The sequence below is a fragment of the Fictibacillus gelatini DSM 15865 genome (assembly GCF_000430745.1).
Lineage (GTDB): Bacteria > Bacillota > Bacilli > Bacillales > Fictibacillaceae > Fictibacillus_A > Fictibacillus_A gelatini.
In genome coordinates this window covers 517530-575200 of sequence record NZ_AUMP01000001.1, presented here as the reverse complement: position 1 = coordinate 575200, position 57671 = coordinate 517530, and the positions used below count along the sequence as shown (strand labels likewise).

General features: G+C 42.7%; 55 protein-coding genes, 1 pseudogene and 1 riboswitch (2 of these 57 cut by a window edge). Of the genes and pseudogenes, 39 read left to right on the top strand and 17 right to left on the bottom strand.

What is annotated here, in order from left to right:
• Positions 1-833, bottom strand: partial view of a LysR family transcriptional regulator gene (locus H538_RS0102990; protein WP_026676314.1) — the 5' portion only. The gene continues 49 nt to the left of window position 1, outside the view; 833 of the gene's 882 nt are visible here — the first part of the coding sequence; its start codon is at positions 831-833; its stop codon lies off the left edge, out of view.
• A 139-nt stretch (positions 834-972) separates the two neighbouring features.
• On the opposite strand from H538_RS0102990, the gene H538_RS0102985 reads away from it, so the two are divergent.
• From H538_RS0102985 to H538_RS0102975, 3 genes are all read left to right on the top strand, one after another.
• Positions 973-2199, top strand: a complete 1227-nt coding sequence (locus H538_RS0102985; protein WP_026676313.1) for a CaiB/BaiF CoA transferase family protein — start codon at positions 973-975, stop codon at positions 2197-2199.
• 46 nt (positions 2200-2245) lie between these two features.
• The gene (locus tag H538_RS0102980) at positions 2246-3628 is read left to right on the top strand and encodes an MFS transporter (protein ID WP_026676312.1); all 1383 of its coding nucleotides are present in this window, start codon (positions 2246-2248) and stop codon (positions 3626-3628) included.
• 167 nt (positions 3629-3795) lie between these two features.
• Complete coding sequence (locus H538_RS0102975) at positions 3796-4701, top strand: DMT family transporter (protein ID WP_026676311.1); 906 nt, start codon at positions 3796-3798, stop codon at positions 4699-4701.
• Between the two features lie 88 nt (positions 4702-4789).
• On the opposite strand, the gene cysK is transcribed toward H538_RS0102975, so the two are convergent.
• Entirely contained in the window at positions 4790-5710 is a 921-nt protein-coding gene (gene cysK / locus H538_RS0102970) for a cysteine synthase A (protein WP_026676310.1), read from the bottom strand.
• 97 nt (positions 5711-5807) lie between these two features.
• Positions 5808-6062 carry an atypical membrane-integrating protein (Mistic protein) gene (locus H538_RS0102965; protein ID WP_245595180.1) on the bottom strand — a complete coding sequence of 85 codons (255 nt, stop codon included), beginning with the start codon at positions 6060-6062 and terminating at the stop codon, positions 5808-5810.
• A gap of 195 nt (positions 6063-6257) precedes the next feature.
• Here H538_RS0102965 and H538_RS0102960 point away from each other — a divergent pair, with 195 nt between their 5' ends.
• The 12 genes from H538_RS0102960 (at position 6258) to H538_RS0102905 (ending at position 19285) form a co-directional block, all read left to right on the top strand.
• Positions 6258-7556 carry an ammonium transporter gene (locus H538_RS0102960; protein ID WP_026676308.1) on the top strand — a complete coding sequence of 433 codons (1299 nt, stop codon included), beginning with the start codon at positions 6258-6260 and terminating at the stop codon, positions 7554-7556.
• 18 nt (positions 7557-7574) lie between these two features.
• Complete coding sequence (locus H538_RS0102955) at positions 7575-8642, top strand: DUF294 nucleotidyltransferase-like domain-containing protein (RefSeq protein WP_026676307.1); 1068 nt, start codon at positions 7575-7577, stop codon at positions 8640-8642.
• Positions 8639-9379: an exonuclease domain-containing protein gene (locus H538_RS0102950; protein ID WP_051291224.1), complete on the top strand. Its 741-nt coding sequence runs from the start codon at positions 8639-8641 to the stop codon at positions 9377-9379. The genes H538_RS0102955 and H538_RS0102950 overlap by 4 nt, the downstream gene beginning before the upstream one ends.
• A 258-nt stretch (positions 9380-9637) precedes the next feature.
• Entirely contained in the window at positions 9638-10249 is a 612-nt protein-coding gene (locus tag H538_RS0102945; protein ID WP_026676305.1) for a DedA family protein, read from the top strand.
• A 112-nt stretch (positions 10250-10361) separates the two neighbouring features.
• Entirely contained in the window at positions 10362-10673 is a 312-nt protein-coding gene (locus H538_RS0102940) for a YciI family protein (RefSeq protein ID WP_026676304.1), read from the top strand.
• Positions 10674-10886: 213 nt separating this feature from the next.
• Positions 10887-11312 (top strand): VOC family protein, encoded by a 426-nt coding sequence (locus tag H538_RS0102935; RefSeq protein ID WP_026676303.1) that lies wholly within the window; start codon positions 10887-10889, stop codon positions 11310-11312.
• Positions 11313-11478: 166 nt separating this feature from the next.
• The gene (locus H538_RS0102930; RefSeq protein WP_026676302.1) at positions 11479-12252 is read left to right on the top strand and encodes a class I SAM-dependent methyltransferase; all 774 of its coding nucleotides are present in this window, start codon (positions 11479-11481) and stop codon (positions 12250-12252) included.
• 201 nt (positions 12253-12453) lie between these two features.
• Positions 12454-13527 carry a hypothetical protein gene (locus tag H538_RS0102925; protein ID WP_026676301.1) on the top strand — a complete coding sequence of 358 codons (1074 nt, stop codon included), beginning with the start codon at positions 12454-12456 and terminating at the stop codon, positions 13525-13527.
• Entirely contained in the window at positions 13524-15482 is a 1959-nt protein-coding gene (locus H538_RS0102920; protein WP_026676300.1) for an McrB family protein, read from the top strand. The genes H538_RS0102925 and H538_RS0102920 overlap by 4 nt, the downstream gene beginning before the upstream one ends.
• Positions 15466-17271, top strand: a complete 1806-nt coding sequence (locus H538_RS0102915; protein WP_026676299.1) for a DUF2357 domain-containing protein — start codon at positions 15466-15468, stop codon at positions 17269-17271. The genes H538_RS0102920 and H538_RS0102915 overlap by 17 nt, the downstream gene beginning before the upstream one ends.
• A gap of 86 nt (positions 17272-17357) precedes the next feature.
• Positions 17358-17729: an iron chaperone gene (locus H538_RS0102910; protein ID WP_026676298.1), complete on the top strand. Its 372-nt coding sequence runs from the start codon at positions 17358-17360 to the stop codon at positions 17727-17729.
• 425 nt (positions 17730-18154) lie between these two features.
• Entirely contained in the window at positions 18155-19285 is a 1131-nt protein-coding gene (locus H538_RS0102905; protein ID WP_026676297.1) for a PsbP-related protein, read from the top strand.
• Positions 19286-19459: 174 nt separating this feature from the next.
• On the opposite strand, the gene H538_RS0102895 is transcribed toward H538_RS0102905, so the two are convergent.
• Complete coding sequence (locus tag H538_RS0102895; protein WP_026676296.1) at positions 19460-20743, bottom strand: DHH family phosphoesterase; 1284 nt, start codon at positions 20741-20743, stop codon at positions 19460-19462.
• A gap of 428 nt (positions 20744-21171) precedes the next feature.
• Here H538_RS0102895 and H538_RS22960 point away from each other — a divergent pair, with 428 nt between their 5' ends.
• Positions 21172-22143 carry a S8 family peptidase gene (locus H538_RS22960; RefSeq protein ID WP_051291222.1) on the top strand — a complete coding sequence of 324 codons (972 nt, stop codon included), beginning with the start codon at positions 21172-21174 and terminating at the stop codon, positions 22141-22143.
• A 37-nt stretch (positions 22144-22180) separates the two neighbouring features.
• Here H538_RS22960 and H538_RS0102885 read toward each other — a convergent pair whose 3' ends face one another.
• On the bottom strand, positions 22181-23620 hold the full coding sequence (locus H538_RS0102885) for an Ig-like domain-containing protein (protein ID WP_026676295.1): 1440 nt from the start codon (positions 23618-23620) through the stop codon (positions 22181-22183).
• Between the two features lie 197 nt (positions 23621-23817).
• On the opposite strand from H538_RS0102885, the gene H538_RS26935 reads away from it, so the two are divergent.
• Complete coding sequence (locus H538_RS26935; protein ID WP_281172149.1) at positions 23818-23952, top strand: hypothetical protein; 135 nt, start codon at positions 23818-23820, stop codon at positions 23950-23952.
• A gap of 181 nt (positions 23953-24133) precedes the next feature.
• On the opposite strand, the gene H538_RS0102880 is transcribed toward H538_RS26935, so the two are convergent.
• The 3 genes from H538_RS0102880 to H538_RS0102870 all read right to left on the bottom strand — a co-directional run bounded on the left by H538_RS0102880 (position 24134) and on the right by H538_RS0102870 (position 27023).
• Complete coding sequence (locus H538_RS0102880; protein ID WP_026676294.1) at positions 24134-24895, bottom strand: PepSY domain-containing protein; 762 nt, start codon at positions 24893-24895, stop codon at positions 24134-24136.
• Between the two features lie 88 nt (positions 24896-24983).
• The gene (locus tag H538_RS0102875; protein ID WP_026676293.1) at positions 24984-26330 is read right to left on the bottom strand and encodes a sensor histidine kinase; all 1347 of its coding nucleotides are present in this window, start codon (positions 26328-26330) and stop codon (positions 24984-24986) included.
• Between the two features lie 3 nt (positions 26331-26333).
• Entirely contained in the window at positions 26334-27023 is a 690-nt protein-coding gene (locus tag H538_RS0102870) for a response regulator transcription factor (protein WP_026676292.1), read from the bottom strand.
• A gap of 164 nt (positions 27024-27187) precedes the next feature.
• Between H538_RS0102870 and H538_RS0102865 the strand changes: the two genes are divergently transcribed.
• The 4 genes from H538_RS0102865 (at position 27188) to H538_RS0102850 (ending at position 30255) form a co-directional block, all read left to right on the top strand.
• Positions 27188-27865, top strand: a complete 678-nt coding sequence (locus tag H538_RS0102865) for an MOSC domain-containing protein (protein WP_026676291.1) — start codon at positions 27188-27190, stop codon at positions 27863-27865.
• 27 nt (positions 27866-27892) lie between these two features.
• Positions 27893-29398, top strand: coding sequence for an aminoacyl-histidine dipeptidase (locus tag H538_RS0102860; RefSeq protein WP_026676290.1), 1506 nt, complete (start codon positions 27893-27895; stop codon positions 29396-29398).
• 30 nt (positions 29399-29428) lie between these two features.
• Positions 29429-29526: riboswitch (guanidine-I (ykkC/yxkD leader) on the top strand.
• 67 nt (positions 29527-29593) lie between these two features.
• Positions 29594-29941, top strand: coding sequence for a DMT family transporter (locus H538_RS0102855; protein WP_026676289.1), 348 nt, complete (start codon positions 29594-29596; stop codon positions 29939-29941).
• Entirely contained in the window at positions 29941-30255 is a 315-nt protein-coding gene (locus H538_RS0102850; protein ID WP_026676288.1) for a DMT family transporter, read from the top strand. The genes H538_RS0102855 and H538_RS0102850 overlap by 1 nt, the downstream gene beginning before the upstream one ends.
• Before the next feature lie 261 nt (positions 30256-30516).
• Here the strand turns inward: H538_RS0102850 and H538_RS22955 are convergent, their stop codons facing one another.
• Together H538_RS22955 and H538_RS0102840 are read right to left on the bottom strand one after the other, a co-directional pair.
• Positions 30517-31764 (bottom strand): aminopeptidase P family protein, encoded by a 1248-nt coding sequence (locus H538_RS22955; protein ID WP_035349794.1) that lies wholly within the window; start codon positions 31762-31764, stop codon positions 30517-30519.
• A gap of 110 nt (positions 31765-31874) precedes the next feature.
• A complete protein-coding gene (locus H538_RS0102840) occupies positions 31875-32840 on the bottom strand; it encodes a DMT family transporter (RefSeq protein WP_026676287.1) in 966 nt (321 codons plus the stop codon).
• 94 nt (positions 32841-32934) lie between these two features.
• On the opposite strand from H538_RS0102840, the gene H538_RS0102835 reads away from it, so the two are divergent.
• Positions 32935-33498 (top strand): helix-turn-helix domain-containing protein, encoded by a 564-nt coding sequence (locus tag H538_RS0102835; RefSeq protein ID WP_026676286.1) that lies wholly within the window; start codon positions 32935-32937, stop codon positions 33496-33498.
• Between the two features lie 118 nt (positions 33499-33616).
• Here H538_RS0102835 and H538_RS0102830 read toward each other — a convergent pair whose 3' ends face one another.
• A complete protein-coding gene (locus tag H538_RS0102830) occupies positions 33617-35077 on the bottom strand; it encodes an MFS transporter (RefSeq protein WP_245595179.1) in 1461 nt (486 codons plus the stop codon).
• Between the two features lie 140 nt (positions 35078-35217).
• On the opposite strand from H538_RS0102830, the gene H538_RS0102825 reads away from it, so the two are divergent.
• The gene (locus H538_RS0102825; RefSeq protein WP_211235545.1) at positions 35218-36831 is read left to right on the top strand and encodes a long-chain fatty acid--CoA ligase; all 1614 of its coding nucleotides are present in this window, start codon (positions 35218-35220) and stop codon (positions 36829-36831) included.
• A 210-nt stretch (positions 36832-37041) separates the two neighbouring features.
• A complete protein-coding gene (locus H538_RS0102820) occupies positions 37042-38004 on the top strand; it encodes a bile acid:sodium symporter family protein (protein WP_026676283.1) in 963 nt (320 codons plus the stop codon).
• A 75-nt stretch (positions 38005-38079) separates the two neighbouring features.
• Here H538_RS0102820 and H538_RS0102815 read toward each other — a convergent pair whose 3' ends face one another.
• Positions 38080-38583, bottom strand: a complete 504-nt coding sequence (locus H538_RS0102815; protein WP_026676282.1) for a S4 domain-containing protein — start codon at positions 38581-38583, stop codon at positions 38080-38082.
• Between the two features lie 517 nt (positions 38584-39100).
• On the opposite strand from H538_RS0102815, the pseudogene thyX reads away from it, so the two are divergent.
• Together thyX and H538_RS0102805 are read left to right on the top strand one after the other, a co-directional pair.
• Positions 39101-39742 (top strand): annotated as a pseudogene (gene thyX / locus H538_RS25365) (FAD-dependent thymidylate synthase); the annotation flags it as partial.
• 266 nt (positions 39743-40008) lie between these two features.
• Positions 40009-41187 carry a MalY/PatB family protein gene (locus tag H538_RS0102805; protein WP_026676281.1) on the top strand — a complete coding sequence of 393 codons (1179 nt, stop codon included), beginning with the start codon at positions 40009-40011 and terminating at the stop codon, positions 41185-41187.
• Between the two features lie 110 nt (positions 41188-41297).
• On the opposite strand, the gene H538_RS22945 is transcribed toward H538_RS0102805, so the two are convergent.
• From H538_RS22945 to H538_RS0102790, 3 genes are read right to left on the bottom strand one after another with little or no spacing between them, the layout of a single operon-like run.
• Complete coding sequence (locus H538_RS22945; protein ID WP_035349792.1) at positions 41298-41579, bottom strand: hypothetical protein; 282 nt, start codon at positions 41577-41579, stop codon at positions 41298-41300.
• Positions 41580-41594: 15 nt separating this feature from the next.
• Positions 41595-43013, bottom strand: a complete 1419-nt coding sequence (locus H538_RS0102795; RefSeq protein WP_026676280.1) for a radical SAM protein — start codon at positions 43011-43013, stop codon at positions 41595-41597.
• On the bottom strand, positions 43003-43785 hold the full coding sequence (locus H538_RS0102790; protein WP_026676279.1) for a prolipoprotein diacylglyceryl transferase: 783 nt from the start codon (positions 43783-43785) through the stop codon (positions 43003-43005). Before H538_RS0102790 ends, H538_RS0102795 begins: the two co-directional genes overlap by 11 nt.
• Before the next feature lie 689 nt (positions 43786-44474).
• On the opposite strand from H538_RS0102790, the gene H538_RS0102785 reads away from it, so the two are divergent.
• Both H538_RS0102785 and H538_RS0102780 read left to right on the top strand, forming a co-directional pair.
• Positions 44475-45146 (top strand): DsbA family protein, encoded by a 672-nt coding sequence (locus H538_RS0102785; RefSeq protein WP_026676278.1) that lies wholly within the window; start codon positions 44475-44477, stop codon positions 45144-45146.
• Between the two features lie 6 nt (positions 45147-45152).
• On the top strand, positions 45153-45563 hold the full coding sequence (locus H538_RS0102780; protein WP_026676277.1) for a disulfide oxidoreductase: 411 nt from the start codon (positions 45153-45155) through the stop codon (positions 45561-45563).
• Positions 45564-45602: 39 nt separating this feature from the next.
• Here the strand turns inward: H538_RS0102780 and H538_RS0102775 are convergent, their stop codons facing one another.
• Positions 45603-46154 (bottom strand): helix-turn-helix domain-containing protein, encoded by a 552-nt coding sequence (locus tag H538_RS0102775; protein ID WP_035349790.1) that lies wholly within the window; start codon positions 46152-46154, stop codon positions 45603-45605.
• Positions 46155-46275: 121 nt separating this feature from the next.
• On the opposite strand from H538_RS0102775, the gene H538_RS0102770 reads away from it, so the two are divergent.
• Positions 46276-47766 (top strand): L-lactate permease, encoded by a 1491-nt coding sequence (locus H538_RS0102770; RefSeq protein ID WP_026676275.1) that lies wholly within the window; start codon positions 46276-46278, stop codon positions 47764-47766.
• 218 nt (positions 47767-47984) lie between these two features.
• Here the strand turns inward: H538_RS0102770 and H538_RS0102765 are convergent, their stop codons facing one another.
• Positions 47985-49508 (bottom strand): M36 family metallopeptidase, encoded by a 1524-nt coding sequence (locus tag H538_RS0102765; RefSeq protein WP_035349787.1) that lies wholly within the window; start codon positions 49506-49508, stop codon positions 47985-47987.
• Positions 49509-49858: 350 nt separating this feature from the next.
• Here H538_RS0102765 and H538_RS0102760 point away from each other — a divergent pair, with 350 nt between their 5' ends.
• The 10 genes from H538_RS0102760 to H538_RS0102715 form a co-directional block, all read left to right on the top strand.
• Complete coding sequence (locus tag H538_RS0102760; protein ID WP_026676273.1) at positions 49859-50644, top strand: transporter substrate-binding domain-containing protein; 786 nt, start codon at positions 49859-49861, stop codon at positions 50642-50644.
• A 31-nt stretch (positions 50645-50675) separates the two neighbouring features.
• A complete protein-coding gene (locus tag H538_RS0102755; RefSeq protein WP_051291218.1) occupies positions 50676-51344 on the top strand; it encodes an amino acid ABC transporter permease in 669 nt (222 codons plus the stop codon).
• A 301-nt stretch (positions 51345-51645) separates the two neighbouring features.
• Positions 51646-52833 carry a CaiB/BaiF CoA transferase family protein gene (locus tag H538_RS0102750; RefSeq protein ID WP_026676271.1) on the top strand — a complete coding sequence of 396 codons (1188 nt, stop codon included), beginning with the start codon at positions 51646-51648 and terminating at the stop codon, positions 52831-52833.
• A gap of 12 nt (positions 52834-52845) precedes the next feature.
• Positions 52846-54060, top strand: a complete 1215-nt coding sequence (locus H538_RS0102745; protein ID WP_211235544.1) for an acyl-CoA dehydrogenase family protein — start codon at positions 52846-52848, stop codon at positions 54058-54060.
• Positions 54061-54143: 83 nt separating this feature from the next.
• A complete protein-coding gene (locus tag H538_RS0102740) occupies positions 54144-54923 on the top strand; it encodes a sulfite exporter TauE/SafE family protein (RefSeq protein ID WP_026676269.1) in 780 nt (259 codons plus the stop codon).
• Positions 54924-54977: 54 nt separating this feature from the next.
• The gene (locus H538_RS0102735) at positions 54978-55418 is read left to right on the top strand and encodes a YtoQ family protein (protein ID WP_026676268.1); all 441 of its coding nucleotides are present in this window, start codon (positions 54978-54980) and stop codon (positions 55416-55418) included.
• 170 nt (positions 55419-55588) lie between these two features.
• Positions 55589-56359 (top strand): hypothetical protein, encoded by a 771-nt coding sequence (locus H538_RS0102730; protein WP_026676267.1) that lies wholly within the window; start codon positions 55589-55591, stop codon positions 56357-56359.
• Positions 56360-56362: 3 nt separating this feature from the next.
• Positions 56363-56743 (top strand): GntR family transcriptional regulator, encoded by a 381-nt coding sequence (locus H538_RS0102725; protein WP_026676266.1) that lies wholly within the window; start codon positions 56363-56365, stop codon positions 56741-56743.
• Complete coding sequence (locus H538_RS0102720) at positions 56740-57426, top strand: ABC transporter ATP-binding protein (protein ID WP_026676265.1); 687 nt, start codon at positions 56740-56742, stop codon at positions 57424-57426. The genes H538_RS0102725 and H538_RS0102720 overlap by 4 nt, the downstream gene beginning before the upstream one ends.
• Positions 57427-57551: 125 nt before the next feature.
• Positions 57552-57671: the start of an undecaprenyl-diphosphatase gene (locus tag H538_RS0102715; protein WP_026676264.1), read on the top strand. 480 nt of this gene lie beyond the right edge of the window; the window shows 120 of its 600 coding nt (coding positions 1-120); it begins with the start codon at positions 57552-57554; the stop codon falls past the right edge of the window.

Sequence of the window (57671 nt, the reverse complement as noted above, 5' to 3'; positions counted from 1 at the left end):
GAGTTTCCGTGTTTCATAATGACGTATGTTTTCATTGTCGGCAGTTCAAATTCAGGGCATTCTATAGAAAGAAGCCGCCCTTCCTGAACTTCTTTTCTGACTGCGATTTCCGGAAGAAAGGAGATGCCCAAACCTTCTTCGATAAACCGTTTGGTGACACCCACTTGTGATACGACCATTGTCCGCACGTTTCGATACCGGCTATGGATTTGGGAAAGCAAACGATCCCAATATTCGGGATGATTATGCGTTAAGAGAAGCTTATTTTCGAAAAGCTTGCCAGGATTCCTCACCGCTTCTTTTTCTTCAGCGCTTTTAGCGGGCGGCACAACGAGCACGAGCCGGTCCTCGGCTAATACTTTGCAGCTTAACTCGCTTGAATGGACATGCAGCCTTGAAAGGCCAAGATCCACCTTCTCTTCCATAATAGCAGGGATGATATCTTTTGATTTTAAGAGCTGAACTTCTATTTCCACCTCAGGATGCTCCTGCACATATTGATTCAATATGGATGGAATGGACAATTCCGCAATGAACGGGGAGATGCCCAATGTCAATTTTCTTGAAAAACCCTGTTTAAAACGATTTAAATTTCGAATCCCTTCTTGCGATATATGGATTAATTTTTGCGCGTAAGGCAAAAAGAATTTCCCCTCATCCGTTAACTTTACTTTTTTTCCTTCTCGCTGAAAAAGCGAGCAATTTAAATACTTTTCCAGCAATTGAATATGGATCGTTACAGATGATTGAGAAATGTACAGTTCTTCTGATGCCTTTCGAAAATTTTCTGTTTTTGCAGCGGCAATAAACGTTTTTATCCATTTAAGTTCCATGATGCTCCCCACTTATTAAAATTTTTCAATACAAGCATTATAAATATTCAATGATTTTCAATACATCTATTATGTATAATGGATGTACAAATTGTAAAGAAAATTTCGTGAATTCAGGTAATGGGGGAGAGGTGGGAAAATGCCAGATAAGGAGACGGAAAAAACGAGCCTTAAGGGCGGACCGCTTAATGGAGTGAAGGTATTAGAATTAGGGAGTTTAATCGCCGGTCCTTTTGCCGGCCGCCTGATGGCTGATTTTGGCGCAGAAGTTTTGAAAGTCGAACCTCCTAAAAAGGGTGATCCGATTCGCAAATGGAGGTATTTACATGAAGGGACTTCCCTCTGGTGGTACGTCCAATCGAGAAACAAGAAAAGCATTTCAATGGATTTATCGAAACTTGAAGCGCAGGAAATGATCCGTGAACTCGCTAAAGAGGTTGACATGGTCATCGAAAATTTCAAACCAGGAACCTTAGAAAAATGGGGAATTGGCTATGAGGATCTAAAAAAGGTCAATCCGAAAATCATCATGGTGCGTGTCTCCGGCTACGGCCAGGACGGACCTTATCGGAATAAGCCGGGATTTGGGAGCATTGGCGAGGCAATGGGCGGATTGCGCCATTTAACAGGGTTCCCTGATCGTCCGCCAACGAGGGTCGGGGTAAGCCTCGGCGATTCCGTGTCAGCCCTGTATGCAGTTATGGGCGGGCTAATGGCCCTATATTACAGGGATTGTAAGGGAGGAGAAGGGCAATACATCGATGTCGCACTCTATGAGTCGGTTTTTAGTTTATTGGAAAGCTCTATTCCTGAATACGATAAATTTGACGTTGTTCGTGAGCGGACGGGCAGCTCATTGCCTGGAATCGCGCCATCGAATACGTATCAGTGCAAGGACGGGAAATACATTGTCATCGGGGCAAACGGTGATGGCATATTTAAGCGGCTGATGGAGGCATTAGATAGACCTGATTTGCGGGATGATGAACGATTTGCCACGAATGACGGAAGGGCGAAATTTGCCGACTTTCTTGACCGCATCATAGAAGACTGGACAATCAAAAGAGAGTTGAAAGAAGCATTGCGTATTCTAGATCAATACGATATTCCGGCGGGATCCATTTATAGTGTTGAGGATATGTTTAAAGATCCGCATTTTCTGGCGAGAGACATGATTTGCGAAGTCGAGGCAGGCCAATTAGGGAAACTGAAAGTGCCGGGAATTGTTCCAAAGCTCAGCGAAACTCCCGGCAGCATTAAGTGGGCCGGACCGAAATTGGGAGAGCATACCGAAGAGGTGCTTAAAGAAACGTTAGGAATAACGGAGCAAAAATATAAAGAACTAAAAGATTCAGGGGTTATATAGGAAACATTCACCATTGGAGGAAAACTTGAAATGGGAGGGGAACGTTGTGGGAACAGCAATTGGGGAACGTTTAAATCAGCTTCCAATTGGCAAAACCCATAAAAGGGCGACGGCGCTAATTGGAGTCGGATTGTTTTTTGAATTCTTTGAGGTGTTTTTAGCAGGTGTGCTAGCTTCCGTATTAGAAGAAAAGTTCCATATTCATTCAAGCATTATGCCGCTTCTGCTTGGCTCCAGTTTTTTAGGGATGTTTTTCGGGGCGCTGTTTCTAAGTCGGGCTGCTGACCGTTACGGACGTAAAAAAGTGTTTATTGTGAACTTAACGATTTATTCGCTCTCATCATTATTAATTGCGATAAGTCCAAACGTAAGCTTCGTCATTTTTTTTCGATTTATTGCGGGATTTGGACTCGGGGCACAGCCCGCTTTATGCGACACTTATTTGAGTGAACTTATACCAGCCGGAAAACGGGGGAAATTCATTGCCTGGGCGTATACACTCTCGTTTCTCGCCATTCCTATTGAGGGATTTTTGGCCCGTACTCTCGTTCCGTTAGCTCCTTTAGGGATCGATGGATGGAGATGGATGTTTGTGATTGGCGCAATCGGATCAATCGTTGTATTTGCCGGAGCCCGCCATTTGCCCGAATCCCCATTATGGTTAGCATCGAAAGGTAGGCTCCATGAAGCGGAGGAAATCATCCAGCAGCTTGGCGAGAAACGAAAGGTTGGCCATGTTCCGGGCATGATCATCCATCAACAAGAATCTTATGAAAAGCTGCCATTTTCCGCGCTTTTTAAAAAGCCTTTTTTGACCAGTACAGTGATGCTCTATATTTTTCAGATTTTCCAAACGATCGGCTATTACGGATTTGGTACGCTTGCACCGATCGTCCTTGCCTCAAAGGGTTATACAATTACACACTCCCTTGAGTATGTTGCGCTATCATTCATCGGATATCCGTTAGGGTCTTTGCTTTCCGTTCCGCTAATCGACCGGATTGACCGAAAATGGCTTGTCGTCCTTTCGGCGTTTTTCATGGGCGTATTTGGCCTTATGTTCGGCGTGGCAGATTCGTCTTCTTTGATCGTCATCGCAGGATTTATTTACACGATCGTAAGCAACATCTTTTCAAATGCTTATCATACATTACAGGCGGAGATTTTCCCGACAGCGGTTCGCGCAACGGCTTCTGGAGGCGCTTACAGCATCAGCCGTTTAATGAGCGGATTAATGCCATTTGTTTTGCTGCCTGTTTTGGAGCGCTCCGGGGCAACGGTCATGTTTACGATTGTAGCCGCGGCGATGGTCATTGTCATATTGGATGTGGCGATCCTTGCACCTCGGACGACAGGGCAATCGCTGGATCGTTTAGACCGTCCCGATCAGCTGCCGATTCCAAAAAGTTCGGACATATCCCAAATATAGAAGAAAAAATCGTAGAAAAATAGGCTGGGCGTGGTGCTCAGTCTATGCATTTTGATAGGAAAGCGTACAGCATTTTATGGAATTGAGTTCATCCCGAAGACATTTAGCTTTCTGCTATGATAGGATAGAATGAAATATGCTTTCTATCATTAAAGGGGTAATGCTTCATGCAATATATCTTCACAGTCCTTTTGCTCATCACGAGTTTTTTATGGGGTGGGAATTTTGTCGTTGGCAAATTTCTCGTCGGCCATGCATCGTCGATTACGCTGACCGATTTGCGCTGGATCATCGCGGTCATCTGCTTATTTCCAGTTGTCTGGATTCAGGAAAAAAAGATTTTGCCGCCAAAACGTTCGATCCTTCCGTTGTTTTTAATGGGCGTAACAGGGGTCGTTCTTTTTAATGTCTTTATGTTTTTTGCATTGGAGCGAACGACGGCGATGAATGTCGGGCTTCTATCTACATTAAACCCGGTGTCGATTGCGCTTTTTTCACTGGTCCTCGTTAAAGAAAGACTGCGTCCGCTGCAAATTGTGGCTATGGTTATTTCGTTCCTCGGTGTCGTCATTGTTTTATGCAGAGGGGAAGTCGATCGTTTACTTTCTCTCCGGTTTAATTCGGGTGATTTATGGATGCTCGCGGCCGTTAGTTCATGGGGATTGTATTCCGTGTTCGGAAAATGGGCGATGAAAGATACTTCGCCAATGATGTCAACGCTTTATTCGGGCATCTTCGGCGTTCTGACGCTCCTGCCATTTAACCTTTCTTCATTTACGATTACGAATGTGAATGCTTCGTTTGTCGTGTCTTTGCTTTATATTGGCATTTTGTCAACCGTTGTGTCGATGGTCTTTTGGAATATCGGCGTTCAAAAGCTCGGCGGGACGGCGGCAGGAATGTTTTTAAATTTCAACCCTGTTTTTACAGCAATACTCGCTTTTTTCTTGCTCGGTGAAAAAATGACATGGATTCAATTTGCCGGCAGCGTCATCGTCATTCTCGGCTGTTATTTATTTGCCCGATTTAAGATGCCGCTAAAGCCTGCTGTCAATATGCAAAAAATAAGTTAGAAAAGCTGGCGAACATTTTTGCCAGCTTTTCTGTATGGAATCAACGATTCACAAATTTTCACTTAATCGAGCGACGCGTCAGCTTTTTTTATTCGAACAAATCCATGGACAAGTAACGCTCTCCGCTGTCCGGGGCGAGTGAGAGCACTCTGGAATCGGAAGGTAGCCTGCTTGCGATTTTTACGGCGAAGTAGGCGGAAGCGGCGGCGGACGGGCCGACGAGAATTCCTTCCTTTGCGGCGAGTTTTTGCGCCATTTCTTTTGCATCATGATCTTCAATATGCAAAATTTCGTCGTATATGTCCCGATTCAGGATGCTCGGAATGAATCCCGGTCCCGTCCCCGGTATTTTATGAGGCCCTGGTTCTCCTCCGGCTAGCACTGGTGATCCGGCCGGTTCTACGACGTAAATTTTCAAGTCCGGCAACTTCTTTTTCAATTCTTCTCCCGTCCCGGTGATCGTTCCGCCAGTTCCAGCCGTTAGAACAAGGGCATCCAGTTTTTCTCCAAATGCTTCATAAATTTCAATGGCCGTCGTTGTCCGGTGGGCATCGGCATTTGCGCGATTGTCGAATTGCATCGGAATAAAGCTGTCCGGGATGTTACTGGCGAGTTTTTTCGCGAGGTTAATAGAACCTGTCATACGTTCGGAAGCCGGTGTAAGATAAACTTCCGCGCCATACGCTCTCATCACGCTAATTCGCTCTTTTGTCGCATTGTCCGGCATTGTTAAAATGCAGCGGTACCCTCTTGCCGCACTGACCATCGCCAGCCCGATCCCTGTATTGCCAGAAGTCGGCTCAATAATCGTTGACTTCCCCGGAGAAATCAGGCCCGCTTCTTCTGCCGTCCGAATCATATTGAAAGCCGCCCGGTCTTTGACGCTTTTTCCCGGATTGAACGATTCCAACTTCATATAGACGGATCCGCCTTTTGGAGCTACGACTCGATTCAACCGAACGATCGGTGTATTCCCGATTAAATCCGTTATTGTATTTGCAACCTTCATGGATATGATCACTCCTGAACGATAAATTCCTCTCCATTAAAGTGTAACGTTTCTATGAAGGCAACACAATAAAACAGATGAAAATGACAATGGAGCGCTATTTTTCATCTTCCAAATCCATAAATGATAAAACTTCTTTCACGATTGTGTTGATTTTATGATTAATGAACGCTTCTCCGTATTTTTTCTTCGCTTTTTCAATGTCTTCAACGACGCGCTCTTCAAATGCGATCAACGGAACATCATCGGCCGCCTCATTGTAAAGATCAATCATGGCATCAAGTCCTTCTTGCATTCGGTCAATCGCATCACTGTATCGTTGTCTCGTTTCCTTATTTAGCCGCACATTCATCACCCTTACCATTATTTCCGTTTACTAAAAAGAAGAAACAACAAAAGCTAACTTTATGCGATCAGGGATCGTATGTTCTCGATATGTTAGAAATTATTACATATTAGAAAAATAGTTTGACAATTCTGTTTGTTATGTCATATAGTATATCTATAAAATGTTAGAAAACATAACACGGGTGAAAGGGGATAAAAAATGAGCGAAAAATGGACATTTATGATGGATTCTCTCTGGGTGGTGGTTGCCGCAGTTTTAGTGATCGGTATGCAGGCGGGCTTTGCACTGCTTGAAGCTGGCTCAACCCGGATGAAAAACTCCGGTCATGTTGCCGGGAAGCAAATAGTAAGCTTTGCAATTGTATCGATTGCCTTTTGGGCGTTTGGCTTTGGGCTGACGTTTGGCGATGGAAATCGCTTTTTCGGTACATCCGGATGGTTTTTGGCGGAGAGCAGCAAAAAAACATTTGCTTCACTTGACTGGGCCAATGTGCCGCTTTCGTTAAAGTTTTTATTTCAAATGGCGTTTGCAGGCGTTTCTTTAGCGATCGCCTGGGGAGGGTTTGCGGAACGGGCAAAACTTTCCGTTTACTTTATCTTCGGCACGTTGTTTACGGTTATCATCTATCCTGTAATTGGCCACTGGGTATGGGGCGGCGGTTGGCTCGGTTCGATGGGAATGCAGGATTTTGCGGGCTCCACGGTTGTTCATTTACAAGGCGCGATTGCTGCGCTTGTTGCGACGGTTTTGCTTGGTCCGCGCATTGGAAAATTCAACAAAGACCGAACGCCAAATCTTATTCCAGGCCATAATCAAGTGTATACAGTGCTTGGCGGCTTGCTGCTCTGGGTCGGCTGGTTCGGATTTAATGCGGGAAGCACAATGAGTGTCGGTGATGGCTTCTTCGGTTATATTGCGTTAACGACAAATTTAGCGGCGGCATCAGGGGCGATTGCGGCAATTTTAACAGCCAAACTATTAACGGGAAAAGCGGACATTCCGGCGATGGTTAACGGGGTGCTTGCCGCTCTTGTTGCCATAACAGCGGCCTGTGCCTTTGTTGAACCGTGGGCTGCCGTTGTCATTGGGGCGGTAGCGGGCGCCTTTACGTTCTGGACTTCGGTCTTTTTTGAGAAAAAAGGAATGGATGATCCGATTTTTGCTTTTTCCGTTCATGGCATTGCAGGAATGATCGGAACCATCTCGACCGGATTGTTCGCATCGCCTCGTTTAGTTGAGAAAGCAGGTGTCGGCAAAGCAGGGCTGTTCTATGGTGGCGGATTCCATCAACTTTATGTCCAAACGATCGGAGTGCTTGGAGCTGCCATTTATGTTGCTGCCATTTCGTTCATCATATTATTCCTATTAAAGAAAACGATTGGCCTGCGTGTGACCGCAGAACAAGAAATCTCCGGCCTCGATATTAGTGAACACGGCTCATACGGATATCCGGAACATCTCGATCCATCCTTAACGAAAAAAGCGGACTCATTTTGAAAGTACAGGTGAATAGTTATGAATGTCCCTGAAAATTGGGAGCAAGTTCTTCACATCATCGATTATGCTCAAAGCCTTGATGAACTGAAAAGAATTCACGAAACACTCATTCCTTTTTTAAAACAACAGACGATTTCGGTGGAGGAAACCGAACGCATTTATTCCTTTCTTAACAGAGCACATAGAGGAATGATGAAAAGAGCACTTGAGTTGGCTGAGAATCGAGTTATCCAGGAGAATGCCGGCAAAAGGCCGGATAAAATCAGCTGGATGATAATGGGGAGCGGCGCGCGCTGTGAGCAAACCGTCTGGACCGACCAGGACAACGGAATCGTTTATTCGTGCGAGAATCATGAGCGGGATGATTGCGAACGATTTGTGGAGCGGTTTTCCGAAATAGGAGTAGAATATTTTAGGAAGATTGGTTATCCACTTTGCCCGGGGAATGTCATGGCAACGAATCCGAGATGGCGGCAGTCAATAGAAGAGTGGAAAATAACGCTCTTAGAGTATTCAAGCGGAACAACGTTCAACAGCATGAAATTCCTTTTCATCGCCATCGACATGGCCCCGATTTACGGGAATGTAGAACTGGTCCATCATTTGCGAGAATGGCTAATTTTAAATGTTAAAACAAGAAAGTCAATTCTTTTTCAATTAAAAGATGCGATTCTCTCACATGAGGTTCCTATCAATCTATTTGGAAAAGTGTTTACAGAAAGATGGGGGGAATATTCGGGCCAATTTGACATTAAAACAGGAGTGTTTTCCCAGTTTGTCAATGCGATCAAGTTTTTAGCTGCTAGCTCTGGCTATCAAGAGACATCCACGTTATCCCGAATGGAACGGCTTTTTAAAGATGGAAAGTTAACCGCGCCAATGTATGAAGAATTGAAGGAAGCATTTACATTTTTATTGTTTTTGCGAGTAAAGAATTCTCTTGCGGAAAAAGGCGACAGCCACTCCCTTGACCAGCATATTTTTTTAAACCGGTTGTCAGCCGATAGCTTAAAGCGGCTAAAGCAGGCGATGAAAATAACGAAGCGGCTTCAAAGCAGTATTTATAAAAGGGGAGATGGTGATTGAATCCTCCTCGCTTTGATGGCAACTTTAAACATATGATTAACCGGCTGCTTTCACTCGGATTGAAAAGGGAACAGCTGATAGGTGGCCATGTATCGCAAGGCGATTTCCAGCATGAAGCGTGGATTCGAAAACAATTGAAAGCGATGAGTAGAAAAAAGATGGGTCTAAATACGCCAATCGAAGAAGTGACGTTTATTATCCTGGATACGGAAACGACCGGTTTTCGCCCCGACCTCGGCGATGAAATCTTTTCGATTGCTGCGGCCCGCATAAAAAACGGAGAAATTACGAATCGTTATTCAACCTTCATCAATCCCGGAAAAACAATACCGGAAAGTGTGCAGCAATTGACGGGTATACAAGATGGAGACGTTAGTCATGCGCCTTTTTTAAAAGATGAAATTCAGTCACTCTTAGACTTTATTCACCATCATATTATAGTCGGTTACCACATCGGGCATGATCTCGCTTTTTTAAACCATTTTCTTTGGAAGACATATAAAACGAAGCTGCCGCAAAGCTCGCTTGAAATGCGGAAAGTGCTGGAATCGTTTCTTCCTGGCATGTCCTTTCCTTTACTTGATGACGCACTTCGCTATTTTTCGATTGAATGCACGAACCGGCATCAAGCAGAGTCGGATGTTTTTGCGATGTGCGAGCTCTGGCAAAAGATTTTTGCAATCATTCGCAAGAAAAATATCCAAACACTTTACGATTTTTACGGGTACATTCGATAATAGGTCTGGTGCATCCTGTTTTTCGGTTTTTTGTCCTTTTAGCCCCCTATTGGAAATTGTTAGCCCTTGCGCCTTGAAATATGTCCATGAGAACCCTTCCATTTGTTATTTCACGGGTTTTTTCTTCTAGCAAAAGCATTTATTCGTCTAACCGAGGCACTTATTTGTCTAACTGCAACTATTTATTCGTCCAGACATGTTTGTCCCCATTCCTGTTTATAATAGTGAATATCCTACTTATGGAATTGAGGGATGAACATGGAACATTTTTTGGGGGAACTTATTGTCCGCTTCGGTTATATCGGACTTTTTGCCGCACTTGCGCTTGGCATTATTGGACTCCCGGTACCCGATGAAACGCTGTTGACATTTGCTGGATATAATGCTTTTTTAGGAAAGCTTCATTTTTCGATTACATTGCTCATTGCATTTATAGGAGCGGCCTCAGGGATATCAATCAGCTATTTGATCGGCTACAAATTAGGGCTGCCTTTTTTGAAAAAATACGGCCCGAAACTCCATATAACGGAGAAGCGAATCGCACGGACCCGGCAGCTTTTTAAAAAATATGGGAATTTCTTGCTCATTCTCGGTTTTTTCATTCCGGGGGTAAGGCATTTGACAGCCTACATTACGGGCATAGCAAACATCGGATGGCGGCGGTTTATGCTTTATGCCTACTCCGGCGCATTGATCTGGAGTATTACCTTCATATCGCTAGGATATAAATTAGGAGAGAAATGGTATATTGTTGGAAAGTATGTTCACAAATACGGATTTTTCGTTTTGCTCATTTGCCTTCTTGCTGCGCTTTTCGTTTTTGCGTATCTTTATCTTAGGAAAGCGAAAGTGACGGGAGAGCCGGGATAATCAAAAGTCGGCTCTCCTATTTTTTTAAAAGGACAGCAATGCAATTGACATAAAATTCTGTTAGTTATATACTAAATGAAGGGAACGTACATTCTTATTGAAGGAGGATTTGATGAAAAGTTTTGCAGTCATTCTTAAAAACAAGAGGAAGGAAGCGCTGACTGACGATTTACTGAATATGCATGTAAAGTATGTAAAACAACTTTATAAGGAAGGGGTATTGAAATTATGCGGCCCTTTTACCGATAACGATGGGGCTTTAATGATTTTTAACTGCCATAAAAGCGAAGACGTCCAACATTTCCTCGCGAATGATCCCTTTATTAAAGAAAAATATTATGGAACATATGAGGTTACGGAGTTTATCGAAGCAAATGACGAAAACAATTGGCTCCTTGACATACCGCAAACCCAAAAAACTTAAGATTCAAAGGCTTTTGATACATAGAAAGCACAGCATAAAAAGCAAAAGATTTGCATTGATAAGAGAAGGAAAAAAGATGAAAATGGTGAATATAATCTATGCGGTTTGCTTCCTAATTGGATAATACTAGCAATCAATAAGAAATTTCTACAATGATTGCATGCTAAAATGAGGAAGAAATGGCAAGCCAACTATTAAAAAGAGGTGTTGTTCATGGTCGTAGGTATTAATCCTTATTTAGTTTTGAATGGAAATGGGCAAGAAGCGGTGAAATTTTACGAAGATGCGATTGAGGCAAAAGTGGTTGCTGTCCAAACATTCGGAGAAATGCCGGAAAATCCTAAATTCCCGATTCCAGAAGAAGCAAAAGGCCGCGTCATGCATGCGCATTTAAAAGTCGGGGATTCAGATCTGATGATTTCTGATACATTCCCCGGCCATTCTTATCAACTTGGAGATCAAGTCACGGTTGCCCTGACGGTTGATGATGTGGAAAAATCAAAAGAAGTATTCGATAAATTGCAAGATGGGGGCAAGGTCATTATGCCGCTTCAGGAAACGTTCTGGAGCCCGTCTTATGGACAAGTAACCGATAAGTTCGGGATTACATGGCAAGTGACGACCCGTGGAGAAAAATAGCTGATCATTTGTTGAAAAAGCGCCATTTTCGAAAAATGGCGCTTTTTTGTATAGCTCTGGAATTGCGTTAAGTGTTTATATGATTCAAATTCCTTATCACTCTATATAATAAAGTTCTAATTTTCTTATCATAACTTTAAGAATAGGATAAAGGAAAAGGAAGGTGATGGAAATGGACATTAAGAAAAGTGTTCAACAACAATTCGGGGACAATGCTGAAAAATACGTCACTAGTAGAGGCCATGCAAAAGGAGCCGATCTTCTGAAAATGGTGGAAATTGCTGAAGTTGAAAAAAACATGTCGTTATTAGATATCGCGACAGGCGGTGGGCATGTCGCCAACGCATTTGCCCCATATGTGAAAGAAGTAGTTGCTTTAGACCTGACGCCTGAAATTTTGGCGGCGGCTGAACGGTTTATTCGCTCAAATGGCCATACAAATGTAACGTTTATCGAAGGAGATGCCGAATCCTTGCCATTTCCAGATGAGTCGTTTCATGTCGTAACATGCAGGATCGCTGCCCACCATTTCCCGAATGTGCAGTCTTTTATAAAAGAAACGCATCGTGTGTTGAAACCAAATGGAATTTTCCTTCTCATTGATAACGTCGCACCCGAAAAAGAAAGTTTTGACCGCTTTTATAACGATGTCGAGAAGAAGCGCGACCGAAGCCATTTTCGGGCATGGAAAAAATCAGAGTGGATTCAATTTCTGGAAACGGCTGGTTTTCATATCGAGTCATTGTTTACGTTTAAAAAAACGTTCCCATTCGACAGCTGGTGTGAACGAATGAAGCTTCCAAATGCCGAAAAAGAACAATTGCGAAATGACCTGATTCAATCAACAGAATCGGTTAAACGCTGCTTGAATATAATTCAGCAAAACGACAATATTGTCAGCTTTCAAGGGGAGGCCATTTTAATAAAGACAAAAAAATAATAGAATGGTAACGTGGAAGGGAGTTCCATTTTAAAGCAGACTGTGAACAGCCTCTCGTTGAGGGGCTGTTTTTTTATGCCGATAAAAGAGGTTCGCATTTTTCATAAAAACAGGGGGATTTTTCCTTACAGTTAACGAAATAATAAATAGGCAGTGTTATAGTTTTAATTAAGAGTTTCAGAGAAAGGAGAGAGACGACCGTTGAATGAGAAAGCCGTATGGAAATGGATTTTTGCACATATGGATGCCAATGACTTAGCCTATCTTGCAGAAGATACAAACCTTCAATTAAAGGGTTTCAGGAAAAAGACGCTACAGAAAAATGTTGTGTTTATGAAACCGCAAATCATTAAAGGTTTTTTAGAATCGAAGGGGCTACAAAAAGTAAAAAAAAGCATTAGAGATCATGTTAAGGAGTGTAAAGAATGTTCAGCTTACTTGCAAATGAAAGAAGAAGAACTGGCTAAACTCATGGAATCTGAAGAAAAGAGAATCGGCCTTTTAAAAGTTTTATTAGCTTCAGAAGATGAGAAGAAACAAAAAGCCGGTAAGAAATTATTTTACGAATGTATAGCTAATGAACAGGAACATGGCATCAAAGTAGATGAGCCAGAAGAGGTTGCTGATGAAGAAGTTCATGCATTAAAAAAGACGATAAAAGATCAAGAAGTAAAACTAAATAAGAAAGAGAAAAAAATAGCGGAACTTCAGCAGCAATTAAGTAAAAAAGAAAATGAATGGAAAAAGGAGAAAGCGAAATGGGAGAAAGAACGGAAAGAACTGCAAAAAATGGTCCAGAGTAAGAGTGAAGAATTCAAAAAGCTAGGAGAGTCATATGCTGATAAACTTGCTCATCTCGAAAAAAGTTATAAGGAAAAACTAGCCAATGCGAAAAATCAAATTGAAGGGTATAAACTGGAAATGGATCATATAAAAGAGCAGTATAAAGCATTGAAAATGGCAACAGAGGAAGCGGCTGCAGGGACAGCGAATGGACAAGTAGCGAGCAAACATATTGCACTGATTGGAAATGCGAAAAATTGGAGCATGCATCCCAATCACCAATTGACGTTGATTGGAAGCGAGCAATTAGATGAGTGGCTTGAGTCTGAAGAGAGTTGGGATGAATACGACGAGGTATGGCTGTTAAAATATGATATAACCCCGGGAAGATTTCGGAAACTTAAAAATCAAATCGAAAAGGGGCACTTAAAGGAGTTTCAAACGATGAATGCACTGGCAAAATATGTAGATCAATTGGAGGCGAGTAGATGACGAGCCTCAGAACATGGGATGTATATTTAATAGGAACGCTTCCGAGTAACGAATATGTGCAACAAAAAATAGGAAGAGACAAAGGAATTTTTATTAATAGCCAAAATGTGATCCAGTCGGTGTTGAAGGTCGTCTCGAAAGAACCGGACCACTTGCCGAAAGAGCGGTTATTTACTTGCTTCTCCCACGACCTGGAGCCATTTGGCTTTATTGATAACAGTATGGAAGCGGATGCGGTGAGAGAAGAACGATTGATTCAGTTTTTAAACGATTATCTTGTTGTCTTTAATCCGTCAAGAAAGATTACAGCATCACGTAACGAAGTCTATCAAGCCAGGGATATCCAGCTCATCCGAAAATCAGATCGTTATAAAGAGGATGACTGGTTTATGCCGATTCCGATTTTTAGCAAGAAGAAAAATGGGCTTTCCTTTGAAGAGTTTACAACACGCCTTTTAAACCAGCGGCATGTCGGAAAAGTCCCGTTTGTTTCAACAGAGCCGAATGATACGCCGGATATTATTTTATGGAAAGACGACGACGGAAGCCTGACGGTGTTTGGCACGTTCCATAGCCATTCATATGCCTACGGCGGATTTTGCTTTATGGCAGATGATTCCCTTTATGTAAAACCATTTCCGGATGACTGGATGGATGATGTATATGAAGTCGATGAATCCATTTTGTTTATACCTGATGGCCGGTATGAAGATCTTCTTTTATTGCTTAAAGGGGAAGGAGCCTCAATGCATACATCCGGAAATCAATCTGAAAGTGCAGGTGAAGTGGCTGCAGCCATCATGGAAGTTGTTCGGCCAAACGAAATCGCGGAAGACGGAAAGTCTCCGATCGATTACGAGCAAGAAGAACTGAAATTTTTGGATCATTTTATTCAATTAACGAAAGAAAATGGATTGTATTATGAGGCGAAAGACCTCGTCAATTTTCATACGGCGATGAAAACATCCAATCTTGTCATTTTGCAAGGAATGAGCGGGATTGGAAAAACGAGGCTCGTTTCAAGCTATGCAAGGGCGTTAAATATTCATAATGACAGGCAATTTACGATTATTCCGGTGCGGCCGGCGTGGGGCGATGATGCCGACTTAATCGGGTATGTGGATGCTATGAATCATCTGTTTCGCCCGGGCGATTCAGGGCTTGTAGATGCAATCATTCGAGCGGCGAAAGAACCGGATCATTTATTTATGGTTGTCTTTGAGGAAATGAACCTGGCTCGGGTAGAGCATTATTTTTCTCAATTTTTATCTGTTTTAGAGCTGGATGCGGACAGGCGGATTATCGGGCTGTACAATGACCATCTGGAAAGCGGGCTGAAAAATGCCAATCAGTATCCAGCGAAAATTCCAATCGGCAGCAATATGATGTTTGTCGGGACCGTAAATATGGATGAATCAACGTATCATTTTTCCGATAAAGTACTTGACCGGGCGAATGTCATTAACTTGCATGTCCTTCCTTTCACCCGATTACGGGAACGGACGAATGTTCGTACGTTAACTAGTAAAATGTCGTATCCGCTATTTCATTCCTTTAAAAAGCAGGAAGAAACGCTGCAGCTAAGTGAACGGGAAGCTGAATGTTTATGGGAGCTGCATCTGCAAATGCAGGAAGCAGGGAGATATTTAGGCATCGGTCCGCGCGTTGTCCGGCAAATTGACCGTTATTTGCAAAATCTAGTTCCAAGTCCTTATCTTTCAAGGCGGGAAGCCTTTGATTTGCAAATGGTCCAGCGCGTTTTGACAAAGATAAGAGGTAGCGAAGAATTGCTTCACCCTGTAATCGGATCGCTTCACCCTGAGTCAAATGAAGTCGTCGGCGGTTCCTTTTTATCCGTTCTAAAGCGGTTTGAAGATATTTCCGATTTTACTGAGACGAAGAAGGTGTTACGCCAAAAAGCGAAAGAGTTGAAAATGAATGGGTTTACATTCTAATGTGCCATTTTCATTAATATTTGAACAAGGGTATAAAAGACAAGAAGTGACCAATTTTTGTACGGACGCCCATTTTCCCGATACATTCGTTCCCGTTGAAATAATTGAAAATGTAGAATTAAAGGTGACGTTCAACAGCAATGATGATCAGGCAAAGTTTTATTTTGAAGGGCTAGAATCCATCGAACTGCAGGATGATGGCGAAGGAGATGACGAACGGTTTATTACGCCCTCACCCGAGCCGCTTGTCCTTTTTAAAAACGATTATTTTCCGTTAATCCCGGGGAAGTATTTGTTGAAAGTGGTGCAAGCCGGCATTTCCTACTATTCCATCGTGAAAGTCAGCCCGAAACAAATAACGGAAGACCAATGGGAAATGATGAAGCGAGAAATTGAAGGGTATGTACAAGGTTTAGGCAGGGAGCTTGTAAAAAGCCACTCTTTTTTCCCGGATGATCATAATGATCTATTCTCGCCTAACCGTTTAAGCCAGATTCAAATCATCGAAAAACATTACCATTCTCTTATGGCTGCCATGAATGACCTTTATTCAAAAGCCAACTATCGAGTAAAAAAAGAGTATAAAATGATGGCGGCCGAACGGGCAAAAAAACTCGATGAACGTACGATCGGGCACCGGATGAGGCGCCTTGAATCAGATCAAAAGCTGCTGGCACCTTCACCAACGTTTGATTATGATCTTCCTGAAAATAGATGGGTGAAAAAAATTATTGGTTTTCTTTTAAATGTGTTAAAAGAATGGAATGAGATAGCGGGCCAGTATCTTGACCAGCTACAAATGGACAGACGGGAGCTGGAACGTTTTTCATCTTATCAAGAAAACACGCGTCTAGAAATGAACGATAAAGTAAGAACACTCGAAGAATTTAGCTGTTTTTATAGAGAAACGAAAAAAATGTACAGCTCACTGCTATTCATGACGAGGGCGGACTGGTATAAAGAAGTGAAGGAGCCAAGGCTTGAGCCCCCTAATCAAGTCATGTTTCTCGACTCAAGGTATCGGGCGATTTATAGAGTATACCGTGATTTAAAAAAGGAGCGTTTAGAACCACTGGCCAAAACGTATCGCCTGCAATGGAAACGATCTGAAAAGCTATACGAATTGTGGGGAATCCTTCAATTGATCGAAATGTTGAAGGAACTTGATTTTACTCCGTATGATGGATGGGTCTTTTCAAATGCTATGAAACAGATTCCGACATTAGAGCCGGGTACAATCATTTCGTTTAAAAAGGAAACAATTCGGGTCAACCTTGTCTATGATACTGAAATTCCGCTTGTGGGCAGGGAAACGGATCGCAATAGCCATCCAATCTACACGAGTTCGAGAAACAATCGGCCGGATGCGAGGCTGGATCTTTTTCAAGATCGTCTATTTATCGGAAGTCTTATGATTGATTTTAAATATCGTCCATTGAAATACATTTGGGATCACTCTCTATTGAAGACAAGAACCAAGCTGACGTCAATGGAACAGTTGTTGAATTATAGCAGTGCATGCCGCTCGCTCTATTTATTCGGAGCCGGTTCAATCGCTACATCTATTAATCCTGTTTATGAAGTATGGGCGGCCTATCCCGATCAATATGGAGAGGATCAAGCTTCAATTAAAAGCGATGACTTTGACATTCGGCTTGTTCCCCTGACCCCTGGTAAGTCTAAAAAGCGTGCAATTGATGATTTACGGAGCGTTATTCGCGGGATGTTGATACGGAAAAATCAATTTCATCTCTTTAACGTTCCATCATCGGGCCAATTAATGGAATAAAATTGCGAATGGCTTAAGGATATAGGGGATAAGCCTTTAGAATGCGAATTTTTAGCGGAAATAGCACTCTATCGAAGGAGGAAGACATGGAAGTTTTTGCGAACTATTTAGCTGGCATCGATAATCCCGACCATAGAAGTCGAACAGAGGAAATTTTGGCGTGGGTAGCAGATAAATACCCAAATTTAGAACCGCAAATGAAGTGGAATACGCCAATGTTTTCCGATCACGGGACATTTATCATCGGCTTTTCCACGGCGAGACATCATTTGAGCGTTTCGCCCGAAGAAGCAGGCATTGCGCAATTTGCAGATGACATTGCACAGGCCGGCTACAGCGCTACTAAAGGCTTGTTTCGAATTCCATGGAATGAGCCGGTAAATTACGGATTGCTTGAGAAAATCATTGAATTCAATATAAAGGATAAAGCGGAATATACGAAATTTTGGCGGAAATGACACATAAAAACGCATGACACGAAAAAATGTCATGCGTTTTTAAATGGAAAAGTTATTGCACTTTTGGATGGGCAGTGCACCCGTTCCCCCTATTTATTCAGAGCCGGTTCAATCGCAAGGGTCACTTTATACTATCCAAAAGATCAATCGCTATACCCTATTCCAACAATTCTTTGATTTTCCATACTTACAAAAATTTAATTTTATAGTGAAAATTTAAAATATCCCACTTTATTAATTTGTCGTTATTCCTCAGATCGCAACCTTCTTTTTAGTGCTTACGACCCATAAAAATAAATGAAACCAGGCATAAAGTATGATTTTTATAAAAATTGAAACAGAATGGTTAATCTTTAAGTATAATTGGGAAATAGAAAATGAAATATTTTTTCAAAAAATGAAATTTAAAGAAATGGGGAGAAAGAATGGGGAATTTAGTAAACTACAAAAAGATTTCCATGTTACTTGCCGCTTGTATGCTAACAGGGGCGATTTTGAGCGGGTGCAGCTCCGACAAAGAGTCCGCTGGAAAGGATGCATCACCAAAAAAAGAAGAGCAATCGAAAAAAGATGATACTTCAAAAGAAACAAAAGAGACGGAAATTAAAGGTACTGCTTTAAAAAACGATAATGAAAGCTTACAGTTAACAATCCCTGATGGCTGGGTACAGGATAAAGAGCTAAATCCATTAGCTGTTCTTAGCGCGTCCAAACGTTCAGATGAAAAATACATTATGGTTATTCCGTATAATAAAAAGGATTTCAGTGAAAATTCAAAATTAGATGACTTTGCTAATACGATCAAGCAGAACATAGGAGCTACAGCAAAAAATTTAGTTGTTGGAACTGCGAGTGATACGAAGGTTGGCGACCTCCCTGCGAAACAGGTTGATATAAGCGGGGAAGTAAATGGAGTAAAAGCAAAGTATTTAATGACGTATTTAGAAAAAGGAGATCACTTCTATCAAATTGCAGCATGGACAACCGAAAGCAAATTCGATCAATACAAAGATGAGTTTAAGCAAGTTTCCGAATCATTCCGTGTGTTGAAGGATGATGTTCCAATGATGCATACGAAGTCAAACCATTCGGATAAGCCTTTTACAAGCGTACCGCTCGTTTTAAAAAGTGATAACGGAAAGTCCAGTATTGCGGTAGACGGGGATTGGAAAAAGGAAACCGGCCTTATTCCGGATGCTTCAATTCAAGCAACGAATATTGGAAAAGAGGAATATATGGGCGTTATTAGCGAGCCAAAGAGCTCACTCGGTGGTGCTACGCTTACCGATTATTATAAAGCGATTAAAGACAACATGGAGAAAAACACCGTGAAAAATGCAAAAACAACGAAACCAGTAAACTTAAAAATCAATAACAAAAAAGCGATCCAATTTGAGTTGTCGGGAGAAGTAGACAATGTGAAAATTACGTATTTAATGACGTTAGTTGAATCGTCAAAGGATTTCCACCAGGTGATTTTCTGGACGCTTCAGCAGCGAATGGACAGCAAACGAGAACTGTTTAAAAAATACACGAAAACGTTTAAAGTAAAATAATGCAAAAAGCAGCACGGTGTCCGTGGACACTGTACAGCTTTTCTATTGGATTTTATCGGCAATGAACAATACATTGTTTCTTTTTTATGAGGATCATACGACAAAGACAAAGGAATTCAACAGCGAATACATTGTTCGCCAAACAGATTACGGCTACGTAAAGAAAGGAAGGCATCATTCGTGATGGAATGATGCCTTTTCTTCATGAGCCACTCTCTCCATAACCTTCGCATAGTTCTCTCGCAATTCTTCTTCTGCTACTTTATAAGTAGCCGATAGGAACTGAAGGTATTTATCATCATACAGTAAAGTTACACTGAAATGGCGTTTAGCATAGTGCTCCGCTTCAGCAAAGGTTGGAAACGAGCCGATCGGAATGCTGTTATGAATCAGTTCCCACGTTCCGTTTTCGAACGGCCTAATATTTGACATTTCTTTTTGATGGTTCATAAAAAGTGTTCCGAAACGATTTTCTTTCACGTTATATTGATTATCGCGCGGGTCTCTTTTTCTTGGCATAAGCTGAAAGGCAGGAACGACAAAGCGTTCAAACGTTTTTTCCGTTAGGGGGCAGCCTGAAGCTTTCGGGTGCCCGCCACCACCAAATTGGCCTGCAAAAGCCGAAACATCGACATGGTCATGAATCGTCCGAAAACCGACTTGTTTTCTGCCGATGTTCAATATGACAATTAAATCAAGATGCGGATTTTCGGTGTTCAGCACATTCCCCAGTTCAGAATGATACCGTTCTGCATGAACAATTCCGATTCGGTATTGGCCTTCGTTATCATCATTCACATACGCTTCCCATGTTTCGACCATTTGTCTTTCCTTTGAGATAATGTAGCGTTCGATTTTCTCTTCTTCTAAATGTAACAAGGTTTGTTCCAAATCAGTGAGCTCGAACGTTTCTTCCGTTCGAATCCGTTCCATCATCGTCTGTTCAAAGTGTTCTGAACTAAACATGAAAAATAGCTCATTGAGATGCTTTGCTTTCAGGTTGTTCGTCTCACTCCATTCCCACGTGTCGTAAAGGCGGACTAATTCAACATACTCGCGGAGTGGTTCTTTTTCTTCTATTCGGCCATTTTGAACAAAGTAATCGTATAAAAGGGAAGTGGCGGCGGTCTTTCGTCCATCCTCATAAACTTCTTTGACATGTCCCCAGTCATATTCATTAAACTGAAGTGCCGTCACATGGTGATCAAAAAGATAAACTTCTCCTCCGTTTTTGTACCGTTCATCAAGGCAGGCGGCAAGCTCTTCATTGACCGCGATGTCGGTGATGTAAATGGGCAGCCCGTTATACTCCGGGTTATCAAGAAATTCCCGAACCCTTCTGTTGATCGTGTCGTGCGAACAGTAGCTTGCGTCAACGTTGTCATCGCCAAAAGCAATTTTTGCAATTAAGCCGCACGATTTTCCGTCTAAATCATTGTGAGAAAATAATTTAATCATAGTTTTACGCCTTTCTCTTTTGTATATGTTCAAAAAGGGGGACAAACAGAGCCAAGAAGTTCAAGAAAGCGTAGCCTCCGAGTACCAGAACGTATGCAATTAATACGTGAGGAACGCAGGAGCAAGCTGACGTAGAAATTCGCTGGCAATGTTTCCCGGACTTTTTGAACAGCCTCTTGTTTTTTCACGTTTTATAGTATGTTCAGAAAGTACCAGCTCTAACAATCCGGGCATATTGACACAACAAATAAAAAATAAAGGATATTTTCTAGTAGTTATGGCTCATTTTTCTCTATATTTATTGAATATTCGAACATATGATGGTACACTAAGTGAAATTATTTTAAAGCTAGTCCATTTAAAAAAATGATGAAGCAAAGCACCTCGCCTATGCATGAACGTTTCTAAAACGAAAAGGAGGATGAACGATGAGTGGAGTTCGATTAATTCCTTTTGTGTTGGAAGAAGTGTTGCAAAATCCGGAACAGGAAATTCCTTATGGTGTCCAAATGATTAATGCTCCCGAAATGTGGAAAAACGGGGAGAAAGGGACCGGTGTTGTTATCGCAGTATTGGATACGGGGTGTGATCTGGAGCATCCTGACTTAAAAGACCGCATTATTGGCGGTAGAAGCTTTGTTGGAGATGATCCGGATGATTTCGCGGACGGACATTTCCACGGCACGCATGTTTGCGGAACGATTGCTGCAACATTGGACAAACAGGGGGTTGTAGGCGTCGCTCCAGAAGTCAAGCTGTTAATCTTACGCGTCCTTGACAAAAATGGAAGCGGCAGTTATGAGGGCATTACAGAAGCGATTCAATATGCAACGAAATGGAAAGGGCCGAATGGAGAAAGGGTGCGGATCATTTCGATGTCGCTTGGCGGTCCTGATGATGTACCTGAGTTGCATAAGGCAATCCAGGAAGCCGTACAAAACGAAATTCTCGTCGTTTGCGCAGCCGGCAATGAAGGCGACAATGACGACCGAACGGATGAAAAATCTTATCCGGGCTACTATAAAGAAGTCGTCGAAGTCGGTGCGGTCGATGAGAAGAAGAAGCTGGCCGAATTCTCGAATACGAATGACGAAATTGATCTCGTCGCACCAGGCGTGAACGTCATTTCGTGTTACCCTGGCGGAAAATACGCTAAGCTTTCCGGCACTTCAATGGCCACTCCGCATGTCAGCGGCGCGGCGGCCGTCCTTATTACGAAAGAAGAAAAAGAGTTTGGCCGTGAATTGACGGAAGCCGAAGTGTACGCCCAATTATGTAAAAATACACAGCCGATCGATGCTTCGAAACGTGCTGCAGGAAATGGTTTATTGTATTTGCAAAGCTCGAATCAAGATGGAAGCAAAGTGCCGAAAGAAGAGAAAGTTTTTATTAAAAAATAGAGGCAAAACCCTTGTCCGATTGACGGACAAGGGTTATTTATTTTTTTACTTTAATTGTCGTTATGCTGCTTGTATTTCCTGATGTATCGGTTGCTGAAGCTTTTATTAACGTACCGGCTTTTTGAGGTTTTATTGAGATTTTTACGTTCCCTTTTTGATCGGCTTTCGCGGCTCCAATCGTTTTTTTGCCGACCGCTAGCTTAACCGTTGAATACGATTCAGCCTTACCCGTGACACTTTTCGTTTTTGAAGTGATGCTATTGATTTTAGGTGCTGAAGGTGCGGTCCGATCTTTCACTTTGACCGTTGCTGCAGGACTTTGTGTATTTGTTTTATCAACATAGTATATCGTCAGGCTACTATTTGCTTTTTGAATAGGAATGGATAGTTTGAAAGATCCTTTCGCGTCCGCGATCGCAGCTCCTATTCCTTTTGTTCCCGCTTTGACGGTTACGTTTGATCCGGGCAGCGCTTTGCTCCCTGTTACATACTTATCGTTATCATCAACGGTGTTGACTGAAGGGGCATTTAATTTTTTTGTAATGTAGCTTGAAGAAATATAGTAGGTCTTTGTGCTATTTCCAGGTTTAACTGGATACCAGACAAATTGATTATGCCGACTGGAAACTTCATCATATGTAAAGTTCCCTGCAATTGTAAGTGTTGTTTGCTTCTTTATGGGCACACTGCTGCTATCTGTCGTCGGTTTTGAACGTAAATTTGCACTTTGTGTTGTTACAACAGCTTCTCCTTTCATAAATGAATACCTTGAAGCATTGAGCGGCTTTGTAATGGTGTACAACGTTTTCAGAAATTTAATGTTTTCGTTTGATTGCGGATCGTATTGAAAGTCTTTTGCAAGAAACGGGATAGGCGTCAATTTCATACTATCTAAAAAGTTGAATTCTTCAATATGATGGAATACTTTTTCCTGATACGCGTTCATGTTCTTTTTGCCTGTCGCTTGAACAATTGGACTGTTTTTTGGTTTCGTTCCATTATACGCCATCACTGGAAAGTACCAATTTTCGATTATATTGGACGTCATGCCTTTAATTTTCGGAAGATCGTTCCGTTTGTACATATTGGCTACTATTTCAACTCCGGCATTAATATTATAAACAACATCATTTTTCAATTTGTTCGTGTCATACCCTGTTTGATTGGTAATTTGCATGACTCCGATTCCTCCGTCAGGGGAGATAATCGGCTTGCCGTTCGCATCAAATTGTTTCCAATCCCCGCTTTCCTGAGTTGCAATTCCTTTTACCACTTCAGGAGGAATTTTCGCCTTTATTGCGGCTTGTGTAAGCAAGCAGTTTATTTGTTGATAAGTTGGATTAACGCCTTGTTTCGGAACGTATCCACAAGTTGCTGCTTGAGCTGAAGCGGCGAAAGAAACATTCGGAAAAACTGGAGACAAAAGAAAAAAGGCTGTACTAAGCAATAGGGTCAGTTTACATTTACTAGATTTCATCGGGACTCCTCTCAAAATCTATTTTTCCGAATTATACCATAATGGAAGCTAGAATAGTATTTTTGCAGTAATAAAATCTTTTGAGAATAGAGCAATTATTCGTTTTGAAAGGGAAAACTGTCCTAATTTTATGAGGATGTACTTGAAATCGGGATCGTTATACCCAAAACTCGTGGAAAGATACGAGAATTCCATGAATGGCTGACTTAAACGAAAAAATTACGTTCAAATCAGGAAGCATATTGTCCGTACTGGGTGACTTATTGTCCAAATCGGAAATCATATTGTCCAAACTACAGGCTTTATTGTCCAGACAAGTGTTTATTGTCTGATCGGCAGAGTATACTGTCTGATCGAGAGAAATATTGTCCAAATTACAGACTTTATTGTCCAAACTAAGAATTTTATTATCCAAACGTATTTATAAATGAAAAACAAGAGGCGAAATTGAATAGGGTAAAAAACAAAAGCCGGAATGGCATTTTACACCACTCCGGCTTTTAACAGTTTCAATTAATCTTCATGGTCCGGGGTTTCTGCTTTAACTGAAAGAACGCTGCCGGAAGTCGCATCAATTTTTACTTCATAGTCTTTTGATTTGCCTTGTATGTTAATTTCATAAACAAGCTTTCCGCGCTTCTTATCCAATTCGATATCGGTGACGGTTCCATTTTCTTTTGTCAAGGCATTGGCAGCTGCTTGATCGATGCTGATTTTCGCTCTTGCATTTCCAGGCAGGTCATCATCGACTTCTTTTGGTTTCACGTTAAGTACTTTTCCGGTGGCTGCATCGATTTTCACTTCATGAGCGGTCGTTTTTTCCTGAAGATCAATTTCATATATCATCTTCCCGTGTTCCTCGTCCAACTCAAGATCGACAGGAGTGCCTTTTGCGTGTGCCGAAGCAATGCTAACCGCTTGATCAACGCTTATCTTCGGGTTAACATTCTGGAGGTGATCTTCATGATCATCGCCATTGTGTTCTTCATCTTTTTCTACGTTAATCATTTTTCCGGTATTTGCATCAAGGTCCACATCATATCGATTGTTATGCGCAATCACATCCATATCATATACAACTTTTCCATCATCGTGATCCAATTCTTGTTTTGTCACTTTTCCTTTTAATTGATCGGCAACCATTTGCCTTGCCTGTTCTTTTGAAATTTTCACGTTTGCATTTGCGGCATGAACCACGACCCCCGCTGTTCCAATACCAGCTGCGAGCGCTAAGGCAGACGCAGAAACGATCCCTTTTTTCTTTCCAAATTTCATCTTAAAATTCCTCCCTGTTTTAACCTGTTTCTAGACTACCCGGCTAACATGAAACGATCATGAAAGGAAGATTAAAAGATGATGAGATTCATGAAGGCAATGTGATCGTAAAACTTGTCCAGCTGCCTTCCTTGCTTTCAACTCGGATGGTTCCGCCCAATCGATCTACGATGGATTTTGCTATCGACAATCCTAAACCAGAACCGCCCGTTTTTCGTTGCCGCGATTTATCAACCCGGTAAAATCGGTCAAATACCGCTTCTAATTCGTTTTCCGGAATGCCAATGCCGTAATCTTTTACAGTGATAGAGGCTCCACTTCCCGCATGTTGCACAAAAAGGTCAATTTCTTTTTCACTGTACTTGAGCGCATTATCAAGCAATATGAGAAGAACTTGTTCCAGCTTTTCCGGGTCGGAGCGGATGAAAAGTTCGTGATCCTCATGATGAATATGGATCGTCCGATTGTGAATCCGCTGGAGCGGCTGCAACATTTTTTTGCAAAAAGAGACGAAATCGATCGATTCTTTTTTTAGTTTTGTTTCTTCTTGTTCCTCTGAAGCAATGTAAAGTAATTGGCGCGTCAATGTTTTCATTCGGATCGCTTCAGAATAAATCGCATCGACCGCTTCCTTTTGAATGTCAGGATCGCTTGTTCCCCAGCGCTTTAAAAGCTTTGCGTAGCTTTCGATCACGGTAAGCGGCGTTTTCAACTCATGGGAAGCGTCTGCAAGAAATTGCTGCTGCCTGGTAAAGTTTTTCTCAAGCTGCCCGATCATCGCATTAAACGTGTCTGCCATCATATGAAGCTCGTCTTTCGACTTTTTCTCTATCTTAATTTTTTTAAAACTTCCGCTCTCTTGAATGTCTTTCATCGTATGGCTCATAGAAGCGATCGGTTTTAATAAAAGGTTTGACAAGAGCCTGCCGCCAATGATCGATAAAAGGAGAGCGACAATAGATGCTCCAAGTATAATCATCATTAATGTCGACATCGTCTCACGGAAAGCGTCAAGGCTCTCAGTGATTTCAATGTTCGCTCGAGGGTGATCCTCGTCCGGAATTGGAAGGCGGTAGGTAAGGCAAAAGTCGTCATCGATACGTACGATGGCAAAATCATCATCGTTTGAAAAATGAACGGGCAATTTTTTAAAATCATCATCATCACTGGCTTCATTTAGTACGTTGAACCGAGAATCAATAATTCGAATCATTCCATCATCAGGCGTGTAAGGAGAAAGCAATTTCGAATCGCCCTTCAATAGCTCCGCTGTTTTATAGTTTTTCATTAAAAGTACAGCCTGACTTTCCAGCGTGCTTTTTTCTTGTTCCATTGATTGTTCATAAAATAGCAAGCAAACAAGGATGTTGACGATCAAAAGAAGAACAAGCAGAAAAAGGCTGGCGAAAAGCTGCAATTTTGTCCTGATTTTCATCAATCAATGCTCCTTCATACTGTAGCCGACACCTCGATAGGTTTGGATGAGCTTTTGGTCATAGTCATGGTCAATCTTTTTTCGTAAATAACGAATATAGACGTCAACCACATTCGTATCCCCTATAAAATCATATCCCCATACTTCCGTAATGATTTGCTCCCTTGTTAGTACATGGTTTTTGTTTTTCATTAAATAGACGAGCAAATCAAACTCTCTCGGCGTCAGTTCAATCTCATTTCCGGCACGCAGGACATCGCGGGTGCCTAAATGAACCGAAAGATCGTTGACATATAACGATTGTGAATCTAAATGGGCTTTCCGGGGCTGACTTGTTCTTAAAGCTACCCGAATTCTAGCGAGCAATTCTTCGATTTCAAAAGGTTTCGTCACATAGTCGTTGGCTCCGTGATCAAGCCCGCTCACTTTATCCGGTACGGCATCTCTTGCGGTTAATAAAATGACAGGCGTATGTTCATCGGCCATTCGCAGGCGCCGTAATACTTCAAGCCCATTCAGTTCAGGGAGCATAATGTCGAGCAATATACAATCCCATGTTTCGTTTTTTGCTTTCTCTAACCCGGTTTTCCCATCAAAAGCGGTCTCGGTCTGGTAGCCTTCATAGTTGAGCTCAAGGCTCAACACACGGGCGATTTTTTCCTCATCTTCTATAATTAAAATTCTTCTATCCACATGACACGCTCCTCTCTATTCGAATTGTACCAAATCTATATTAAAAAATGATGAGAGCGACGTATTCAAAGCATTTCCAAAAAGTGTAGCGGAATTTTTCGAAATAAGGTACTTTTTAAATAGGAGAAAAATGATTGGACGTTTTACCAAGGGAGGGAATGTCGTTGAATCAGTATCAAATCGTTTCTATAAATGTCGGGAAACCATCAACATTATACACCGACGGGCAAGAAATCCAGACAGGGATCGTTAAGCGGCCGGTACATGCGCCTGTTCATCTAAAAACGTTGAACTTTGAAGGGGATGGCCAGGCGGATCTTGTCCACCATGGCGGGGCCGATAAAGCAGTTTGTGTCTATCCCCATGACCATTATGTATATTGGGAGAATGATTTGAAACTTACACTTTCGCCGGGAGCTTTTGGCGAAAATCTGACGGTAAAAGGATTAACCGAGGACAAAGTCCATATCGGGGACATTTTTCAATTGGGAGAGGCGGTCGTTCAAGTGAGCCAGCCGAGGCAGCCATGCTTTAAACTGGCAAAAAGGTACGGGATCAAGGAACTGCCGCTCAAGTTTCAAACGACCGGTTTCACAGGCTATTATTTTCGCGTGTTACAAGAAGGAATTGTTCGCGAGCGGGATGCACTAAGCCTTCTCGAAGAACATCCTATGAAACGATCAGTACAGTACGCCAATACGATCATGCATCACGATAAGAAAAATCGTGAGGGGATTGAGATGCTATTAAACGTCGATGCGTTATCGGCCAATTGGAGAGCAACATTTGAAAAAAGACTTCAGGGAATTGAGCCGGATGCGTCAAAAAGGCTCGAAGGATAAATTTTTACATAGGAAAGGATGATAGGTATGTTTCAAAGTTTGGAAGAGTTGACACGCCATCCAGTGTTTCATTATTTTCAAGAAATATCCAATATCCCGCGATGTTCCGGACATGAAAAAGAAATTAGCGATTATTTAGTCCGGTTTGCGAAAGAACGAAATCTGGAAGCGATTCAAGATGAAGCGCTTAATGTGATCATTAAAAAACCGGCAACAGAAGGATATGAACAAGCCCCGGTTGTCATCCTCCAAGGGCATATGGATATGGTTTGTGAAAAAAATCAAGGGACAAAGCATAATTTCGAGCATGATCCGATTCGCCTGAAGCTTGAAGGGGACATGCTGTACGCGACGGATACAACACTTGGCGCGGACAATGGGATTGCAGTTGCCTATGCTCTTGCCTTGCTTGACTCAAACGAAATTCCACACCCGGCTCTTGAGGTCGTGATCACGACAGAAGAAGAAACAACGATGGCCGGAGCGATTTCCGTTGATCCGTCCCATTTTACAGGTGAACTTTTCATTAACCTAGATTCCGAAGAAGAAGGAAAACTTCTTGTCAGCAGTGCGGGAGGTGTGAAAGGAGACCTTGTTATTCCGATCAGCTGGACCAACGTCACGTACCCATTAACTGCTTGCCGCCTGAGTATACGAGGATTAAAAGGCGGACATTCCGGAATGATGATTGATAAAGAAAGAGGAAATGCGAACAAACTTCTCGGACGGGTTCTTTATGACCTGTTTAATGAAGGATCGTTTCTATTATGTGAAATTAATGGCGGCTTGAAATCCAATGCGATTCCGCGGGAAGCGGACGCTATCCTTTTAGTGGAAGATCAATTGATCGGGAAAGTAGAGCAAAAAATAAAAGAATGGAATGATCGATTGAAGACCGAGTTGCGCGTATCCGACCCTGATGTCTCGCTACTCTTTGAAAAAGTAGAAAGCCCTATCGGCAGCAGGGCATTTTCGAAAGAAACGACGGAAAAAGTGATTCACGCGCTCATGTTAACTCCGAATGGCGTTCAAAAAATGAGTTTGGATATTGAAGGGCTTGTGGAAACTTCAACCAATCTTGGTGTCGTCGCTACGTCAACGAAAGAAGGGGAAGTCGTTTTTCAAAATGAAATCCGCAGTTCCGTCAAAAGCGAGAAGGAATATATCCTCAATCAGGTGAAGGCGCTGGCGGAGGTATTACACGGTAAGCTTGAGATCAGCGCGGGATATCCGGAATGGGCGTACAAACCTGATTCGGCCATCCGCGAGCTATGCCAAAAAGTCTATAAAGAAATGTATGGAAAAGAAGCAGAAATTGTCGCCATTCATGCGGGGCTTGAATGTGGTGTATTTACAGAAAAAATCCCCGGTTTAGATGTGATTTCCATCGGTCCTGACATGTACAATGTCCATACGCCGGATGAGCATATAAGTATCTCTTCTGCCATTCGAACGTGGGAGTACTTGCTTGCCGTTTTAAAAGATATGAAGAATCTAAAGAAGAAAAATAGAAAAGCCTTGCATATGGAATAGTTTTAAGGAATAATGTAGTCTTGTAAAAACAAAAATGTTTTCTAGGGTTCCGCAAATCTCATTTGGTCTGGTCCGAGAGAAAACTCACAGCTAAAGCTGTGCCACGGAGGGATAAAAGCCCGGGAGATATCATCAAGCGATATCTTCCGGGCTTTTTTATTTAAGGTTCCGAACAACTAGAAAGGGGAGAGAGAAATGAATGTCAATTGGATAAATGTGTTTGTCGCCGCATTTTTTGAAGTGTTCTGGGTGATCGGGCTAAAGCACGCCCATACGCCACTTGCCTGGGGCGGGACGGTCATTTCGATTTTGATCAGCTTTTATTTAATGATTATGGCAGGGAAAAAGCTGCCTGTCGGGACGGTTTATGCCGTATTCGTTGGAATGGGAACAGCAGGGACGGTGTTTGCCGAAATGGCCTTTTTCGGAGAGCCGTTTCACTTAATCAAGCTCGTTCTCATTTTGATTTTGCTTGCCGGGGTGATCGGTTTGAAAGTCGTGACGGGCGATAAAGAGGCAAAAGAGAAAGGGGTGGATTCATAATGGCCTGGGTTTCACTTATACTGGCGGGGCTCTTTGAAATGATAGGCGTGACGATGATTAACAAATGGCACCACGATCGAAAGTGGACATCTTTTATTTATTTACTAGCCGGATTTGGCGCAAGCTTTTTGTTTCTTACGATTGCTATGAAAACATTGCCGATGGGAACGGCATATGCGGTATGGACGGGAATAGGCGCGTCAGGAGGAGCGATTCTCGGGATGGTGCTATACGGTGAATCGAGAGACTGGAGGCGCATTTTCTTTATTGCCATGGTTCTGTTCGCTGCGATCGGGTTGAAATGGATTTCCTGAAATAAAAAATGCCGTAAAAGAGTACTTTCGGAAGTTAAAATGTAAAGAAGACAAAGTTTATTGTCCGGATCTAATAGTTTATTGTCCGAAACTGACACTTTCTTGTCCGGATCGTACATGTTATTGTCGAAATTTAACATTTTATTGTCCGAACTCAACATTTTATTGTCTAATGGATAGCTGAAAGGGCAGTAGCTACGAAAAAAGGGCGGCCAGTGAAAGTCATTTTCCAATAACTTTCCTGGCAGCCCTTTATGAAATTTATCTACTTGCCATAAACTCCTCAATTTCTTCAACAGTACGGATAATGTCTCTGGAAAGGTTTTCATAGCCGTCTTCGGTGACAAGAATGTCATCCTCGATGCGGATGCCGATGTTTTCTTCTTCGATATATAGGCCAGGCTCCATCGTGATGACCATTCCCGGCTCCAATACCCGCCCCTGGTACGTTCCGACATCGTGCGTGTCAAGGCCAAGGAAATGGCTCACGCCGTGGTAATAATACTTTGCGATTTCGGAGTCTTCTTTGATCAAGCCAATTTTTTTGCATTCTTCAGCAAGCACCTTTTTCGTATGTTCATTCAGCTCGGCAAATTTCAAACCTGGTTTGACAAGCTCCGTCGTTTCTTTCAACGCTTTTAAAACAATGTTGTAGATTTGTTTTTGCCGGTCGGTAAATTTGCCGTTTGCCGGGAAGGTGTAGCTAATGTCTGCATTGTAATAATCTTTTTGAGCGCCGAGATCGAGCAAAATCAAATCCCCGTCCTGGATTTGCGCGTCGTTGTCTTCGTAATGGAGGACGGTCGCATTTTTCCCGCTTGCTAAAATTGTGTTGAACGCGTGGTGCTTAATGCCGGACGATTTTAGCGTGAAATCGAAATGGGCTTCAAGCTGATATTCCATCATTCCTTCTTTCGCATGTTTCATCACATTGTAAATGCCGTTTTTCGTCACTTCGATCGCTTCTTTAATTTTTTCAACTTCTTCGCCTGATTTAATGACGCGCAGCTCACATATGATCGGGTAGCTATTAGCGATCGTAAGGTGCGGATAGCTTTCTTTCACTTTGTTCGCAAAAACTTGTGTTTCAGAAAGCGGGCGGTTCCATTCGCGTCGTTCAAGATCTAAATAAAGATGACCCACATTTTCATTAAAAAGGGTGCGGGCAAGTATCGATTCGAATTGGTCCAAATAAAAGATTTTCTTAATTCCGGAAATCGTTTCGGCTTCTTCCTTCGAAACGGTTTTGCCGACCCATTTTTCCATAACGGGATCCGATTTTTCAATAAATAACATTTCATCAAGCTTGTCATTCACTTTTTTCAGAAACAAGATGACATTTGGCTCATCGATTCCGGTCATGTAGTAAAAATTCCGGTTCGGTACAAACTTATAGCTTTCATCCGCCGATTTTTGCGGGGCGCGCCCGGCAAACAATAACGCAATCGATTGGTCAGGCAAATGTTTCGCAAATTTTTCTCTGTTTTGAATAAAAAAAGATGGTTTCATTCGTTGCTCTCCTTCAGTTTTATTTCCACCCTTTAAAAATTAGATAAAGATGCCGAAAAATCCTTTTTCTTAAACAAAATGAAAAAACAGCGAATGGACGCTGTTTTTCACTAAGCAGTTCTCGAACGCTTCGGGCTAGCCGGTTTTCGATTGGCCAGGCTGTTCAGGACCATGCCGGCCATAATGACGATCATTCCGACTAAGGAAATGCCTGTCGGGAATGCCCCATTTAATAAAACGACCTCTCCAAGCACGGTAAATACCATCGTTCCGGATTGCGTCGACTCGACAGCGGCCAAGAGTGTCATGTTGTTTTTCGCCATGTCAGTGGCAAGGAAGAAAAGAAGGCTCGCTGCCACTCCTGAACATAAAGCGAGAAGCAATGCCTGGCTGAGCTGCGCTTTAGACGGCAATCCGACGGTTGCTGTTCCATAAATGGCAAACAAAATGGAAACGGGCAGGCTGGAGAGGGCCATTCCTAATGTGCGCTGGAACGTATCGATTCTTCCCTGGCACAATTCCATCATTTTGCGGTTGCCGAGCGGATACAAAAAAGCGGCGATAACAACAGGCAAAAATCCTAATAAAAATGCCTTCAAGCTAATATGGCCCGCTTCTTTCACCTGCATGAAAACAACCCCGATTAAAATGACGAGCGATATTTTTACACTTTTTAAAGGAATCGTTTGCCGGATTTTTCGCTCGCCTTTTTCAGTATGGACAGTAACGAAAAACAAAGGGGAAAGCAGCGCCCCGGCCAGGATCGTCACCTGCCACGTTCCAGATGTTAACCATGCCGGTCCATATACGGCGGCAAAGCTTAACAATGAATAAAATCCAACACCGCCGACAGTCCCCCATAAGAGCCACTGAAACGGATGCTTAATCATTTCCGTCAACAATTGTCTTCCATTTTTCCGAAGTGCTACAATAATAAAGAGAAATGGAATAGCGAGCAAAAAACGCAACGAAGCAGTCCAGGCCCAGCTCGTTCCCGATAAATTCATTGCCCGATTTATAATAAACGTTGCAGAAAAAAACATGGAAGATAAGATCCCAACGACTATTGCTCTCATAAAAGTTCACCTCTTATTTTTTTATCTACGGTATATCATAGTATACTAAATTAATAAAAAAGTAAATTAAAATATACAAAAGGAATGTATAAGAATGAAATGCAATGATGATGAAACGAAAAAACTTATCCAATGTGTAGGATCGACCTTAAGGCAATTACGAAAAGAGAAAAAGCTCAGCTTAGAAGAATTAGCCGCAAAAACGGGAGTCAGTAAATTAACGCTGGGGAATATCGAACGAGGGGATACGAATCCGACGATCGGAATGATGTGGAAAATTTCAAACGGGCTTTCGGTGCCATTAATGGCATTGTTAAAGTCTGAAAATAAAGTAATGCTCTCACGGGCAGGAAAAGGACCACGATTTTCAGGTGGGCCCGGGTGGATAATGGAGCCCCTTTTTTCGAATATGAGTGAAGGGCTCGGGATGTATCGCGCTTTCTTAGATCCTGAGTGCAAATATGAACCTGAACAGCATCATGAAGGCACAACGGAAATCGCAACGGTCATGTCAGGACGCATTCAACTAACGATCGGAATGGAAACGTACACACTTGAACAATTTGATTCCATCCAATTTACGGCCAGTGAAAAGCACACTTATGAAAATGTATCCGACCAACAAGCCGTGCTTCACTTGACGATTTCATATCACTAAAGAAATTTTGGCCGTAGCAAAGGCAGAGGCGCTTTGGGCTATGGGCGTTAAATTGGCACGGGACCGATTCGTCGTCTAGCTGCCCAATTTATTTATCTTATGCATAAATAGAAGGCCGCTAAATCGCGACCTTTTTTGCATGGATCCGTGTCCAAATGCGGAGGGAAGAAAGGATGGCGCCAATCAGGCATATGGTGAATGCGGCCCAAAAGACAACATGAAGGGCATTCATCATTTGTTCCGGCTGATCGGTTGAATGAGAAGAGAGCGATCCTAAATGCCCGCTCAATTGATGAAGTCGAAACGAAAAGAGCGAGACGGAAAACGTTGTTCCAAGAACCATCCCGACATTGCGGATTAAGGCGTTTAACCCGCCCGCTGATCCTAGCTTTTGTATTGGAACCGCACCCATAACGCTTGAATTGTTCGGCGATTGAAACAGGCCGTGCCCGATTCCGAATAGGGAAAGATGAAGGGCGACAAGCCATGGACTTTCACTTTGTGTCAATGTAGTAAGAAGACCGAAACCGAGCGCATTAATGAGCAATCCGCCAGTTGTTAAAAAATGAGAGCCGAATTTGTCAGATAGCCAGCCCGAGATAGGCGCGATGACCGCCATCACTAACGGATAGGACATCATCGTGTAACCGGTGAGTTCAGGCGAGTAGTGCAAAATATTTTCCATATAAATCGGCATCATAACGTTCGTACAAAAGATCGCGATAAACGATAATAAGGCCGTCATGTTTCCGATCGCAAAAGCGCGGATTCGGTATAAGGAGAAATCAAGCATCGGAAAGCTTGTCTTTCGTTCCCATGAAAAGAAAAACACAAAGGAACAAATTGCGGTGATCATTCCCATTTTAACGAAAAGCGACCCCCAGCCCTGGACTTCCGCGTTGGACAGCGTGTAAAGAAAGCTGACCATTCCGACCATAAAAAGGGCCGACCCTAAATAATCGAACGGTTCATGTTTTTCTTTTATCTCGTCTTTCGGCAAAATAAACCATCCGGCGAGAAAGCCGATCAGCCCGATCGGAAGGTTCATTAAAAAAATGGACGCCCACCCGAAATGTTCAATCAGCAAACCGCCAATCCCAGGTCCCGTTAATGAACCGAGGGATACCATCGTTCCGGTAATGCCCATCGCTTTTCCTCTTCCGCCTTTTGCAAAAGTGGAAGCGACGATTCCCTGGCTGTTTGTCATAATGCAGGATGCGCCGATCGCTTGAACAATGCGCGAAATAATAAGCGTGGCCAAATAGTGGGACAGCCCGCACATAAGCGAACCTCCGGTGAAAATAAAAAGTCCGATCGTATACACACGGCTCCGCCCGAATAAATCGGAAAACTTTCCGATAATCGGCAATGTCGCGCAAATCGTTAAAAGGTAGGCGGTCAAAACCCATTGAACCTCATGAAGAGGCGCATTCAGTTGACTTGAAATGGTCGGCAAGGCGACGTTTGCGATGCTGCCGTCTAAGGTGGACATAAATGTGCCGATTGAAACATTCGCCAATATAAGCCACTTTCTCCCGTTTTTTTCTTCTATTTTTCGCTCATCGATTAGTCTAATCACAAAAATGTCTCCTTTAAAAAATCATACCGTTTATAGTTTAACCAAATGAATGTTTAGAATGAAAAAATCAATAAAATTCGGAATATATGGTACAATAGTCTTAAGTTTCCGAAAAATCAGTATAGAGGAGGCATGTTATTATGATGAACACGCCATTGGTATTGCATGGGTTGATTGATCGCGCAGAAAAGTATTTTCCGAAGAAGAAAATCATCTCAAGAACACACTCTAAAATTCACCGATTGACGTACAAAGAAGTAGCCGAAAGAACCCGGAGACTAGCAAGCAGTCTTGAAACACTCGGGGTTAAGCGGGGAGACCGCGTCGGAACGCTCGCCTGGAACCATCACCGCCACCTTGAAGCTTATTTTGCGATTCCCTGTATGGGGGCAGTTCTACATACGATTAATATCCGTCTTTCACCTCAAGACCTCATTTATGTAATCAATCATGCTGAAGATCAAGTTCTGCTTATTGATGAAGACATCCTTCCGCTTATCGAAGCGATTAAAGATCAGCTTACAACCGTTAAGAAATTTGTTGTTATGTCAGATGAAACATCTTTGCCGGCTTCGACAATTGAATCGCTATATTCGTACGAACAATTAATAGCAGCTGGGGATCCCGATTTTTCGTACCCGGACGATATCGGTGAAAATGATCCGTTAGGGATGTGCTACACGTCCGCAACGACCGGCAAACCAAAAGGCGTTGTATATACCCATCGCGGCATTGTGCTTCACAGCATGGCGCTTGGCCTTGCCGATACGACGGGCATTTCCGAATCGGACGTATGTATGCCTGTCGTGCCGATGTTTCATGTGAATGCGTGGGGAACGCCTTTTGCCGCGACATGGTTTGGCACGACTCAAGTGTTGCCGGGCCCGGCTTTTACCCCCAAATTGCTTGCCGAGCTTATTCAAAACGAAAAAGTAACAATTACCGCAGGTGTCCCGACCATTTGGCTCGGCCTGCTAAAAGAGCTGGAAGCGGGATCATACGATATGAGCAGCCTCCGCGGCATCCTTTGCGGAGGATCGGCTGCGCCAAAAGGAATGATCCGGGCGTTTGAAGAAAAACATAAAATTCCGTTTTACCATGCATACGGGATGACGGAGACGACACCGCTTGCCTTATACTCCAGATTAAAAAGCTATCAATCTGATCTAACCGGGGAAGAGCGCCTTGAAGTTCTTGCTAAACAAGGGATTGTTGTTCCAGGCCTCGATGTGAAAATCGTCAACGAAAACGGCGAGGTTGATTGGGACGGAGAGACGATGGGCGAGCTATTAATTCGCGGGCCGTGGATCGCTTCCGAATATTATCGTGACGATCGGACGAGTGACTCGTTTAAAGATGGCTGGCTATATACGGGCGATATCGCCACCATTGATGAAGAAGGAAACGTAAAGCTTGTTGACCGGACAAAAGATGTGATTAAAAGCGGAGGGGAGTGGATTTCTTCCGTTGATTTAGAAAATGTGTTGATGGCCCATGAAGCCGTGTTTGAAGCGGCGGTTGTCGCTGTTCCCCATCCAAAATGGCAAGAGCGCCCGGTTGCCTGTGTCGTTTTAAAAGAAAAATACAAAGACAACGTAACGAAAGAGGAGCTGCTCGACTATTTAAGACCGCAATTCGCGAAATGGTGGCTTCCGGACGACATCGTGTTTTTAGACGAAATTCCGAAGACGTCCGTCGGGAAATTTTTAAAAATGGCATTGCGGGATCAACTGAGGCAGCACTTATCTGTTTGATTCTTCGTACAAAACTTGATCATTTTTTATGCTTGCAGGCTGTTTCTGCAAGCTTTTTCATTTCATTCGTGAGACAAACAATAGAAAGCAAATGGATGGACGAAACTGATTTGTTTTAATGTTGCGAAAATAAATACTTGTACAAAATGTATGAATGGGTTATATTACTATATTAAAAATAGCTTTGCTAGAGAGATAGGGGTAGGTAGTATGAAAGTCATCGAAAAAATCAGTTCATTTGCCGGGAAAACATTTACGCTCTGGGTATTATTGTTTGCCGTTATTGCGTATTTGGCGCCAGATCATTTTACGTGGATTGGTGGATATGTCGTTCCGCTGTTAGGACTTGTCATGTTCGGGATGGGGCTAACGATTTCCGCGGCAGATTTTAAGGAAGTTTTCAGGCGTCCGAAAGACGTCGCATTAGGTGTCATCGGCCATTATCTTGTCATGCCGCTGTTGGCATTTTTATTAGCGTACTTGCTTAAATTGCCGCCGGAAATTGCGGTTGGGGTGATCCTCGTAGGATGCTGCCCGAGCGGAACCGCTTCGAATGTCATGGTATTTTTAGCGAGAGGGGATGTGGCGCTTGCCGTTGCAATTGCATCTGTCTCAACGCTTTTAGCTCCTATCGTCACGCCATTATTGATTCTTTTATTAGCAAGCAAGTGGGTAGACATTAACATCTGGTCTTTATTTGTATCTATTATTCAAGTTGTCATTATTCCGCTGGCACTTGGATTTATTGTGAAAAAGTTTTTTGGCAAACAGGCGGAAGCAGGGGCGAAAGCATTGCCGCTCGTATCCGTAGTGGCAATTGTCATGATCGTCAGCGGCGTCGTAGCGGGAAGCCAGGCAAAACTGGCTACGGCAGGGCCGATTATTTTCGCCGTTGTCGTTCTTCATAACGTTTTAGGTTTCCTTCTTGGATTTTTCTTTGCCCGCCTGTGCGGAATGGATCTGGCGAAACAAAAAGCCGTTGCCATGGAAGTCGGCATGCAAAATTCCGGACTCGGGGTCGCGATCGCTACAGCCCACTTTTCTCCGCTCGCGGCCGTCCCAAGCGCCATCTTCAGCGTCTGGCACAATCTGTCCGGGTCCGTTCTTGCGTCGATCTTCAGCCGAATGCGAGGGAAGGAAGAGCAAGTTGATGAACATAAAATGAGCAGTTGAGCCCAGCTTAATGCTAATGAAAAAAGTAGTTCGATGCTGGAGAACAAACACTCCAAATCGAACTACTTTTTTAAATTAGATCTTCTCAATAATTGTAATCGTTTCGTCCTTACGCAGAAAATGCTTTGGTTTCACAACCGTTTCATCCACTGCAATTTTTCCCTCTTTGATCAACTGTACAATTTGAGAACGGCTTACGTCTTCAATATGTTGTGATAGCAATGCATCCAGCCGCCATTTTCCCTCTACATTCTCAAGCGAAATCACGACCTTCTTAATTCCCGTTTTATGCAATGAGAGCAAAGAAAACGCTTGAGGCTGATGTTCATTCATTTCCGTTTTCGTTTCGTCCATTGAAATTTCTGTTTTTGCTTTATACATGTCAAGTTTTCGATTCCATGTATGGCCATTCGGGCACTTGTAAATAGCAAACTGATAAATGTTTTTCCCGTTCGCATTATGCCTGAGTATGCCGGAATCAAGAAACGGAACTTTCTTCTTGCAATTATGACAATATCGCTCAATCGTTTTGTTCGTTACACGTTGTTGAAGGTTCCAGATCATATGGAATGTACTCATTTCTTTCACTCCTTATATCGTTAAGGAGCGTAATCGTGTTGATGGAGATATGAAGTTTTTTAAATAGCCAAAAAAGCGGAGCACCCCGATAAAGGTCTCCGCTAAAAAGATCGGTTCACTTTACGCTCCTTGTAATGGGTAATAAAGGGCACACTGCTCCCCTGAAAAAGAATTAATAAAAAATTCAACGAGGGCAATGCTATGCACTTTACGTTTATTCCATTACAAAGACGTTGGCATAAAGTTAATTCTCCTTCCGAAATATCTCCAATACTAGTATATCATGCATTCCGTAAAATGGAAAGAATTAATGGTGGATTATTCTGAAAAATAGGTATTAGTTGAAGAAGGACGAATAAAATAGTGAACCTAGAATCATAGCTTATATACGAAATGAAAGAAAAAGAATGATTTTTCACGTATATGAAAGGAAGGGAAATCAATGACTACAAAGACAGTAGAACAAGAAGGAAAACTAAAAATAGAATTGATTTCATCTACACCAAATGCAAGAAAAGTGGCGTTCACCGCTATTCGGACGTGTTATTCACCCAATGTGCCATCCGAATTATTTGACGGAGCAGAATATGAAAAATACGAATAGAAACAAGCAGGGGATGGACAAGAAGGAACCGATGCTGACCGCCTGTTCCGGCACATTGTCGGGAGCGGCCACACATCAACATTAGAACACATCCAGTTCACGTTTGCGATTGAAGGTCTGTCCCGTTCAGCTCTGGCCCAATTGACCAGGCATCGCGTCGGTTTTGGATATAGCGTGCAGAGACAGCGTTATGTGTCTGATGCAAGCGACAAAAAGAAAGGCGGTTTCCAGTTTGTCATTCCGCCAAAAGTGCAAGAAAACCGTGATGCATTGAATGTATATCTTCAAACAATGGAGCGCCTGCAAGAAGCATATGATGCCTTAAGAGATTTAAAAATCCCGGGCGAGGATGCCCGCTTTGTCCTTCCAAATGCGGCGGCAACCAATTTGACGATGACCGTTAATTTAAGGGCTTTGCTCGACTTCTATGCAAAGAGAAGAAAAGGGAGCGGAGCCCAGTGGGAAATCGCAAATTTTGCCGAAGAAATCCGCCGGATCGTTGTGGAACAGGAACCATGGCTTGCCCCATATTTTGAAGAAAGTAAAAAGAAGTAGCCCTGATAAAAGATTAGGAGATAAATACAACAAATTATTTATAAGATGGGGTGCTCAATTTTTGAGAAAGAATTATAAAAAGCCTGATCCAACTGAAAATAGTTCATTCTATAAAGAGGCGACAGTTCGAAGCTTTCATCTTTCCTTGTACGATAATTTTAAACAGGTCAATACGAGAAGAACAATAGTTAATGCGCGAAATGAGACGGATGGACTAAACTTTGGGTAAAATGAAAAGGGAATAAAATTGATTGGGGGTCTGGAACATGAAATATGATTTTGATACTGCTATTGACCGAATGAAAACGGCATCGGTCAAATGGGATGATGCGGAAAATTTATTTGGTGAAAAAGACATTTTGCCGATGTGGGTGGCGGATATGGACTTTAAGGCTCCCGCGCCGGTCATCGAAGCGTTGAAGGATAGGGCCGAACACGGCATTTTCGGCTATACCATGAGACCGGAGTCGTATTATGATGCGGTAGCAGGTTGGATGGAGCGAAGGCATTCGTGGACGATTGAAAAGGAATGGATTTGCCATTCTCCAGGAGTCGTACCGGCTTTAAGTTTCATCGTTGAAGCATTTACACAACCTGATGATAAAATCGTCATCCAAACACCGGTATACTATCCGTTTACAAAAGTCGTCGAGCAAAATGGACGCAAGCTTGTACATAACCCTCTTAAATTTGAAGATGGACGTTATGTGATGGACTATGAAGATTTAAAAATAAAAGTCAGCGATCCTGATGTGAAAATGCTTATTTTATGCAGCCCTCACAATCCGGTAGGCCGCGTCTGGACAAAAGAGGAGCTGATAGAACTAGGCCAAATTTGCATTGAAAACAACGTTCTTGTCGTTGCAGATGAGATTCACTTTGACCTTGTGTACAAGGCGTATCAACATACTCCTTTTGCGTCGATCTCAGAGGAGTTTGCCAACCATTCGATTATTTGCACCGCACCAAGTAAGACATTTAATCTGGCCGGCTTGCAAATTTCGAATATCATCATCCCAAACAAGAAATTAAGATTGACGTTTTCAAAAACAGTTGAAAATCATTTTATCGGACTATCCAATACGTTTGGCGTAACGGCGACTGAAGCCGCATACCGTCACGGTGATGAGTGGCTTGACCAGTTGATGGATTATTTGCAAAAGAACCTGGAATTCATGACCGAATACATTGAAAGCCACATGAGTGAAATCAAAGTCATTAAGCCAGAAGGGACGTATCTCGTCTGGCTCGACTGCCGCGCACTAGGAATGGGTGCAAAAGAGCTCGAGCGCTTCATGCAAAAAGAAGCGAAGGTCGCTTTTGATGAAGGCTATATTTTCGGGAAAGAAGGAGAAGGGTTTACGCGGGTCAATATCGCGTGCCCCCGTTCTCTATTGGAAGAAGCCCTGAAACGAATAGAAAAAGCGATCAAGACGATTCGCTAAGAACCGAAGCAGCAATTGCTTCGGTTTTTCGCCTTAATCGAAATATATCAGCCACTTTTATCAATTTATCAGCCGATCAACTAAAAAATTCCAACTTTTCAATGTAGTGATCAAGGACTTTGCATGAGACCGAAAAACAATCCGTAGCAGCTGGCATTTAAAAGAAAGGTTACACTCGCGGCAATGATCATTCCTTTCATCACATTCTTTTGATTTTTTTTGGAAGCATTCATCGCCAAAGGCACCACATATAGGAGCTGAACAAGTCCGATTGCTAGAATAAAGGGGTAAAAAACAATACCAATGATGCTGACAAGAATGTTAATCCCTGCGATCAAGAAAAATCCTTTCGTAATCTCTTTTCCTCCGCCATTTTGATTCTCGGATTCCATCCCTTTACACCCCCATTAAGATTGTTCAACAGGCATCGGCTCGATCTCCGATTTTAGCTTCTCTAACAGCTTTTCTTTATCATCCCTGTAAAACATGTTATACGTATCAAACGGAATGATTCTTCCATCGGGGTGGACGATGTGGACGCATGATTTTTTTACCGAACGAACGTCAAAATTGTACGGATCGAGAAACTGCATAATTATGACGCGGAACACATTGTCATAGCCGATTCCTTCTGGCACCCGGGCAAGCGGCAAGCAGCAAAGCAAGCTTTTAAGCGACAAAGCCGACGATTCCGGTGAATGGCTTGTTGAAAACAATGAAAACACGCGGTCTCTGATCGTTTCATCCTGCTCAAAGACAATGGTGTTTCGGGAGCCCTGGAGCAGCACTTCTTTATCGATCAACCCGGTTAGCGGGATAATCTTGCCGCCCAATTTTAGCGCATAGCCCATCGCCAGGCAATCCGGATGGCACGGAACAGGAATGATGTCTTCGGCTTGAAAAACATTGGATTGGGCTATAATTTGCTGGCGAACTTCGCTGAGCGTAAGGCGGTCTAAGGCTGGATCAAATTGCTCCAGACGCCCGGCAGCCTGAATTGGTTGAAAAGTAACACCGCGTACAGCAGGCTGTTGTAAGCCGAACTGAATAATTTTTCCGATTTCATGGTCATTCAACCCTTTTTTCAATGTGACGACAAGGGTTGTTGAAATGTTAAATTCGTTTAAATGGGCCAGCGCTTTTTCGCGAATAATGCGTAAATCGGCCCCGCGCAGCTCTTTTAATACTTCGGCTTCAAAGCTATCAAACTGCAAATAAATTTCAAATCCTGGTTTATATTCGGCAAGGCGTCGGACAAATTCACGATCGCTGGCGATTTTCACCCCGTTGGTATTGACCATAATGTGCTTGATCGGTCGAGCTTTGGCAGCGTCCAAAATAGCGAAAAAGTCAGGATGGATCGTCGGCTCCCCGCCGGAAATTTGAATGATGTCCGCCTCTCCTTCATTTGCGACCACCGCATCCATCATCGCTTCAATTTGCTCCAGGCTGCGGAACGTTTTTCGATCAGGAGAAGATTCGGCATAGCAAATCGGGCATTTTAAATTGCACGATTCGGTTACCTCAATTAATGTAAGACAACTGTGCTGTTCATGATCTGGGCATAATCCGCAGTCGTACGGGCAGCCATAACGAATTGGCGTATTAAAGCGAAGAGGCATTTCGGCGGGCTTTAAATAGTTGCGGCACAGTTTATAATATTCTGCATCATTGGAGAGCAAAACCCGTTCATGCCCATGGCGGGGACAACGCTTGATCATATACATGCTTCCGTTTTGTTCAATTATTTTTCCTTCTACTTTTCGATAACAGGTCGAGCAAATGCTGTTCGTTAATTCATAGAAAACATACGGTCTATTTGGCATTGGTAAATCCCCTTTCATTGGATTTCTTAACTAAGCGAACAAGTTGTGGAACAAATTTGAAGTAGTAAAGTAGGCCGAAGAGACATGCGATTTGAATCGAACCTAACCCGAAATAATCGCGGGGGTAGGGTTTGATAAAATCAATTACAAAACGAAAAACGAAATAAGCAATCATAAACAGCTTGAAAAGGTCTCCTTCTTGATGAGGGACTTTCCGTAATATGAATAGAAACCATCCTAAAAGGACGAGAAAAACAAACTCATAGGCTTGAGTTGGATGGCGGTTGATGCCGTCGCCAAAATCAATTCCCCACGGAAGCATTGTCGCATTTCCATATGTATTGTCACGTAAACCGGTTAAAAAGCAGCCGATCCTGCCGATAGCCATTCCAAAAATAAGCGGAAGGACAATGTCATCTCCTGTGGAAGAATGATAGTTTGCATGTTTCTTCGCGGCTTCAACACCGATCAGGCCGCCAAGCAATCCGCCAACAATCGTTTTTCCTTCCAGCCAGAAAGCGGCTGACGAAAGTGGATGACTTACATGTGCTAAAAGAATCGAAGGGTCATAGAACCAGGCAAGAATCTTTGAACCAAGCGCGGCGCCTAAAATGGCTCCGGTAATGACCGACCAGGCTACGGAAGCGGGCATCAGCCCCGGCCTTCGAAAACGGAGATACAGCCGGAACCCGACAAAATAGGATAATGTTTCAAAAACAAAGTGAGGATGGAGCTTAATGGGACCGAGATGAATCCACACTGGAAAGTCCAAGCGAACAACTCCTTTCGAAAAATGTAGTTGGTTCTTATTTCCTATTTAAAAGCAAAAGGTGAAGCTTGAAAAGTACTATCTTTTTCTAGTACCCTTTCAGCTAAGAAAGTTCTTATTTAAAAATAGAAGCAAAAACAGGATCAAAATTCTCTAGTGTGGTGCTATTTCATGGCCTTTGGACAATAAACAGTTGATTTCCGACAATAAATCGTTTCCATCGGACAATCAATGGCCTGTGTCGGACAATAAAATGAGTGGTTTTTTCGCTTATTGTCCAAAAGTAAGATGTTATTGTCTAAACCGGATGACTTATTGTCCAAATAAGAGCATTTATTGTCCGAGAACGAAATCATTTTACATCATGTAACGATTCGTGATCGTTTTTCCTCATTTCACAGATCTAACGAGGTGTTCTTTCGATTACTGAAATTCAAACTATTTTTCTAGAAGGGGTACTAGTACCCTTTCCAGAAATATCGTGATGGTTGCCATTTATCATAATTATCTCGAAAGATACACCAAATCTTTATAAACTGGCAATCTTTCACAGGGTCGGAATTGCCACCTCATCGACACAAAAAAGAAAGAGAATTTATTGCAAAAAGGATAGAATTCTTATAAGCTATAGGGGATTGAGCATTTACTTTCTTTTTTAAAGTAGCATACAAGTGAATGAGGTGTTAAAGCAGATGAAGAAAAAGCAAGACAATGCGACAAAATGGACAATTGGAATCGTCATCGTGATCGTACTCTGTTTTGTTGGCTTTTTCGTTTATAGCAAAATGTCGCAAAATAACGAGGCGGCAGCCGATCAAATTGATTATAAAAATCAGCCGTTTGAGGGGGACAAGTCAGCTCCTGTCAAGATAGTCGAATTCGGAGATTATAAATGCCCGATTTGCAAAAACTTTAATGAAAGCTTTGTCCCACAAATTAAAAAAGATTTTGTCGATACAGGAAAGGCAAAGTTTTACTTCATGAACTATGCGTTTATTAATGTTGATTCAACCAGGGCGGCGTTGTTTGCGGAAACCGTTTATAACGAGTTAGGTGATGATACGTTCTGGAAATTCCATGAAGCTCTTTATAGTAAAACACGGGAAGAAGACGAGAAAAAAGACGTTTTTACTGAAAAGACGTTGGCGAACCTATTAAAACCATTTGCCTCTGAAAAAGAGGTTCAAAAGGTAGTAAAAACGTATCAATCGAACAAAGCGAAAGCCGCGCTCGATAAAGACGAGTCTTATGTAACGAAATTAGGCATTACCGGAACGCCTACGGTCTTTATTAACGGCAAGAAGTTTACGGGTCAGACGTATGAGGATTTTGCGAAGCAAGTGAAAAAAGCGGAGAAGGAGTAAGCGAAGGTGAACAAACCTTTATTGATCGCCTGGGTAGCGGCCGTCATCGCGACATTAGGCAGTTTATTTTTTAGTGAAGTAATGCATTTTATCCCATGCACCTTATGCTGGTACCAGCGAATCGTAATGTATCCGTTAGCCATTCTTTTAGGCATTGGTTTTTACCTGAATGACCGGTCAATTTATCGGTACGTTCTTCCGCTGACGGTTATCGGCATGTTAATTTCCGGCTATCATTACGCGCTGCAAAAGCTGCCGTTTATGCGAGAATTTGAAACGTGCACTTCCGGCGTGCCGTGTTCGGGGGAGTACATTAACTGGCTTGGATTTATAACGATTCCGCTATTAGCCTTCATCGCTTTTACAATCATTACGATATCGATGGTTTTTGTTATAAAGCAAGAACGTCAAAAATAAAAAGCAAGAATATAAGCCTATGGATCGCGTTCCATAGGCTTATTTAATCGTTCGGGAATCAATGACTAAATAATAGGAGCATTCACAATTGCCTATGTTGGTGAATTGATGGTAAACATCCGCATCAAAATAGATCGAATCCCCTTCATTTAAAACATGTGGTTTTCCGTTTAGTTCTAAATTCAGAGTGCCGCTTGTAACGGTGATGTATTCTTTCGTTCCTTTAGGATGGGGCGGGAACTTCCCGGAAGATTGGCCGGCCGGGATAATATTTAAAATAAACTCGATCCCTTTGGCAGGCAAAATCGGAGATAATACATGGCGCTCAAATCCGCTTGCCGGATCTTTATACGTATATCGTTGATCTTTCTTTATCATAATAACTTCCTGCTCCTCATCTTCCCCGAGCAATTGGGAAACAGTGACATCAAGCCCTCTCGCAATTTCTGCCACAACAGCAATCGTCGGGTTTTTTTCGCCTCGTTCTATTTTCGATAGCATCGAACGGCTGACACCGCATTTTTGCTGGAGTTCATCTAACGTTAAGTCCCTTTTTTTTCGTTCTTGTTTTAATCGTTGACCAAAATTCATCGTTAAAAGCCCTTTCTGTATTCTACTATAGGAGAAAAAAATCTTGATTTTGTTAACTGAATAGGTGATGATAAATATACTATAGTATATTTTAATCTTCATTTCGAGGGGGGAAGATGAAGTGAATACGTTTATTGCGTTGCTGCCACTATTATGTATTTTTGGGCTGCTCTTTGGCTTTCGGTTGACTGCGGTAAAAGCTGGTCTCATTGTACTTGTACTTTGCATCTTACTTGTTCATTTTTCTTCATTTCACCTGAATAGCGAAAAAATCGTCCATGAAGTGGCTAAAGGAGGATTGATTTCGTTTATAGCTGCCTATGTATTGTTCTTTGGTCTTTTTCTTTATCATCTGATGAATGAAAAAGGAGTGATTACGTCAGTAGCCACTTTCATTACGAATGTCACTTCTGATAAACTGGCGCAAGTGTTGTTGATCGTTATCGGGTTTGCGCCGTTATTGGAATCGGCGACAGGCTTTGGCATTTCATTCGTTATTCTTTCGCCAATACTTTATGCACTCGGGTTTCCCGGAAGAAAAGCAGTATTAATCGGGCTAATCGGAATGCTTGCCGTGCCATGGGGAGCGCTTTCAACTGGTACAGTCATCGGTGCGGAGCTCAGCGGGGTTCCTCTTGAAAAGATTGGAATGGGAAGCGCCATTTTAAGCATTCCGGTATTTTTTTATTTTTTAATTATAGCAGCCTTGATTACAGGAGGGGCCAGTGCTTTAAAGAAAAAATGGAAAGAAATTGTTTTTCTTGTTGCCATCTTTTCGATTTGTATTTGTTTGTTTAATCAGTTTGTCAGCGTCGAACTCGCCGGTGTATTGAGTTCAATGGTGACGCTTCTTGCCCAGCTTTGCATGATCACGTTTGCTTCCAAAAGGTCAGGCTCGGATGCCCGAACTTTTGTTTCAGCGGCTAAGGAAGAAACGAAATATGGAATGTTAAAAGTGTTTAGTCCGTATTTATTTTTGACGGCGCTAATTTTTGTTACGCGGCTCGTTCCTCCGATTAAACAATGGTTGCTTTCAACGGCTGTCATTGATTTGCCCGCTTTTTCGTTTTCCATGCCGCTTCTATATTCACCGGGGTTCTGGCTGTTGGTTACGTGCATTTTTACCGTAGTTATTTTCAAAATGGATGGCCATGAGATAAAAACAGCTTATATTAACGCAGTGAAGCAATGGGTTCCGTTTATGATATCGACGACTTGTTTTGTGGCGATTGCCGAAATCATGACGGAATCAGGGATGATCGGGCAATTATCGAATAGGCTTGCCATCATTTTTGGCAGTTCGTATTTGTTCATTTCGCCATTCATTGGCGGATTAGGAGGCTATCTTACAGGAAGCAATACTGGATCAAATGCGATGTTTATTCCGCTCCAGGCACATACGGCAAAACAACTAGGCATTTCAAATGAGCTGATTATCGCGATCCAAAATGCAAGCGGCTCTCATGCGACGATGGGCTCTCCATTCAGAGTGGTGTTAGGCGCCGAGCTTTGCAACGTCCGGGAAGAACAAACAAGGCTGATCAAAGAAATAGCGTTCATTGTTGTTGGAGCACTGCTTATTATTAGTGTCATGAGCTTTTTCCTGCATTGAGGCATTTAGACGAATAAATTGGTGGAATAGACGAATAAAAGTTTTCTAAGACGAATAAGTGGATGATTTTGACGAGTAAACGTCCTTCATAGACGAATAAGTGCCCGGATTAGACGAATAAAAAGACTCCGTTGATAAATAAAGGTTCGGAGAGGAGAAGAAGTGGCATGGATGGACCAAAAAAAGCCGCCTGTATAAAAAACAGCGGCTTTCTCCGATTAGTTTGTTGAAATTCCCCTTGCTTTCCAGATGGCATCGATTTGCGACGCGTGTGCACCTCCATATAAAGCCATGTCCGCTTGTTTGATCGCTTTTGCCCCATCGTGGAACGTTGCGTTCGGTGTCAGTGACCAGTGGGATTGCAAAATGATTTTCGTTGCGACATCGCGGCCAAACGCCTGAGCCATCTCGTATAAGCCCTGTGACCATATTTCGCCATCCGCATGAACTTCCCCGCTCCAGTCTTTCGGATACACTTTGTTCTCATCCAAACGGCGGAGGCAAGGCGGATTGGAAGATGAATAAGAGGTTGCATCCCATTCGGCGACACAGGCTTTGCCGAAGCTGGCGCTTGATGTCGCATCTTCGTAGGTAGCGCCTAAAAAGTCGCCGAATCCTTCTCCCATCGCCCCGCCTTCCGCAGAATTCCCAAAGCCTGGAACCTGGTTGTCCTGGATAGAATGGCCGTATTCATGAATAATGACGCCTGCATCTTCTGCATCATCCACGCCTCCCGACCCAAATGTCAATTCTTTAGTAGAAGGGGAGTAAAACGAATTATCCTGTGTATACGTATTGACGTTCGCCTTTATTGAACGGTTGTTAATGTTTGTAAAACCGAGAGATTGAATGTAGCGTTGCTCCGTATCAATATGATAATAGGCCATTACATCTTCAAAGCTGTCTGATGAACGGGTAAAGTTGAACGTATTGGTTGCCGAATACGTTTTCGCTTTCGAGTTAATGTTAGCATACGTTCCGCGTAAATACCCGGATCCATCCAATCCTACAAGTGTAACCGCTTTCAATTGATGGTTAAGCGCGGTTGAATCTTTATCGCGGTTATCGTTTAAACCGGTCGCCGCCCCCTGGGACTCCACAGGGTTCGGCAAAAATACTTTGCCAGAGCCCGTAGCGTGCTGAAGCAAATCTTTTTTCTTTAAAACGGTTCCGTCCCCGGCGTGGACATACGTTTCCCACTCGTTACCTTGATCATCTGTTTTCACAATCACACGATAGGTCGGAATGGCAACGCCATCTTTAATGATATAGCCGAATTCTTTAGAATCTGCCATCCACTTTTCGGCCGTTTTTGTTTTCATCGAATGGACCGCTTTCTTTTCGGCCTCATCTTTTGACAGCTTGTCCTTAATGGTTTCTACTTTTTCATAAGGCGTGTAGTCTGATACGACGAGCGCGACCTTTCCATGAGGGGTAACGGTAACTGTAACTGTAACTTCCTTCGTAAAAACAGGGGCGTTGTTGATCGTCTGCTCGAACCTGACGTAGGAACCATGTTGAGTAGAAATGGTTGTGACATACTTTAGATCGGAAAGATTGCTTTTCATTTTGTAGGTTTTTGCATGTTTCTTCAAGTATTGTTCTGCTAGAGTACGAGTGTCGAACTCTTTTTTTTCAGTTGCTTTTACAGGCATGTTCGTTTTTGCGGCGACAGTTGAAACAGGTGCAGTAAGCAATATAGCGGTTGATAAGGCGGCAATTACTTTTTTACTCTTTCCCATACAATCTCCCCTAACGATTATTTTTTTTGAATTTTCATAATCATCATATGGTAAAAAAATGAAGTGGACAATAGGCCGTTCGATGTAGAAAGTCGACAATGGCAAAGGGATATTACTATGACTTAAGTAGGAGAGGGCCATTTCTTTTCTAACCGGTTACAGCAAACGAAAATAATAGATCAATTGTCCTATTTTGATTTTTTATAAATGTATGTTGATCAAGACCATTCCCATGTTAATAGGCTTTTAGTAAGAAATGCCCATATCTAAAGCCGGTGGTATGAATAGGAGAATAGATGTATTATTATATGAAAATTCTAAACTATTAAACGTAACGAGGAGGGAATGGAATGGGGAAAGTTTCAAAATTGGTCGTTGGAGTTGCACTATTTATCTTCGTCCTTTCAGGCTGCGGGTCAAATATGACAAAAACAGCCAATGGGGAAAAGGTTGAATTAAATGAAAATGGCGTCTTTCATTACGCCGTTTCAGGTGAATTTGCCCCATTTAGTTTTGTGAAAAAAGACGGGTCACTTGATGGGTTTGATGTTGCCGTCGGTCAGGCGATTGCCAAAGAATTAGGGGTTAAGCCGAAAGTGAGCCAGTTTAAGTTTTACGGGATTATTTCCGCAGTGAAAACGAATCGGTTTGACGCGGCGGTCGCCAGTCATACGATCACACCGGAGCGAAAGAAATCGGTCAATTTTTCAACTCCTTATTACTACTCGGGCCCTGTTCTTTATGCGAAGCCGAATAGCGATATTAAAGACGTGTCTGATTTAAAGGGGAAAAGTGTTGCGGTTTCAAAAGGGTCGACATATGAAAAAGAAGCTTCCAAATATACAAAAGATATTGCCGTCTATGATTCCGATGTCACGGCGCTTCGGGCATTAAGCGATGGAAAGCATGATGCAGTGATTACCGACTCGATTACCGGAAAGCAGGCGATAAAAAAAGGATTTAAAGTGAAAGAAGTAAAAGTATTGGGAGTCAGTGAACAAGGAATTGCTGTTTCAAAAAAAGATACGCATCTATTGAAGGCAGTTAATAAAGCACTCGACCATTTACGGAAAACCGGCAAGTTAAAAGAGTTAAGTGAAAAATACGTCGGTGCTGACATTACGGAAAAACCGTAACAAGAATACTTGGTTTGCGAGAAAGGAGTGATTGACTTGCCCTGCAATTCGCCATTTTTTTAACGTATTGATCGATAGCTATCCTTTATTTTTAAAAGGGCTCGGCTGGACGATCGCCATTACTGCCGTTTCAATTTTAATTGCGATTGTCATCGGCCTATTCTTCGCCTTTTTAAAAATATCCAACAATAAAATTTTAAACGGGATTGCAAATGCCTACATTGCGATTATTCGAGGAACGCCTTTAATCGTCCAAATTTTCATCTTTTATTTTGGATTGACGCAATTAGGGATTTCTGCCTATTGGTCCGCGACTCTGGGACTCGCTTTGCATAACGGCGCGTATATTGCCGAAATTTTCCGGGGGGCTATCCAATCGATCAGTAAAGGCCAGCTCGAAGCTGGGCGATCGCTCGGAATGAGTGCGTCAACGACGATGAAGGAAGTCATTTTACCGCAAGCATTCCCGCGCGCCCTTCCGCCGCTCGGGAACCAGTTTATCATCGGTTTGAAAGATTCTTCACTGGCCGCGTTTGTGTCATTGGCAGAGCTTTTTAATGTGGCAACAACCCAGGGAGCACGAACCTTTGACGACTTAACCTATTTGATTATCGTAGCCTGTTATTATTTCGCCCTTGTCCTACTATTAACAGGACTGGTCCATTTAATGGAAAGGAAGCTTGCGGGAAGGGAAGAGTAGTTGATTCAAAAATTAGAATTGTCGAAATAGACTGTTGACTACGCGTAGAGATGGTTGCTATAATAAGAGCAGTCAAATCGATAAAAAAGTAACTGTGGAATCTATATGACTTCGTTTCCCGAAGCATTCAAGTAGATCAGAGCCAGTTATATCATGTTTTTTCAATGATATAGCTGGCTTTGTTTTTGTTTAACGATAAAAATTAGCAGATCAGAGCCATCGATGTTGTGGGCTTTTAAGTTCGAAGTAGAAGTGCCACTCTGATCAAAGTTAAGTTTTTAACAAAGGATGGTGAACAATGTTGCCGGGACCTTTAAGCGGGATAAGAATAGTAGATTTAACAAGAGTGTTAGCCGGTCCTTTTTGCACGATGATTTTGGGAGATTTAGGGGCGGATGTCATTAAAGTCGAAGCTCCAGGGGGAAGCGATGAAACGAGAGAGTGGGGACCACCGTTTGCTGGCGGAGAAAGTGCTTACTATTTGTGTGCGAATCGGAACAAGAGGGCGATGACGGTCAACTTGAAGACAGAAGAAGGCAGAAAGATTATCAAAAAATTAATCAACACGTCCGACGTTGTCATTGAAAATTTCAAAAGCAAAACGATGGAGAAATGGGCTTTAGATTATGAAACAATGAAAAAAGCGAACCCGAAAATCATTTATTGTTCAATTACGGGATTCGGCCATAACGGTCCGTATGAACATCTTCCAGGCTATGATTTTATCATTCAAGCGCTCAGCGGATTGATGAGTATTACCGGGAGTGAAGAGAGCGGGCCGATGAAGGTCGGAGTCGCCATTTCCGACGTTTTGACAGGGCTGTATGCAGTGATCGGCATTCTTGCAGCCATCAATGAAAGGAATCGTTCAGGAGAAGGGCAGAACATCGACCTTTCGTTATTTGACTCACAATTGAGCACTCTTGTCAATGTCGCAAGCAATTTTCTCATTTCTGGAAACGTGCCAGGGCGGCTCGGGAATCAACATCCGAATATCGTTCCCTATCAATCGTTCGAAACGCTGGACGGCGAGATTGTCATTGCTGTAGGAAATGACAATCAATTTCGGAAACTATGTGGGCTGCTTAATCTGGCCGGCTTATCAGACGATCCGAAGTTTAAGACCAATCCCTGCCGACTTGAAAACCGTACGGAACTGATCGGCATTCTTGAAAAATCGCTGAAAGAAAGAACGACGAAGGAATGGATTGAACGTTTGAATGAACAGAAAATTCCATGTGGTCCGATCCGGACAATGAAAGAAGTATTTGAGGATGAACATGTTCATGCGCGCGAAATGGTGGTGAACGTCAATCATCCGAAAGCTGGCCAAATTCAGCTTGTCGGAAGTCCTTTAAAGCTATCGAGAACACCGGTTGGGATGAACAGACATCCCCCGCTTGCCGGTGAACATACGGATGAGATTTTAGCGGAATTAGGCTATTCGGAAAAAATCATTCAAGCTTTCAAAGAGCAAAAAATCGTTTAGGAGGAAGGATTCATGATGGATTTCAGTTTTACAGAAGAACAAGAGATGGTAAGAAAAATGGTCCGCAGTTTCGTGGACAAGGAAATCATGCCGTATATTGGCGAATGGGATGCGAATCACCATTTCGAACCCCGCATCCTAAATCGGCTGGGTGAATTGGATTTAATGGGCGTGTGCATTCCTGAGGAGTATGGCGGAAGTGGCATGGACTACAACACGCTTGCGATCGTTTGTGAAGAATTAGAAAGAGGCGACACCGCTTTTCGGACGGCAGTTTCCGTTCATACAGGCTTAAACAGTCTCACATTGCTGCAATGGGGGACAGAAGAACAAAAGCAAAAGTATTTAATTCCACAGGCAAAAGGGAAAAAAGTCGGAGCATTCGGGCTGACCGAACCGAATGCGGGCTCGGATGTGGCAGCCATCCAGACGACCGCTGTTAAAGACGGCGACTATTATATTTTAAACGGTTCAAAAACGTGGATCTCGCTCTGTGATGTGGCCGATCATTTTCTCGTCTTTGCTTATACCGATAAAAACAAAAAACATCGCGGCATCTCCTGTTTTATTGTCGAACGGACGATGGAAGGATTTTCGTCGAAAGCGATTAAAGGGAAGCTAGGCATTCGCGCGGGCAATACAGGAGAAATCTTTTTTGACAACATGAAAGTCCCGAAAGAAAATCTTCTCGGCGAAGAAGGGGAAGGCTTTAAAATTGCGATGTCGGCTCTTGATAACGGAAGGTTCACCGTTGCTGCCGGGGCATGCGGGACAATTATGGCCTGTTTAGAGGCGAGCGTGAAATATTGTGAAGAACGGAAAACGTTCGGCAAAGAAATCGGAAAGCATCAGCTCGTTCAGCAAATGCTCGCGAAAATGGAAGCAGGACTCGAAATGTCAAGATTGCTCGTTTATCGAGCCGGCTGGTTGAAAAATCAAGGAAAACGGAATACGCGCGAGACGTCTCTTGCGAAATGGCAGGCGTGCGACTTTGCGAACGAAGCAGCAAATGACGCCGTCCAAATCCACGGAGCGTACGGCTATTCGAATGAATATCCGGTTGAACGCTATTTGCGCAACTCGAAAGCGCCGGTCATTTACGAAGGCACGCGGGAAATCCATACGATCATGCAGGCCGAATACGTCCTTGGATACCGTAAGGATAAAACGTTGCGCAAAATGCTTCCGGCCTGGCCATTTAAAAAATCACTAAATGAAATTCATTAAATTTGTTTAAGCGCATGGAAAATTCATGCGCTTTTTATGTTACTATGATTCTAGTTATCTACAACAAGAAGGGGTAAAAGACTATGCATGATATCCATCTTCAACTGTTGCTGTTCATCATCATCGCAGGATTTATCGCGGCATTCATCGATTCTGTCGTCGGGGGAGGCGGACTTATTTCCATACCGGCTTTATTATTTGTCGGGCTTCCTCCTTCCGTTGCGTTAGGAACGAATAAGCTGGCAAGCACCGTTTGTTCGCTCACAAGCATGGCTTCTTTTATGAAATCCGGCCAAATTAATTTAAAGTTCGTCTTAAAGCTGTTTCCGCTTGCGGTGCTCGGTTCGGTTTCAGGCGCCTATATTGTCAGGCTCATCCCATCGGAAAACTTGAAACCGCTCGTCCTTTGTTTATTGATCATCGTGACGATTTATACGATTTTCAAAAAAAACTGGGGGACGGTGTCCACCTTTAAAGGGATGACGAAGAAAAAGATGGTCATTTTCGGAATCGTCGTCTTTGCGATCGGGTTTTACGACGGCTTTCTCGGCGGCGGAACGGGCTCCTTTTTCTTATTTTCGCTGCTTGCTGTCGGCTTCAGTTTCGTTGAAGCGTCAGGAAATGCGAAAGTGCTTAACTTTGGCAGCAACATTGCCGCAGTCATCACCTTTATTGCGCTGGGTTCTGTCAATTATGCATATGGGATTCCAATGGCTCTTGCCATGATGGCGGGGGCACTTGTCGGTACGAATTTTGCCATTAAAAAAGGTGCAGGTTATGTTCGCCTATTATTTATCGTCGTCACTGTCATTTTAATCGGGAAAAATTTATGGGATTATGTCGGTCACAGGTTGTTCCACTAAAATGTTTACGGGGCGATGGATTGCGGTATAGTTTTACTGAAGGAGGAATTTCAAATGGAACTGATCGTCTACTTAGCAGGACAAATTCATGATGACTGGCGTGAGAAAATCAAATTGAAAGCGGAAGAAATGAAGCTTCCATTAACGTTTGTCGGTCCGATGGAAGATCATGACCGCTCGGATAACGTCGGAGAAGAAATTATCGGCAAGCAGCCAAATCCTGTTTTAAAGGATGAAGCGGCTTCCAGCATCAACAATTTGCGGACGGAAATTTTACTGAGGAAAGCGGATGTCGTCATCGCCCTGTTTGGTGAAAAGTACAAGCAGTGGAATACGGCAATGGACGCGGCGACAGCCATCGCTATGCAAAAGCCGCTCATTTTAATCCGGCCGGAAAGCCTTCATCACCCGCTTAAAGAACTGTCCAACAAAGCGCAGGTCGTTGTTGAGACGCCAGAGCAAGCATTGAAAGTTTTATCCTACATTTTTGAATAATTAAATGGAACAGGCATCGTTATGACAGCGATGTCTGTTTATTATTTGGAGAGAAATGGATTCAGTTCTTCAATTTTTGGTAAAATTTGTTGACCCTTCATTCGTATTAGTGTACTATGTAACTAGAACACTAATTCAGTGGAACAATAGGTGGAATTGGAGGATCACATATGAACGTTTGGCGTGGATTATTGAAAAAGGAGTATCGCCTTGGGCTTCCGGTGATGGTGATTGAATTATCGGTCCTTTTTCTTTGCATCGGCTTCGCTTTTTTTCTCGAATGGAAAACTGGCCGTCCGGATTTTTTAATCGTTACATCAGTGATGTTGCTGTTTTTTCATTGTTTTTTTCTATTTGTTTATATGCCAGTAAGTTTGGCTTTGGAAAAAAAGAGAATGCATTTATGGCTGCACAACCCCGCATCGGGAGCCGTCTTGCTTAGTGCTAAAATGGCAGCCGGACTACTATTCATGGTCGCCTCGCTCTTCATTACAAGTTTGTTCGTACTGTATTCCTGCGTTTTTCATTATGATGTTTTTCAAGAATCGAATGTAACGGGACTACACATTTTTCGAATCGGCATATTGATTATCCTCCATATCATTGTGACTTCTTTACAATTAGGGATTTGGATCAGTTTCATCTGGGGAATGGATCAATTGCTCCAAAGGCTCGTAGGAAAAGTAGCAAGCGGAGTAGCGGTTGCCCTGTTCTTTATCGGTTCTGTATGGCTGTTGACGAAAATGGCTTCCAGTCAGGTGTACACGTATTTAACCCATTGGGGGCAGATTCATGTTGTATCATTATTTACCTCCGATCAACTTGACGTTAAAAATTTCAGTTATAACCTGTATATTGGTGAATTGGTCTTTGACTCACTTGTAGCCCTTCTTTTATTTTTTATAACCAGTTGGATCATCGACAGAAAAGTTGAGGTGTAGCCAATGGGAGAAGAATTTAATGCGTCGAAGCCCATTTACTTTCAATTGGCAGAACGAATCAATCGGCAAATTTTGCGCAAAGAATTGCAAGCAGGAGACAAGCTGCCATCGGTGAGGGAAATGGCGATTCAGTCAGGCGTCAATCCTAACACGGTGCAACGGACGTACAGTGAACTGGAAAGGATGGGGATTGTGGAAACGAAAAGGGGACAAGGGACGTTTGTGACCGAAAATGAATCCATATTAGTCGAGCTTAGGGAAAGGTTGAAGGAAGAACAAATATCCAGCTTTGTGGACGATATGAAGGAAATGGGGTTTACGGTCGAAGAGATGATGAAAGGCCTTGAAGAGCATATCAGGGCAAGGGAGGGGAATAAGGCATGATTGAGTTTAAAAATGTTTCGAAACGATATTGGAAGCATCAAGCGTTAACAGATGTGACCTTCACTCTCCCATCAGGTAAAATTATCGGCATTGTAGGGGAAAATGGAAGCGGGAAATCGACCACCTTAAAGTTAATGGCCGGTTTAATTCGTCCTACAAAAGGAACGGTTATCGTTAATGGAGTTCCTATGGACAGAAGAATGGCAAAAGCCGTTTCCTATTTGTCGGAGTTGGACGTGTATTATCCGTTTACCGTTGAAGAGACGATTCAGTTCTATGCCTCTCAGTTTGCCGATTTCAGCCTGGAAAGAGCGGATGAAATTGTAGCATTCATGAAGTTAGATCGAAAAAAAAGGGTGAAAAGCTTATCGAAGGGAAGTCGCGGCCGTCTGAAAATGGTTTTGACACTTGCCCGCGAAGCCCCGGTCATTTTAATGGATGAGCCTTTTTCCGGACTGGATCCCATGGTCCGGGATGCGATTGTTAAAAGTTTAATTTCTTTTTTGGATATCGAACATCGGACGATTGTTATTACGACGCATGAATTGAAAGAAATCGAGCCGCTGTTAGACATGGCCGTAGCGCTTAAAGAAGGAGAATTGATCGGCATTCGGGACGTAGAAGAACTTCGGGATGATGAAAACCTCAGCATTGTTGATTGGATGAAACAGCAGTATGAGTAATGAATCTTACAAAACTGTAAGGTTGTGTAAGGTAAATCGATAGTTTGACATTAGACTTTCAACTATTATTGATGATGGAATTAAGGAACAATGAAATAAAGAAAAATTGTTGGAGGTTCATTCAAATGTCTTTTTCCCAATTGAATGTCGATCTGTTCCGTTCAATCAACGACCTTGGCGGCCAATATCCGGCTTTTAATCCGGTTGCGGTATTTCTGGCGGAAAATATGCTGTATGTTCTTATT

Coding starts and splice junctions, on each gene's coding strand:
- H538_RS0102735 (WP_026676268.1), top strand. CDS start 54,978: ATGGAACTGATCGTCTACTTAGCAGGACAAATTCATGATGACTGGCGT.
- H538_RS0102825 (WP_211235545.1), top strand. CDS start 35,218: ATGATGAACACGCCATTGGTATTGCATGGGTTGATTGATCGCGCAGAA.
- H538_RS0102815 (WP_026676282.1), bottom strand. CDS start 38,583: ATGAGTACATTCCATATGATCTGGAACCTTCAACAACGTGTAACGAAC.
- H538_RS0102785 (WP_026676278.1), top strand. CDS start 44,475: ATGAAGAAAAAGCAAGACAATGCGACAAAATGGACAATTGGAATCGTC.
- H538_RS0102760 (WP_026676273.1), top strand. CDS start 49,859: ATGGGGAAAGTTTCAAAATTGGTCGTTGGAGTTGCACTATTTATCTTC.
- H538_RS22945 (WP_035349792.1), bottom strand. CDS start 41,579: ATGGAATCCGAGAATCAAAATGGCGGAGGAAAAGAGATTACGAAAGGA.
- H538_RS22960 (WP_051291222.1), top strand. CDS start 21,172: ATGAGTGGAGTTCGATTAATTCCTTTTGTGTTGGAAGAAGTGTTGCAA.
- H538_RS0102730 (WP_026676267.1), top strand. CDS start 55,589: ATGAACGTTTGGCGTGGATTATTGAAAAAGGAGTATCGCCTTGGGCTT.
- H538_RS0102835 (WP_026676286.1), top strand. CDS start 32,935: ATGAAATGCAATGATGATGAAACGAAAAAACTTATCCAATGTGTAGGA.
- H538_RS0102910 (WP_026676298.1), top strand. CDS start 17,358: ATGGAAGTTTTTGCGAACTATTTAGCTGGCATCGATAATCCCGACCAT.
- H538_RS0102765 (WP_035349787.1), bottom strand. CDS start 49,508: ATGGGAAAGAGTAAAAAAGTAATTGCCGCCTTATCAACCGCTATATTG.
- H538_RS0102820 (WP_026676283.1), top strand. CDS start 37,042: ATGAAAGTCATCGAAAAAATCAGTTCATTTGCCGGGAAAACATTTACG.
- H538_RS0102805 (WP_026676281.1), top strand. CDS start 40,009: ATGAAATATGATTTTGATACTGCTATTGACCGAATGAAAACGGCATCG.
- H538_RS0102880 (WP_026676294.1), bottom strand. CDS start 24,895: ATGAAATTTGGAAAGAAAAAAGGGATCGTTTCTGCGTCTGCCTTAGCG.
- H538_RS0102940 (WP_026676304.1), top strand. CDS start 10,362: ATGAAAAGTTTTGCAGTCATTCTTAAAAACAAGAGGAAGGAAGCGCTG.
- H538_RS0102920 (WP_026676300.1), top strand. CDS start 13,524: ATGACGAGCCTCAGAACATGGGATGTATATTTAATAGGAACGCTTCCG.
- H538_RS0102840 (WP_026676287.1), bottom strand. CDS start 32,840: ATGAGAGCAATAGTCGTTGGGATCTTATCTTCCATGTTTTTTTCTGCA.
- H538_RS0102955 (WP_026676307.1), top strand. CDS start 7,575: ATGAATGTCCCTGAAAATTGGGAGCAAGTTCTTCACATCATCGATTAT.
- H538_RS0102885 (WP_026676295.1), bottom strand. CDS start 23,620: ATGAAATCTAGTAAATGTAAACTGACCCTATTGCTTAGTACAGCCTTT.
- H538_RS26935 (WP_281172149.1), top strand. CDS start 23,818: ATGGCTGACTTAAACGAAAAAATTACGTTCAAATCAGGAAGCATATTG.
- H538_RS0102945 (WP_026676305.1), top strand. CDS start 9,638: ATGGAACATTTTTTGGGGGAACTTATTGTCCGCTTCGGTTATATCGGA.
- H538_RS0102895 (WP_026676296.1), bottom strand. CDS start 20,743: ATGATTAAATTATTTTCTCACAATGATTTAGACGGAAAATCGTGCGGC.
- H538_RS0102960 (WP_026676308.1), top strand. CDS start 6,258: ATGAGCGAAAAATGGACATTTATGATGGATTCTCTCTGGGTGGTGGTT.
- H538_RS0102935 (WP_026676303.1), top strand. CDS start 10,887: ATGGTCGTAGGTATTAATCCTTATTTAGTTTTGAATGGAAATGGGCAA.
- H538_RS0102725 (WP_026676266.1), top strand. CDS start 56,363: ATGGGAGAAGAATTTAATGCGTCGAAGCCCATTTACTTTCAATTGGCA.
- H538_RS0102775 (WP_035349790.1), bottom strand. CDS start 46,154: ATGAATTTTGGTCAACGATTAAAACAAGAACGAAAAAAAAGGGACTTA.
- H538_RS0102860 (WP_026676290.1), top strand. CDS start 27,893: ATGTTTCAAAGTTTGGAAGAGTTGACACGCCATCCAGTGTTTCATTAT.
- H538_RS0102850 (WP_026676288.1), top strand. CDS start 29,941: ATGGCCTGGGTTTCACTTATACTGGCGGGGCTCTTTGAAATGATAGGC.
- cysK (WP_026676310.1), bottom strand. CDS start 5,710: ATGAAGGTTGCAAATACAATAACGGATTTAATCGGGAATACACCGATC.
- H538_RS0102795 (WP_026676280.1), bottom strand. CDS start 43,013: ATGCCAAATAGACCGTATGTTTTCTATGAATTAACGAACAGCATTTGC.
- H538_RS0102985 (WP_026676313.1), top strand. CDS start 973: ATGCCAGATAAGGAGACGGAAAAAACGAGCCTTAAGGGCGGACCGCTT.
- H538_RS0102875 (WP_026676293.1), bottom strand. CDS start 26,330: ATGAAAATCAGGACAAAATTGCAGCTTTTCGCCAGCCTTTTTCTGCTT.
- H538_RS0102720 (WP_026676265.1), top strand. CDS start 56,740: ATGATTGAGTTTAAAAATGTTTCGAAACGATATTGGAAGCATCAAGCG.
- H538_RS0102740 (WP_026676269.1), top strand. CDS start 54,144: ATGCATGATATCCATCTTCAACTGTTGCTGTTCATCATCATCGCAGGA.
- H538_RS0102965 (WP_245595180.1), bottom strand. CDS start 6,062: ATGAATGTGCGGCTAAATAAGGAAACGAGACAACGATACAGTGATGCG.
- H538_RS0102915 (WP_026676299.1), top strand. CDS start 15,466: ATGGGTTTACATTCTAATGTGCCATTTTCATTAATATTTGAACAAGGG.
- H538_RS0102855 (WP_026676289.1), top strand. CDS start 29,594: ATGAATGTCAATTGGATAAATGTGTTTGTCGCCGCATTTTTTGAAGTG.
- H538_RS0102905 (WP_026676297.1), top strand. CDS start 18,155: ATGGGGAATTTAGTAAACTACAAAAAGATTTCCATGTTACTTGCCGCT.
- H538_RS0102975 (WP_026676311.1), top strand. CDS start 3,796: ATGCAATATATCTTCACAGTCCTTTTGCTCATCACGAGTTTTTTATGG.
- H538_RS22955 (WP_035349794.1), bottom strand. CDS start 31,764: ATGAAACCATCTTTTTTTATTCAAAACAGAGAAAAATTTGCGAAACAT.
- H538_RS0102930 (WP_026676302.1), top strand. CDS start 11,479: ATGGAAATGGACATTAAGAAAAGTGTTCAACAACAATTCGGGGACAAT.
- H538_RS0102745 (WP_211235544.1), top strand. CDS start 52,846: ATGATGGATTTCAGTTTTACAGAAGAACAAGAGATGGTAAGAAAAATG.